This is a genomic window from Aeromonas sp. HMWF016 (assembly GCF_963878195.1).
In the GTDB taxonomy this organism is placed as follows: Bacteria; Pseudomonadota; Gammaproteobacteria; order Enterobacterales; family Aeromonadaceae; genus Aeromonas; species Aeromonas lacus.
Map to the genome: position 1 here is coordinate 1 of NZ_CAWNWX010000091.1, position 49,006 is coordinate 49,006.

Annotated in this window: 44 protein-coding genes; 26 read left to right on the forward strand and 18 right to left on the reverse strand. The window is 61.0% G+C overall.

Annotated elements, in window-relative coordinates; translation table 11 throughout:
- A partial coding sequence (locus AACS24_RS14515) for a hypothetical protein (RefSeq protein ID WP_108570387.1) occupies positions 1 to 530 on the forward strand: 530 nt, incomplete at its 5' end.
- Between the two features lie 101 nt (positions 531 to 631).
- On the opposite strand, the gene AACS24_RS14520 is transcribed toward AACS24_RS14515, so the two are convergent.
- Positions 632 to 1,771, reverse strand: coding sequence for a M20 family metallopeptidase (locus AACS24_RS14520; RefSeq protein ID WP_108570388.1), 1,140 nt, complete (start codon positions 1,769 to 1,771; stop codon positions 632 to 634).
- Between the two features lie 139 nt (positions 1,772 to 1,910).
- A complete protein-coding gene (gene dcuC, locus AACS24_RS14525; RefSeq protein ID WP_033112828.1) occupies positions 1,911 to 3,287 on the reverse strand; it encodes a C4-dicarboxylate transporter DcuC in 1,377 nt (458 codons plus the stop codon).
- 284 nt (positions 3,288 to 3,571) lie between these two features.
- On the opposite strand from dcuC, the gene AACS24_RS14530 reads away from it, so the two are divergent.
- The 8 genes from AACS24_RS14530 to AACS24_RS14565 all read left to right on the forward strand — a co-directional run bounded on the left by AACS24_RS14530 (position 3,572) and on the right by AACS24_RS14565 (position 10,837).
- Entirely contained in the window at positions 3,572 to 3,886 is a 315-nt protein-coding gene (locus AACS24_RS14530; RefSeq protein WP_108570389.1) for a hypothetical protein, read from the forward strand.
- 228 nt (positions 3,887 to 4,114) lie between these two features.
- Positions 4,115 to 4,465, forward strand: coding sequence for an ArsC family reductase (locus AACS24_RS14535; protein ID WP_108570390.1), 351 nt, complete (start codon positions 4,115 to 4,117; stop codon positions 4,463 to 4,465).
- Positions 4,466 to 4,484: 19 nt separating this feature from the next.
- Positions 4,485 to 5,612, forward strand: a complete 1,128-nt coding sequence (dapE, locus tag AACS24_RS14540) for a succinyl-diaminopimelate desuccinylase (protein WP_108570391.1) — start codon at positions 4,485 to 4,487, stop codon at positions 5,610 to 5,612.
- Positions 5,609 to 6,313, forward strand: coding sequence for a M15 family metallopeptidase (locus AACS24_RS14545; RefSeq protein ID WP_108570392.1), 705 nt, complete (start codon positions 5,609 to 5,611; stop codon positions 6,311 to 6,313). The genes dapE and AACS24_RS14545 overlap by 4 nt, the downstream gene beginning before the upstream one ends.
- On the forward strand, positions 6,310 to 6,456 hold the full coding sequence (locus tag AACS24_RS14550) for a hypothetical protein (protein ID WP_104015276.1): 147 nt from the start codon (positions 6,310 to 6,312) through the stop codon (positions 6,454 to 6,456). Before AACS24_RS14545 ends, AACS24_RS14550 begins: the two co-directional genes overlap by 4 nt.
- Positions 6,457 to 6,723: 267 nt before the next feature.
- Positions 6,724 to 8,451: a potassium/proton antiporter gene (locus AACS24_RS14555; RefSeq protein WP_108570393.1), complete on the forward strand. Its 1,728-nt coding sequence runs from the start codon at positions 6,724 to 6,726 to the stop codon at positions 8,449 to 8,451.
- A gap of 44 nt (positions 8,452 to 8,495) precedes the next feature.
- A complete protein-coding gene (locus AACS24_RS14560) occupies positions 8,496 to 9,599 on the forward strand; it encodes a beta-N-acetylglucosaminidase domain-containing protein (protein ID WP_108570394.1) in 1,104 nt (367 codons plus the stop codon).
- A gap of 29 nt (positions 9,600 to 9,628) precedes the next feature.
- Positions 9,629 to 10,837, forward strand: coding sequence for a cation:proton antiporter (locus AACS24_RS14565; protein ID WP_108570395.1), 1,209 nt, complete (start codon positions 9,629 to 9,631; stop codon positions 10,835 to 10,837).
- Positions 10,838 to 10,936: 99 nt separating this feature from the next.
- Here the strand turns inward: AACS24_RS14565 and AACS24_RS14570 are convergent, their stop codons facing one another.
- Positions 10,937 to 11,725 (reverse strand): DUF1460 domain-containing protein, encoded by a 789-nt coding sequence (locus AACS24_RS14570; RefSeq protein WP_108570396.1) that lies wholly within the window; start codon positions 11,723 to 11,725, stop codon positions 10,937 to 10,939.
- Positions 11,726 to 11,977: 252 nt separating this feature from the next.
- Positions 11,978 to 12,610 carry a LysE family translocator gene (locus AACS24_RS14575; protein WP_108570397.1) on the reverse strand — a complete coding sequence of 211 codons (633 nt, stop codon included), beginning with the start codon at positions 12,608 to 12,610 and terminating at the stop codon, positions 11,978 to 11,980.
- 219 nt (positions 12,611 to 12,829) lie between these two features.
- On the opposite strand from AACS24_RS14575, the gene AACS24_RS14580 reads away from it, so the two are divergent.
- Positions 12,830 to 14,452 (forward strand): methyl-accepting chemotaxis protein, encoded by a 1,623-nt coding sequence (locus tag AACS24_RS14580; protein ID WP_108570398.1) that lies wholly within the window; start codon positions 12,830 to 12,832, stop codon positions 14,450 to 14,452.
- Positions 14,453 to 14,711: 259 nt separating this feature from the next.
- Here the strand turns inward: AACS24_RS14580 and AACS24_RS14585 are convergent, their stop codons facing one another.
- The gene (locus AACS24_RS14585; protein ID WP_108570399.1) at positions 14,712 to 15,206 is read right to left on the reverse strand and encodes a hypothetical protein; all 495 of its coding nucleotides are present in this window, start codon (positions 15,204 to 15,206) and stop codon (positions 14,712 to 14,714) included.
- A gap of 255 nt (positions 15,207 to 15,461) precedes the next feature.
- On the opposite strand from AACS24_RS14585, the gene AACS24_RS14590 reads away from it, so the two are divergent.
- Both AACS24_RS14590 and AACS24_RS14595 read left to right on the forward strand, forming a co-directional pair.
- The gene (locus tag AACS24_RS14590) at positions 15,462 to 15,992 is read left to right on the forward strand and encodes a DUF1523 family protein (RefSeq protein WP_033112817.1); all 531 of its coding nucleotides are present in this window, start codon (positions 15,462 to 15,464) and stop codon (positions 15,990 to 15,992) included.
- On the forward strand, positions 15,989 to 16,285 hold the full coding sequence (locus AACS24_RS14595) for a winged helix-turn-helix domain-containing protein (protein WP_005337957.1): 297 nt from the start codon (positions 15,989 to 15,991) through the stop codon (positions 16,283 to 16,285). The genes AACS24_RS14590 and AACS24_RS14595 overlap by 4 nt, the downstream gene beginning before the upstream one ends.
- Before the next feature lie 83 nt (positions 16,286 to 16,368).
- Here the strand turns inward: AACS24_RS14595 and AACS24_RS14600 are convergent, their stop codons facing one another.
- Both AACS24_RS14600 and rihA read right to left on the reverse strand, forming a co-directional pair.
- Positions 16,369 to 16,839 carry a hypothetical protein gene (locus AACS24_RS14600; protein ID WP_108570401.1) on the reverse strand — a complete coding sequence of 157 codons (471 nt, stop codon included), beginning with the start codon at positions 16,837 to 16,839 and terminating at the stop codon, positions 16,369 to 16,371.
- A gap of 34 nt (positions 16,840 to 16,873) precedes the next feature.
- Positions 16,874 to 17,809 (reverse strand): pyrimidine-specific ribonucleoside hydrolase RihA, encoded by a 936-nt coding sequence (gene rihA, locus AACS24_RS14605; RefSeq protein ID WP_108570402.1) that lies wholly within the window; start codon positions 17,807 to 17,809, stop codon positions 16,874 to 16,876.
- A 241-nt stretch (positions 17,810 to 18,050) separates the two neighbouring features.
- Between rihA and AACS24_RS14610 the strand changes: the two genes are divergently transcribed.
- Complete coding sequence (locus AACS24_RS14610; protein WP_108570403.1) at positions 18,051 to 18,746, forward strand: RluA family pseudouridine synthase; 696 nt, start codon at positions 18,051 to 18,053, stop codon at positions 18,744 to 18,746.
- Positions 18,747 to 18,886: 140 nt separating this feature from the next.
- Here the strand turns inward: AACS24_RS14610 and udp are convergent, their stop codons facing one another.
- Positions 18,887 to 19,642, reverse strand: coding sequence for a uridine phosphorylase (gene udp / locus AACS24_RS14615; RefSeq protein WP_005337975.1), 756 nt, complete (start codon positions 19,640 to 19,642; stop codon positions 18,887 to 18,889).
- A 382-nt stretch (positions 19,643 to 20,024) separates the two neighbouring features.
- On the opposite strand from udp, the gene yiaY reads away from it, so the two are divergent.
- The 3 genes from yiaY (at position 20,025) to AACS24_RS14630 (ending at position 22,408) form a co-directional block, all read left to right on the forward strand.
- Positions 20,025 to 21,176 (forward strand): L-threonine dehydrogenase, encoded by a 1,152-nt coding sequence (gene yiaY / locus AACS24_RS14620; RefSeq protein ID WP_108570404.1) that lies wholly within the window; start codon positions 20,025 to 20,027, stop codon positions 21,174 to 21,176.
- Between the two features lie 137 nt (positions 21,177 to 21,313).
- The gene (gene bamE, locus AACS24_RS14625; RefSeq protein ID WP_033113504.1) at positions 21,314 to 21,652 is read left to right on the forward strand and encodes an outer membrane protein assembly factor BamE; all 339 of its coding nucleotides are present in this window, start codon (positions 21,314 to 21,316) and stop codon (positions 21,650 to 21,652) included.
- A gap of 126 nt (positions 21,653 to 21,778) precedes the next feature.
- Positions 21,779 to 22,408, forward strand: a complete 630-nt coding sequence (locus AACS24_RS14630) for an NAD(P)H-binding protein (RefSeq protein WP_108570405.1) — start codon at positions 21,779 to 21,781, stop codon at positions 22,406 to 22,408.
- Between the two features lie 113 nt (positions 22,409 to 22,521).
- Here the strand turns inward: AACS24_RS14630 and AACS24_RS14635 are convergent, their stop codons facing one another.
- Positions 22,522 to 24,216, reverse strand: coding sequence for a pyridoxal phosphate-dependent decarboxylase family protein (locus AACS24_RS14635; protein ID WP_108570406.1), 1,695 nt, complete (start codon positions 24,214 to 24,216; stop codon positions 22,522 to 22,524).
- A 186-nt stretch (positions 24,217 to 24,402) separates the two neighbouring features.
- Complete coding sequence (locus AACS24_RS14640) at positions 24,403 to 25,419, reverse strand: lipoate--protein ligase A (RefSeq protein ID WP_108570407.1); 1,017 nt, start codon at positions 25,417 to 25,419, stop codon at positions 24,403 to 24,405.
- 434 nt (positions 25,420 to 25,853) lie between these two features.
- On the opposite strand from AACS24_RS14640, the gene AACS24_RS14645 reads away from it, so the two are divergent.
- Positions 25,854 to 28,310 (forward strand): diguanylate cyclase domain-containing protein, encoded by a 2,457-nt coding sequence (locus AACS24_RS14645; protein ID WP_108570408.1) that lies wholly within the window; start codon positions 25,854 to 25,856, stop codon positions 28,308 to 28,310.
- 60 nt (positions 28,311 to 28,370) lie between these two features.
- Here the strand turns inward: AACS24_RS14645 and AACS24_RS14650 are convergent, their stop codons facing one another.
- From AACS24_RS14650 to AACS24_RS14670, 5 genes are read right to left on the reverse strand one after another with little or no spacing between them, the layout of a single operon-like run.
- Positions 28,371 to 31,556 carry an efflux RND transporter permease subunit gene (locus AACS24_RS14650; protein ID WP_108570409.1) on the reverse strand — a complete coding sequence of 1,062 codons (3,186 nt, stop codon included), beginning with the start codon at positions 31,554 to 31,556 and terminating at the stop codon, positions 28,371 to 28,373.
- Positions 31,549 to 32,589, reverse strand: coding sequence for an efflux RND transporter periplasmic adaptor subunit (locus AACS24_RS14655; RefSeq protein WP_108570410.1), 1,041 nt, complete (start codon positions 32,587 to 32,589; stop codon positions 31,549 to 31,551). Before AACS24_RS14655 ends, AACS24_RS14650 begins: the two co-directional genes overlap by 8 nt.
- Positions 32,590 to 32,630: 41 nt before the next feature.
- Positions 32,631 to 33,089: a YeeE/YedE family protein gene (locus AACS24_RS14660; RefSeq protein ID WP_181364132.1), complete on the reverse strand. Its 459-nt coding sequence runs from the start codon at positions 33,087 to 33,089 to the stop codon at positions 32,631 to 32,633.
- Between the two features lie 13 nt (positions 33,090 to 33,102).
- On the reverse strand, positions 33,103 to 33,516 hold the full coding sequence (locus AACS24_RS14665; protein WP_181364133.1) for a YeeE/YedE family protein: 414 nt from the start codon (positions 33,514 to 33,516) through the stop codon (positions 33,103 to 33,105).
- Complete coding sequence (locus AACS24_RS14670) at positions 33,516 to 33,830, reverse strand: ArsR/SmtB family transcription factor (protein WP_108570411.1); 315 nt, start codon at positions 33,828 to 33,830, stop codon at positions 33,516 to 33,518. The genes AACS24_RS14665 and AACS24_RS14670 overlap by 1 nt, the downstream gene beginning before the upstream one ends.
- 88 nt (positions 33,831 to 33,918) lie before the next feature.
- On the opposite strand from AACS24_RS14670, the gene AACS24_RS14675 reads away from it, so the two are divergent.
- From AACS24_RS14675 to AACS24_RS14685, 3 genes are all read left to right on the forward strand, one after another.
- Positions 33,919 to 34,104, forward strand: a complete 186-nt coding sequence (locus tag AACS24_RS14675; RefSeq protein ID WP_033113494.1) for a YgaP family membrane protein — start codon at positions 33,919 to 33,921, stop codon at positions 34,102 to 34,104.
- Between the two features lie 445 nt (positions 34,105 to 34,549).
- The gene (locus AACS24_RS14680) at positions 34,550 to 34,939 is read left to right on the forward strand and encodes a hypothetical protein (protein WP_108570412.1); all 390 of its coding nucleotides are present in this window, start codon (positions 34,550 to 34,552) and stop codon (positions 34,937 to 34,939) included.
- A gap of 220 nt (positions 34,940 to 35,159) precedes the next feature.
- On the forward strand, positions 35,160 to 35,888 hold the full coding sequence (locus tag AACS24_RS14685; protein ID WP_033113492.1) for an MgtC/SapB family protein: 729 nt from the start codon (positions 35,160 to 35,162) through the stop codon (positions 35,886 to 35,888).
- Positions 35,889 to 35,951: 63 nt separating this feature from the next.
- On the opposite strand, the gene dnaJ is transcribed toward AACS24_RS14685, so the two are convergent.
- The 3 genes from dnaJ to grpE all read right to left on the reverse strand — a co-directional run bounded on the left by dnaJ (position 35,952) and on the right by grpE (position 39,968).
- A complete protein-coding gene (gene dnaJ / locus AACS24_RS14690) occupies positions 35,952 to 37,094 on the reverse strand; it encodes a molecular chaperone DnaJ (RefSeq protein ID WP_033113491.1) in 1,143 nt (380 codons plus the stop codon).
- Positions 37,095 to 37,195: 101 nt separating this feature from the next.
- Positions 37,196 to 39,124 carry a molecular chaperone DnaK gene (dnaK, locus tag AACS24_RS14695; RefSeq protein WP_108570413.1) on the reverse strand — a complete coding sequence of 643 codons (1,929 nt, stop codon included), beginning with the start codon at positions 39,122 to 39,124 and terminating at the stop codon, positions 37,196 to 37,198.
- A gap of 268 nt (positions 39,125 to 39,392) precedes the next feature.
- A complete protein-coding gene (gene grpE / locus AACS24_RS14700) occupies positions 39,393 to 39,968 on the reverse strand; it encodes a nucleotide exchange factor GrpE (protein ID WP_108570414.1) in 576 nt (191 codons plus the stop codon).
- A 291-nt stretch (positions 39,969 to 40,259) separates the two neighbouring features.
- Between grpE and nadK the strand changes: the two genes are divergently transcribed.
- The 6 genes from nadK (at position 40,260) to AACS24_RS14730 (ending at position 48,819) form a co-directional block, all read left to right on the forward strand.
- Positions 40,260 to 41,144 (forward strand): NAD(+) kinase, encoded by an 885-nt coding sequence (nadK, locus tag AACS24_RS14705; protein ID WP_041208339.1) that lies wholly within the window; start codon positions 40,260 to 40,262, stop codon positions 41,142 to 41,144.
- A gap of 204 nt (positions 41,145 to 41,348) precedes the next feature.
- Positions 41,349 to 43,013, forward strand: coding sequence for a DNA repair protein RecN (gene recN / locus AACS24_RS14710; protein WP_108570415.1), 1,665 nt, complete (start codon positions 41,349 to 41,351; stop codon positions 43,011 to 43,013).
- A 244-nt stretch (positions 43,014 to 43,257) separates the two neighbouring features.
- Positions 43,258 to 44,148, forward strand: coding sequence for a manganese-dependent inorganic pyrophosphatase (locus tag AACS24_RS14715; protein ID WP_108570417.1), 891 nt, complete (start codon positions 43,258 to 43,260; stop codon positions 44,146 to 44,148).
- A 204-nt stretch (positions 44,149 to 44,352) separates the two neighbouring features.
- Positions 44,353 to 45,516 (forward strand): macrolide transporter subunit MacA, encoded by a 1,164-nt coding sequence (gene macA, locus AACS24_RS14720; protein ID WP_108570418.1) that lies wholly within the window; start codon positions 44,353 to 44,355, stop codon positions 45,514 to 45,516.
- Positions 45,513 to 47,456, forward strand: a complete 1,944-nt coding sequence (locus AACS24_RS14725; RefSeq protein WP_108570419.1) for a MacB family efflux pump subunit — start codon at positions 45,513 to 45,515, stop codon at positions 47,454 to 47,456. Before macA ends, AACS24_RS14725 begins: the two co-directional genes overlap by 4 nt.
- 1 nt (position 47,457) lies before the next feature.
- Positions 47,458 to 48,819 carry an efflux transporter outer membrane subunit gene (locus AACS24_RS14730; protein ID WP_108570420.1) on the forward strand — a complete coding sequence of 454 codons (1,362 nt, stop codon included), beginning with the start codon at positions 47,458 to 47,460 and terminating at the stop codon, positions 48,817 to 48,819.
- Positions 48,820 to 49,006 lie beyond the last annotated feature (187 nt).

A 49,006-nucleotide genomic window follows, 5' to 3' on the forward strand; every position in this document is an offset into this window, starting at 1 on the left:
CCCATCCCCTGTCGCAAGTACGTCGGCAGGCGGCGGCCCTCGTGCTGCCCCATCTGCTGGTCACCATAGAGGCGCCGTTCGATCTCGGCTATGAGCGGGCGCTGGCCAAGCTTAAGGAGGAGTGGCAACTCGATGGGGTGGTCACCGGCGATATCGACAGCGTGGGTGGTGCGCCTAACTGGATCCGCGAGCGCTGTCGCCCGCTTGGTCTCACCGTGCATACGCCGCTCTGGCAACTCTCACGCGAGGCGCTGCTGGCGGATCTGCTGGCCCGCGGCATCGTCGCCCACCTCTCCTGCGTCGATACCAGGGTGCTGGCCTCCGAGTGGGTGGGACGCACCCTCAATGCCGCCACCCTCGCCGAGTTGCAGCAGCTGGCTGCAACCCGGGGCTTCGATGCCTGCGGCGAGCAGGGGGAATACCACACCATGGTGACCGACGGCCCGGGCTTTGCGGCGCCGCTGGTGCTCGGCCACTGGCAGCTTGCCCATCAGGAACCGCTTGCCTATCTGCTGGAAGATGAAGGTTGAGGGCACAAGAGGCGCCGCTTTGCTGGATGAAGGTTCGCAGGCACGGCTGATAAAAAAACGGGAGGCGATGGCCTCCCGTTTTGCTTCTCTTTGACGCCGACCTAGTTGGCCAGCTTACCCAACACCCGCTGCAGCAGGCGGATCCGTGGCTCGATGCTGTCGAGCAGCAGGAACTCCGCCTCCGAGTGGAAGCCACCGCCCATGGGACCGAAGCCATCCAGCGACGGCACGCCAGCCGCTGCGGTAAAGTTGGCATCCGAGCCGCCACCGGCCTCAAGCCAGTTGAAGCCGATCCCCTCCTCTTTCGCTGCCGACTCCACCAGCGCCATCACGGCCTCGGTGTCGCCACTCGGGCGCATCGCCGGCTTGAAGGTCTGGCGATCCACTTCGACCCGGCAGCCCGCGAGGAAGGGGTTGTTGGCCATAAAGGTGAGTCGCTCGTGCACCGCCACAGCTTCTTCGTTGCTCCAGAAGCGCAGATCGACGATCGCCTCGGCAAAGTCGGGCACCACGTTGACGCCGGTACCGCCCTGCACCACCCCCACGTTCATGGTGGTACCGGTCTCCATATTGACCTGTTCGTTGATGGCGAGCACCCAATGAGCGAGTTCGGTGATTGCGGAGACCCCTTCGGTCAGGGCCGAACCGGCATGGGAGGCCTTGCCGTGGAAGCGGATGCGGTACTTGGCATTGCCCTTGCGGGCGCTGATGAGATCCCCGTTGGGGCGCGCCGCCTCGGCCACCAGCACGCAACCGCTCTGCTTGGCCTTCTCCACCAGCCAATCTTTGGACCAGGGGGAGCCAATCTCCTCGTCGCAGTTGCAGCAGACCAGCACCTTGAGCTTGGCCAGCTGCGCCGGATCCATCTCTTTCAGGGCATACCAGGTGGAGAGCAGGCCGCTCTTCATGTCCGAGACGCCGGGGCCAAAGGCCTGATTGCCTTCAATCTTGAGCGGGCGCTTGGCCGCCGTCCCCTCGGGGAAGACGGTGTCCATGTGGCCCACCAGCATCACGTCGTAGTGATCGGCCCCCGGGGCATTGGTTGCCTCGAGGCAGGGGCCACATTCGGCGGCGAACTGGTGACGAGTCACCTGCCAGCCGATGGCCTCATATTTCTCGGTCATGATGTCGGCCACTTTGGCCACCCCGGCCGGGGTGCGGGTGCCGCAATCGAGATTGATGAGCGGGGCCAGATCGGCCAGATAGGTATCGAGGGAAAACGGGCGCGTGAGGTTGGTCATTATCTTCTCCATGAAACAATCTGCGAAAAAATCAGATTGTTTTTGCAACAATGCGGAACGGCGAGCTGTCACACCCGCCTTGCCAACAGCGGTCAGCCAGCCAGAACCGGGTGGCCGACCGCCCTGTAAACCACAGCTTTTACATGAACAGCAGATAGTTGAGGGTCAACGCCGTCACCAGCGCCCCCGCCATGGGCACGCAGGTGCGCTTGACCACCACGAAGGGGGAGACCTTGGCGATGCCCGCACAGGCGATCAGCACCGCCGCAATCGGGGAGACGGTGCGGCCGATACTGGAGGCGAGCTGCATCGGCAGCAGCATGGTCACCGCCGGTACGCCGAATTTGGCTGCCACGGCAGGTGCCAGAGTCGAGAAGCTGAGGAACGCCGCGTTGCCAGAACCCATGATCACCGCCGCCACCATGATGAGGCCCACCATCACCAGGGTCATCAGACCGCTGCCGATACCGGCATTGCTGGCAGAGTGCAGCAGGGTGTCGATGGCGCCGATGGCTTTGAGGGATTCGGCAAACAGCTCGGCACAGACGATCAGCGCCACCACAGGGCCAAACACCTTGCCCATGCCGTCGAGGAAGCTCGACAGCCCGGCGAAGGCGGTACGTACCGAGCGGGTACGCAACAGCTCACACAGCATGCCGATAAAGACCGACAGCAGCATGGCCACTTCCACACTGACGCTGATGGTGGTCACCAGCAGTTTGGAGAAGGTCATCATCAGCACGAAGGGGATGATGGGCAGCAGGGCATACCAGGTGGGCGCCGCTACCGCGTCGGTGCCCTTCTCGTCCAGCTCGGCGTGTTCGCCGCGATGCTGGGCCGGATCCCAGCCATCCTTGCGGTCACAGTGCCGCTGCCAGAAGAAGTGCAGCACCATGGTCACCAGCAGCATGGGAGCCACCAGCCAGATCTGGTAGTCAACGAAATAGCTGGTCGGATCCATGCCGGACTGGCCGGCGGAGAAGATGGCGTTGGTCTGGGTCGGGCCAATCTCGAACGCCTGGGAGGTGGCGATGACGCCACAGGCGGAGGCCGGACTGATGCCGAGGTTGCGCATCACCGGATACATGGTGACCATCAACAGCAGACCAAGGCCGGTGGCGGAGGTGACGAACAGGGAGACAAAGACCGCCACCAGATAGCAGATAGAGAGCATCAGGTAGCTGGACTGAATGCCTGCCACCGGTTTGACCGCCACCCGCACCAGCGCCTGGGAGGCACCGATATGGGACATGTAGGTAGCAAAGCCGGCCACCGCCATGATGGTGAGGCCGAGGCCCGCCGCACGGTAGGAGAAGATCCCCTTGAACACTTCGAACAGATCGAACAGGGCGAAGCCGGTGCTCTTGTCAGCGGGCAGAATGGGGTGCAATCCCAGCCAGTAGGCCAGGGTGAAAATGGCCATACCGGCCAATGCCAGCACCGCCTGCGGGTTGTAATCCTTGATGATGCCGTAGACCACGGCCACCAGTACGAGCAAGACGAAGACGAGTTCCAATATTCACTCCTGATAAATTTATCGAAGAGCGAAATCTAGTGATCTGACCAGAACTTGCCTTTGATCCCCATCAATAAAGGGGCCATCACCGTCATCAGACAGCATAATATGTCGAGCAGGTAACACTTTTTCATCATTCACACTACCGAGAACCGTTTTACACGGTTTAATCGGGAATTGTGTAACGCGACTCCCCTCTTTTTTGCGTTGGATCAACATAAGCCGCCCCCGAAGCGGCCAAGATGCGCATCGACAAGAGCGACCATTTCGCGCCGGAGAGAGTTATGACAAACCAAGCCACCGCAGGTGTCTCGACCTGCGATTATCAGCTGTGGGATATCCTCGTCGAGTCTGCAAAGGAACGCACCACCATTCGTTACTCCAAACTGGCCAAACTGGCCGGACTGGAGCAGCATCAGGACGAACTGCGCACCCTGCTGCAGCGCGTTCGCATGTACTGCACCGAAAACCATCTGCCAATCCTCTCCGCCATCGTGGTGGACGATGTGGGCAAATACAGCGGCCTCTCCTCCAGTCTGCCCGACGCCCCCTGGGAGCGTGCTCGGGTCTTTGATCACCCCTGGCATCCGCTGCACTGATACCAGCTGCCCCGGCAGCACAGAAGAGTCACTCTTCTGCCTCTCCAGAGCGCGCCACCCGGCGCGTTCTGGCTATCTGGCTCCCCGCTTTTCCTCCTCTCGATCCTCCCGACGGTGCCATCAGCGTTGCCATGGGATCGCCACAATGCCAGAATCGGGCCCTTGCACTCTGTTGATTCGGATTTTCGGGCGCGGCCACGGCCAGCGCCCACAAGAGAAGGACTCCCCATGGCCACCACCCTCTATGGCATCAAGAACTGCGACACCATCAAGAAAGCCCGCAAGTGGCTGGATGAGGCCGGCATCGACTACCGCTTTCACGACCATCGCGCCGATGGCCTGAACCCGGACGATCTCGACCACTGGCTGGCCAAGCTCGGCTGGGAAGCGCTGCTCAACAGCCGCGGCACCACCTTCCGCGCCCTGCCGGATGAGGCCAAACAGGGGCTCGACACCGCCAAGGCGCGCGCCCTGCTGCTGGAGCACCCGGCGATGATCAAGCGCCCGCTGCTGGATCGTGACGGCGAGCTGACCCTGGGTTTCAAGGCCGATCACTACCAATCCCTCTTCTCCCGTTAAGGACAACTAAGGACAACTGATGTCGGATGTCATCGCACTGGCCAAGGATCTGATCCGCCGCCCCTCCGTTACCCCGCAGGATGAAGGGTGCCAGACCCTGATGGCGGAGCGCCTCGCCAAACTCGGCTTTGTTATCGAGCCCATGGTGTTCGAAGACACCACCAACCTCTGGGCCCGCCGCGGCAGCGAGGGGCCGCTGTTCTGCTTCGCCGGCCACACCGACGTGGTGCCCGCCGGCCCGCTGGAGAAATGGCACACCCCGCCGTTCGAGCCAACCATCAGGGATGGCGTGCTCTACGGCCGTGGCGCCGCCGACATGAAGGGCTCGCTGGCCGCCATGGTAGTAGCGGTCGAGCGCTTCGTGGCCGAGCATCCGGATCACACCGGGTCCATCGCCTTCCTTATCACCTCCGATGAGGAGGGGCCCTTTATCAATGGCACCACCCGGGTGATCGATACCCTGGAAGCGCGTAACGAGAAGATCACCTGGTGCATCGTTGGCGAGCCCTCCTCCACCGCCGTGGTGGGGGATGTGGTGAAAAATGGCCGGCGCGGCTCCATCACCGGCGATCTGCTGGTACGCGGGGTGCAGGGCCATGTCGCCTACCCCCATCTGGCGGACAACCCCATTCATAAAGCCGCGCCAGCGCTGGCTGAACTTGCCGCCACCGTGTGGGATGAGGGCAACGCCTACTTCCCCCCCACCAGCTTCCAGATAGCCAACATTCAGGCGGGCACCGGCGCCTCCAACGTCATTCCGGGCGAATTGCACGTCCAGTTCAACTTCCGCTTCAGCACCGAACTGACCGACCTGGATATCCGCGAGCGGGTCGAGGCGCTGCTGGATAGACATGGTCTCGATTACCAGCTGAACTGGACCCTCTCCGGCCAACCGTTCCTCACCGATACCGGCAAACTGCTGGCGGCGGCAGTCTCTGCCATCGAGGCGGTCAATGGCCAGCAGCCAGCCCTGCTCACCACCGGCGGCACCTCGGACGGGCGCTTTATCGCCCCCACCGGCGCCGAAGTGATCGAACTCGGCCCGGTCAACGCCACCATCCACAAGGTGAACGAGTGCGTGAAGGCGGACGATCTGGATCTGCTGGCCGATATGTACCAAGGGGTGCTGGAGCGACTGCTGGCATGACGCAGGAACAGCTGATGGGGCTCGACGAGAGCCACCTTATTGTGGTGGGGCGCGGCCCCCACCGCCTGACCCCGGCTGCGGCTGCCTCCTTCAACGACATGCAGGTGGCCGCCGCCCACGCCGGTTTCAACCTGCAAGCGGCGTCCAGCTGGCGCGGTTTTGATCGCCAGCTCGCCATCTGGAATGGCAAGTGGCGCGGCGAGCGGCCGCTGCTCGATGCCAACAGCCAGCCCATTGATGCCTTGCAGCTGAGCGATGAAGAGCGGCTACACGCCATTTTGCGCTGGAGCGCCCTGCCCGGCACCAGTCGCCACCACTGGGGCACCGATCTCGACATCTACGACCCGGACTGCCTGCCCGCCGACACCAAACTGGCGCTGGAACCCTGGGAGTATGAAGCCGGGGGCTGGTTTGCCGACTTGAGCGAGTGGCTCAGCGACCATATGGGGGATTTCGGTTTCTTCCTGCCCTATGCCAAACCGGTCGGCGCAGGCAGCGGCGTCGCCTACGAGCCGTGGCACATCAGCTTCGCCCCCGAAGCGGGCGAGCAGCAGCTCGACCCGGCGGCGCTGGCACTTTGCCTGCAACAGGCGGATATTGAAGGCAAGGCGACCATTCTGGCCAATCTGGACAAGATCCTGGCCCGTTATGTCACCTTGCCATCCACTGAATTGCCCTGCGATGAAAGGAGTAGCACATGAATCTCTGGCTCTGGATAGGGCTGCCACTGCTCTTTCTGCTCGGGCTGTTTCTCAACGCCATCAAAGACATGAAACGGCTGGAGAAGCAGTTGCCCAAATACAAGGACAAGATCCGTGAAGTGAAGGACGATGACGACGACTGAGTCGTGCCATCCGGGGAGCACCAGTGTGCTCCCTTCTCTTTGTCTGCTGTGTATCTCCTCCCCTTGCCTCTACTCCCCCGGCGTCAGGTTTCCATCTGACCATCACCGCCAACATCCCCTCTCACCCACTCTGAGGGGTCAGAAGATGGCGCGCGAGTGGTGAAAAAATGTCAAAAGATGCAAATTAATGCACGATTAAACCACACAAGGGGGTCTTAACTGCATATAATGTGCCTACTTTGCCGTTAGTCAGAAAGGAGTTCGCCCTTGGATGCAGTGACCATCAACAGTTTCTTTTTTGTCGGTGCCCTGTTGGTTGGAGCCAGTGTCCTGCTAAGTGCGCTCTCTTCCCGTCTCGGTATTCCCATTCTGGTCATCTTCCTCGCCGTCGGTATGCTGGCGGGGGAAGATGGCCCCGGCGGCATCCACTTCGCCGACTACTCCATCGCCTATCTGGTGGGCAACCTGGCGCTGGCCATCATCCTGCTCGACGGCGGCATGCGCACCCGGGTCTCCTCGTTCCGGGTGGCACTCTGGCCAGCCCTGTCGCTGGCGACGGTCGGGGTTGCCATCACCACTGGCCTGACGGGCCTCGCTGCCGCCTGGCTGTTTGACCTCAACCTGATGCAGGGGATGCTGATTGGCGCCATCGTCGGCTCCACCGATGCGGCTGCAGTCTTCTCCCTGCTTGGCGGGCGCAGCCTCAACGAGCGGGTGAGCGCGACGCTGGAGATAGAGTCAGGCAGCAACGACCCCATGGCGGTATTTCTCACCGTCACCCTGATCGAGGTGCTCGCCACCGCCCAACAAGGGCTGGATGCAGGCTTCCTGCTGCTGCAACTGGTCAAACAGTTCGGTCTTGGCGCCGGGATCGGCCTTGCCGGTGGCTGGCTGCTGTGGCGCCTCATCAACACCGCCCGCCTGGCGCCAGGGCTCTATCCGCTACTCACCGTGAGCGGCGGCCTGCTCATCTTCGCCCTCACCACGGCGGTGGGTGGCAGCGGCATTCTTGCCATCTATCTGACCGGCCTGTTGCTCGGCAACCTCTCCCTGCGCAGTCGCAGCACCACCTTGTCGGTGCTGGACGGCCTGACCTGGCTCAGCCAGATCGGCATGTTTCTGGTGCTGGGGCTGCTCGCCTCACCCCACAAGCTGCTGCCCATCGCCCTGCCGGCGCTGGCGCTGGCGATGTGGATGATCCTGTTTGCCCGCCCCATCTCCATCTGGATCGGGCTGCTGCCGTTCAAGAACTTTGCCCCGCGCGAGCGCTGGTTTATCTCCTGGGTTGGCCTGCGCGGCGCGGTGCCCATCATTCTGGCGGTCTTCCCCATGATGGCGGGGCTGCCCAACGCCCAGCTCTACTTCAACGTCGCCTTCTTCGTGGTGCTGGTCTCGCTGATTTTGCAGGGCAGCTCGCTGCCGCTGGCCTCAAAACTGGCGCGGGTCGAAGTACCGGCACCGCCGTCCCCCATCAACCGCTCGGGGCTCGAGATCGATCTCGACAGCCAGTGGGAGACCTTCGTCTACCAGCTGGGGGAGGAGAAGTGGTGCATCGGCTCGCCGCTGCGGGATCTGCGCATGCCTGCCGGCACACGGGTCAGCGCCCTGTTTCGCGGCCGCGAGCTGCTCCACCCCTCCGGCAGTACCTGCCTGCAGGCGGACGATATTCTCTGCGTCATCGGCCACGAGCGAGATCTGCCCGCCCTTGGCCAGCTCTTTAGCCAGGCGCCGGAGCAGGATCTCGGCCCGCGCTTCTTCGGTGACTTCCAGCTGGATGCAGCAGCGCGGCTGGTGGATCTCGCCCCTATCTACGGGCTGGATGTGAGCGAGGTGGCGGATCAGACACTGGGCGATTTTATTGCCAGCCAGCTTGGCGATAATCTGGTAGTCGGTGACCACATCGAGTGGCAGGGCCTGATCTGGACCGTGGCCGAAATGGATGAGAGCATTCCCGTCAAGATCGGGGTTCGTTTTCAGGAAGAGGATCCGGTCTAGACGACCGGCCCGTATCAAGTCCCCCAGCAAGAAGGGAGAGAGTTATGCCATATCAGAGTTTGCAGTCCGGTCTGCTGCCCCCCTCTGCCAATCTGGGGGTGATCGAGGGCTTTTTTGGCAAGGGATGGAGCTGGCAGGCCCGTGCCCGCTACGCCCAGTGGCTGCCGCGCCACGGCTACGGCTTCTATATCTACGCCCCGAAAGAGGATGGCTATCTGCGCAAACACTGGGCCCTCCCCTGGCCCGCGCAGCAGTTGGCAGATCTCGCCGAACTGGCGCGCCAGTGCCGCGCCAACGGCCTCGCCTTCGGGGTGGGCTTGAGCCCCATGGGGGCGCATCACGACTATGATCGCAAGCGCCCGGCGCTGCTCGAGAAGGTGCGCATCATCGATGAAGTGCTGCAACCCGACATTCTGGCAGTGCTGTTTGACGACATGAAGGGGGATACCCCGGATCTGGCCCGACACCAGCTCACCATCGCCCACGACATTGCGGCCCACAGCAAGGCGAGCCGCCTCATCTTCTGCCCCAGCTACTACTCGACCGATCCGGTGCTGGAGAAGGTGTTCGGTGCCATGCCACCGCGCTATCTGGAGGAGATTGGCGAACAGCTCGACCGCCGCTTCGAGATCTTCTGGACCGGCCCCAAGGTCTGCTCGACCGAGTATCCGGCGGTACACCTCAAGCAGGTGACCGAGCTGCTCGGCCGCAAGCCCTTCCTGTGGGACAACTACCCGGTCAACGATGGCAGCAAGGCGAGCAGCTACCTCTATTTGCGTGCCTTCGAGAACCGCCCCGCCGAGCTGGCGGATCTGCTCTCCGGCCATGCGGTCAACCCGATGAAGCAGGCGGCACTCTCCGCCCTGCCACTCGCCACCCTGCCGATGAGCTACAAGCTCGGCAAGCAGTATGATCCCGACAAGGCGCTGCACGCCTCCCTCAACGCCACCTGCGGCCCGCAGATCTCGGCGATGATTGAGGCCGACCTGCCGCTGTTTCAGGATCTTGGGCTGGCCCGACTCACTCCCGAGCAGATTGCCGCCCTCAAGGCGCGCTACCTGCCGTTTCGCGATCAGGCTTGCGTCGATGAAATCGTGCGCTGGCTGGACGGCGAGTATGTGTTCGACCCGGACTGCCTGACCGATTAAACCGCCCCGCGGGGCTGGAAGGAGGTTGTATGGATGCACACCTGCTTTACCAGAATCTGGCGGTGATCGCCGCCTTTTTACTGCTCTACAGCCTGATCGCGGGGCGCTTCGAGTCAAAACTGGTCAACGGCCCCCTGCTCTTTCTGCTGACCGGCTGGCTGCTGGGGCCGGGAGGGCTGGAGTTGCTCTCCCTCTCCATCGACAGCGCCGGCATCAAGCTGCTGGCAGAGCTGACTCTGGTGATCGTGCTGTTCAACGATGCCGCCAACACCAACTGGCAGGTGCTGCTGGCCAACCGCCAGCTCCCCATCCGGCTGCTGCTGATCGGCCTCCCCCTCACTCTGCTCTGTGGCGCCCTGTTTGGTCACTGGCTCTTCCCCGACCTGCCGCTGCTGGAGATGGCGATCCTCTCCACCATTCTCGCCCCCACCGATGCGGCGCTCGGCAAGGCGGTGGTGAGCAACCCGGCGGTACCGGCACCACTGCGCGAAGGGCTCAATCAGGAGAGTGGCCTCAACGACGGCATCTGCGTGCCTGTGTTGCTCCTGCTGCTCGCTCTTATCGCCCCCACCGAGGAGCACACCGGCACCGCAGCGCTCGCCATCACCCTGATGCTGGAGGAGATCGGTATCGGTCTTTTGGTCGCCTTCGTACTGACCGCCCTCACCGTCCGGCTGCTGAAAGTCTCCTATCTCAACGGCTGGCAACTGCCGCTCTGGCGTCAGCTCACCATGCCCGGACTGGCCCTGCTCTGCTTTGCGCTGGCCCAGACTCTCGGTGGCAGCGGTTTTATCGCCGCCTTCGTCGGTGGTTTGCTGATGGGACGGCGCCTTGGCGAGCACAAGCACGCCTATATGGATAGCTGCGAGGGGTATGGCGACCTGCTCTCGGTGGTGATCTGGATGGTGTTTGGCGCGACCCTGATGCCCATCCTGCCGGAGCTGCTGCACTGGCAGTTCTGGCTCTATGCCGCCGCCAGCCTGACCCTGCTGCGGATGGTACCGGTCTGGCTGAGCCTGATCGGCACCGGCCTCAAGCCCGAGCTCAAGCTCTTTATCGGCTGGTTCGGGCCGCGGGGCCTTGCCAGCATCGTCTTTGCGGTGATGGTGCTGCAAAACGAGCCGGCCCTTATCGGCCAGCGCCCCATCATCGCCACCGTGCTCTGCACCATCATCCTGAGCGTCATCCTGCACGGCCTCACCGCCAACCCCTGGGTCGAGCGCTTCAAGCCCCATTGAGGGGATGCGCCGCCAACGAAAAAGCCCCGGGCATCGCCTCGGGGCTTTTCTTTTATGCGGCACCCAGCGCGCCCGGGCCGGCCGCAGCCAGGGCCCGCCTTAGGAGCTCGACCCCTCGGCCTGAGCCCGGTAGACCAGGATCCCCGGCTTGTTCTGCACGTACTCCAGGAAAGGGGAGTCCACCACCTGCATGTTGCTCGAGAGGGAGGAGGCATTGCGCAGCACGGGGCCGTTCTCGCCACGGATGAAGATGCCGGTGTGGGTCACGTCGAGCCCGGCAAGATCGGTATAGATGCCGATGTAGTCGCCATCTTCCAGCAGGCTCAGGGTGTTCTCGTCGATGCTGGCGGACGGAATGTAGGTGATGTCCCGCGCCGTCACTCCCAACCCCGGAATGTAGTGGCCGCCGTCCGCCTTCTGGTTGAGCTGCTTGGCCGTGGTCACCACGGCGCCGCCCACCAGATGGGTCACGTCACTCACCCGGTTGTCACCATGCACCCAGTCGGAGAAGAAGTGCTTTCTGGTCAAATAGTTGACCTCACCGTTCACGTAACGAGTGTGCATCACGTTCTCGATGAAGTGATGCACACTCGTTGCGCGACGCAGTGACTCGACGTAATCCAGATAGGTGAAACAATCGAGCCCGCCAAAATCCACCACCAGCTGCTCCTGGGTATCGCTCGAGCCGACCAGCCGGTTTGCGACGTAGGGATTGCCCAGAAAGAGCCCGGAAAAATCCCTGATCGACTGCCCCGGCGATCCCTGCTGCCGGGCAAACAACTCGAGAAGCTGCGGCTCCTTGATGTTGTAAAAATCGAGGTTCCTCTCTTTGCCGGCGACCGCCGCGCCGGCAAACAGGAGCAATGCGATACTGGTTAGCCTCATCATCCTTAATTCTCCTTGCTCAGAATGTTAAAAATGGACCGTTTGCGCCCTCCCACGGCCGCAAAAAAATGCCATTCGAAACTGACGATACAGCAGCCACTTGTAAACCGGATAAATGTAAGCAAATGTGGCCAGCCTCCCCATCCCGCCCAAGCGACCACGTTCATGACAACTCCTCGTTCCCAGAGGCATCACGAAAAAGCCCCGCTGGGCGGGGCTTTTCGGCAGGATCAGGTCGGCTGGCAAGCGATGGCATCAACCCAGCGCCAGCCAGACCCCCACTCCCAGCATCAGGGTACCGGCGATGCGGTTCATCAGGGTGACGTTGCCGCTCTTGGCGAGGAAGTGGCGCAGAGTGCGGCCGCCGCTGGCGTAGAGCAGCAGGCAGGAGAACTCGATAAGCAGGATCAGCGCCACCAGTGCGGTGATCTGCGGTGCCATCGGTCGGCTGGCCGAGATAAAGGGTGGCAGCAGAGAGATCATGAAGGCCCACCCCTTGGGGTTGGCGATAGCGGTGACAAAGCCCTGCAGCGCCAGCCCCATGGGGCTGGTCTGCTGACCGGCAGAAAGATCGGCGGGAATAGCCATCTTGCCTTTGGCCTGCCACATCTGGATGCCGAGCCAGATGAGATAGGCTCCTCCCACATATTTGAAGGCAGAAAAGATAGCAGGATAGTTGAGCATGATGGCCGCCACCCCGATCACCGAGAGCACCGACACCAGCCCGACCCCGATCAGCTCCCCCCACATCATGTGCAGGGTGCGGCGCACGCCGAGACTCATCCCCAGCGTCATCGCCAGGGTCATGCACATGCCGGGGGTGACGGAGACAAAAAAGAAAGTGGGGATAAAGAGCGCCAGAATGGCCGGATCAATCCAGCTGGACACAACAAACCTCCGTGGCAAAACAGGGTAGCAAACGAGGATCAGGCAGCCGTAAACAGCGCCGGAATGTTATTTGAGCAAGCCTGTCATCTTGCCCATCCCGCGCTTTTGAGACAAGAAAAAACCTTTGCTTTCAGGGTATTTCAGCACGAAAAGGCTGTGACACCCCCTGACGCGGCTGTGTAAGATAGCGCCTCCTTCATTTTCGGGGTTACGTCTCATATGTCATTGAATAATCTATCAATAAGAATTCAGGTGCTGATACCGCTGCTGCTGGCCAGTCTGTTGATGATGGTGATGATTGCCATCAGCAAACAGGGTCTGGACGAAGCCATTAGTGACATAGATGAGACGACCCAGAGCGTGGTGCGCAACAAGGACGATATTGCCAAGCTGATCCACGCCACCTACCGGCTGCGCACCAGCGCCATCTACGGTCTCTACGACGCGGCCCAGTTTGCCGCCCTGCCAGCCAACCTCAACAGCGCCGAGCAGGAGATCACCACCATCCTCGCCCGTCTGGTGATCCCGGGCGCCGAACAGGATAACCGTCAGGTGGCGGCAGCCCTGCAGGCCTACCTTGGCCACACCCGCAACAACATGCTGCCACTGCTGACCCAAAAGCATCAGGGAGGTGGCGATGCCGCGGCGTATGAGGCCGCCCGCCTCCAGTTCCGCGAGCTGGGCGAACAGCTCATCAAAGAGATCGACACCATGTCGGCCCACATCAACCAGCTGACCCAGAGCGAGCTGGCGCTGGAGCAGGCCCACTACCATGCCACCCTGCTGCGCACCCTGCTGCTCACGGCCGTCGCCCTGCTGGTGGCACTGCTGTGTGGCTGGTGGCTCTCCGGCCGCATCGTCAGCCCCATCGGCCAGCTGCAGAGCGTGATGCACGCCGTCGCGCAGGGTCGCTTCAACGTCCGCGCCAAGGTCGAGGGTGACAACGAGCTGGCCCAACTGGCCAAGGATATCAACCTCACTCTGGGGCAGCTTGGCAGCACCATCGAAACCCTGACCGGCATCAGCAACAATGTCGCCTCCGCCGCCACCGAGCTGGCCGCGGTGATGACCCAGGCTGAAGCCAACGCCCAGCAGCAGCGCGGCGAGATTGAGCAGGTTGCCTCCGCAGTGACCGAACTCTCCAGCACCGCCGACAACGTCAACCACAACGCCGCCGTGGCCGACGAGCTGGCCCGCGATGCCAACAGCCGGGTTGAGCAGGGGCTCGCCCTGTTTGGCGAGAGCATTGCCGCCAACAGCCGGATGGCGGGCAGTCTGGAAGATGCCGCAGCCATCGTCGCCCGCCTCAAGACCCAGTCCGAGCAGATCGGCAAGGTGATTGAAGTGATTCAGGGGATCTCCGAGCAGACCAACCTGCTGGCCCTCAACGCGGCCATCGAGGCGGCCCGTGCCGGCGAAACCGGGCGCGGCTTTGCCGTCGTCGCCGACGAGGTACGGATGCTGGCGGCCCGAACCCAGGCCTCCACCAAGGAGATCCAGGCCATCATCGAGCAGCTGCAGAGCCAGTCCCAGTCCGCCAATCAGGGGGTTCAGGAGACGCTGGAGATCCTCGAAAACAACCAGCGCCTCTCCGCGCAGGTACAGGATCTGCTGAGCGGTATCACCGGGGCGGTGCGCCAGATCAACGATGCCAACGCCCAGGTCGCCACCGCCGCCGAGGAGCAGTCCTGCGTCACTGCCGACATCAACCGCAACATCACCAACATCCACGAAATCGTGAGCCAGAGCTCCGCCGGCATCAGCCAGAGCGCCAGCGCCAGCCATGAACTTTCGGAGCTGGCCGAGCAGCAGCGCAAGCAGCTCTCTCACTTCCAGCTCTGACACGCAGCCTGAAAGATAAAAAGAGGCCTGCACAGGCCTCTGGATAGCAATAAAGCCCCTTATTTTATAAACAAGGGGCTTTATTTATTCGGCCACTCCAGATGCCGACAGAGGGCCATTTACACAGGAAAAACGAGCTGGGGAGCACACAGGGGCCCCCTCCGATCTGCGCCAGCGCTATCGCTCCTGAAGGAGGCATAACGCGAAGTCAGGGTGGCAATGGGTTGCCGCCTCGCGGCAACTGCCTTACTCCCCCATCTTATGCCAGCGTGTTGACCTGCTGTTCTTCATCACCACGCTCTTTGCGCCGCTCGGCCGCCTCTTGCAGCAGTGCCTCACGCTCCTTGTCGAGATCAGCCAGCATCTTCTGTTTCTCCTCGATGCTCAGATCGGGGTTGTTGGCGATCGCCTCCTTGGCCTGTGCAATCTTGTCGAGCTTCTCCTTGTCCACGCCGAGACGCTGTGCCAGCAGGCTATCCCTTGCAATGCGAGTCAAGCCGCTCTGCGGACCTGCCGCACTGCCCGAAGAGGAGCTCTCTGTAGTGGAGAGCCCCCCTTGGGCAGTGAAGGCGGCTGTACTCATCACGCCCTGACGGGAGTAGGTCAGTGGCGTGGCGGCCCCGGAGAGGGTGACCCGCTCCTGACTTGCCTGAGCATCACTGCCCGTCACTGTGCCGACAGGGGCATCCAATACCGGCTGCACACTCATGCCATTGAGGGGATTGGGCTGGCCAACCCGATTGTTGATGATCATTTCTCTCTCCTGTCGCATCCGGATGAAGCTGTTTATGTGGCAATGAGTCAGCAATAACCGTGCCCGTTCGCTCACGGTTGCCACAATGGCGAACCTTCAGCAGCGCCGGACAAGGCGGTCAGCGCCTGCTTGACAGACGAAGAGAGGGATTGTTTTAAACGCCATTTTTTGGCAGTTGGTGCCATAAGGGACTGGGCTGTGGGGGCAAATGTGAGTATGGTAGAGGCACGTCACTCCCCCTCACGTGAGACCATCATGAGCCTGAGATTCAAGAAACCCGCTTTTATCGCCCTGGGGCTCATTGCCCTCGTTTCCGCCACCTGGCTCGACTACTACCTGCCGGAGCACACCATCGCCACCATCACCGGGGTCGAGGTGAAGCGCACCGACAAGGATGGCCCCATCAGCCAGAAGAACCCGGCTGACGGCCCCACTACCGATGTCTACTACATCTACACCGAGCGCCCCGGCGAGAAGATCCGGGTGTTCCGCAACGAGGATACCGAGTGGGGCTGGCCCTTCTACTTCAAGTTCAACGCCGCCGACGTACAGGCCAAGGCCAAGTCGATGGAGTTTGAAAAACGGCTCGCCATCATCACCTCCTACGGCTGGCGCATCAACATGCTCTCCATGTTCCCCAACGTCACCAAGATTGAGAGCACCGAGCCTGACGCCTCCACCTGGAGCTTCTTCCGCTGGTTCTGGTTCGGCCTCTGGGCACTGGTGATGGGCAAAGCCGCCATCGCAACCTGGCGCTACTTCGATCGTCTCGAGGACGAGCTATGAGCGAGCCGAGCAAGACCCGCACCAGCTTCTACCGCCGCCTCTACGTGGCCTGGCTGATCAGCCAGGGCACGGATACAGTGCCCGCCATCATGGAGGCGACCGGCATGCCGCGCCGCACTGCGCAGGATACCCTGACGGCGCTGGCCGAACTCGATATCAGCTGCGCCTTCGAGCAGACCGAGGGGGCTCGCCACCTGCAAGGGCACTATCGCATCAGCGACTGGGGCCCCATCAATCCAGCGTGGATTAAGGCCCAGCTGCCTCTTATCAAGGAGACGCTGAGCTACCCCTGATCCGGGGCAGGACAGCAATAAAAGAGGGGCCAGCCGACAAGGCTGGCCCCTCTTTTTTCAGGCCGACGGCGCGACAGGCGGCTCTACTCGGGCATGGCCGAATCCTCAAGCTCCCCGTCAGACTCGCCGCGGGTGCAGTCGATGATGGAGCGCTTGGGGTTGTTGGGATCGCGCAAAAGCAGAGGGGCTGAGCCCTCGTTGTGCTTCTGCTCGTCGCTAAACTCGCTGCCGTAGGCGTTGTGGGTCAACCGGCGGGCATTGGCGATGGGGGTATCGACAAAGAGGGCATGCACTTCGAAGCTGGAGGCCGGCACGATAAAGCCGACCACCGGCAAGCCGTGCAGCTCCTCGTGCACCTTGTACCAGGCAAAGCCATCGCTCACCTTGTAGGGGGTGTAGTTGTTGAGCTGCAGATTGGCTGGCCGTCCCGTCTCACTATCGATGTAGAGATCGTTAAAATCACAGGTTGCCAGCCCCTGCCACATCCGCTCGAATGGCGTCGCGCAGCCCGTCAGTTGCAACCCGGCCAGCAGCGCCAACCCTGTCTTCCACATTCCCTGCCCCTTCTTGCAAAAAGTGAATCGGCGCTCAGCCAAAGGCCCGCAGCCGCTCGACCAGCAGATCGATAAAGCCTGCCCGATCCAGCCCCAGCAACACCAGCGCATTGGCTGGTTTGCCGGTCAAACCGTAGCGGTCCACCACCGTCATCCCCACAGTATGCTCACCCCGGGTCTCGATATCGACCCGACACTCCACGCCATGGAACAGGGCGGGATTGAGCAACCAGGCAATGGTACAGGGGTCGTGCAGCGGCGCGCCAGCAAATCCCCACTTGGGATCCCGATGGTAGATCATGAAAAAATCGAGCAGACCGGCCACACACTGGGCCACCGGATTGGTGATGGCGCGTACCCGTTCGATATCCTCATCCATCACCTGCGCCTCGTGGGTCACATCGAGGCCACACATGGTGATGGGGATACCCGACTTGAAGACCATATCGGCCGCTTCCGGGTCCACATAAATATTGAATTCCGCCGCCGGCGTCCAGTTGCCGGCTCCTGCGGCGCCCCCCATCAGCACGATGCGGGCGATCTTGCCCTTTAGCTCCGGGTGAGCTGCCAGCAACAGGGCGATATTGGTGAGCGGCCCGGTCGGCACCAAGGTCACGGGCTCCGGGCTCTCGCGCAGACATTTGGCCATCAGTTCGAGCCCCGTCATCGCCTGTGGTGCAAAGGCGGGATCCGGCAGCTTGGGACCATCGAGACCCGATTCGCCATGGACGTTGTCGGCGATAATCAGCTCGCGGGCCAGCGGTTTCGGCGCACCGGCCGCCACCGGAATATCGTCGCGCCCCAACAAGGTGAGGATACGCAGGGCATTGTTGAGGGTCTTGTCCGGTGTCTGGTTGCCCGCGCTGGTGGTGACCGCCAGCACCTTCAGTTCAGGACTGGCCAGCGCCAGAATAAGGGCGATGGCGTCGTCGTGGCCGGGATCACAATCAAGAATAACGGGCAGTGCCATGGAGAGACTCCTTACAACATCAAAGGGAGCCCTACCTTAGCAAGCTCGCGGCAGCTGAACTCGGGAGAGGGTCACAAAACGGTTCCTGATTTTTTTCAATCAGTTACCTTCGCACTGTCACAGCCGGCCAGCAGCAGGCCGCAATGAGGGAATGGTGTGGCGAGCAAATTCGGTGCGCCGATTCGCGCCTTACCCGCCACTTGGGTATTATGGCCCCCCCCGTTTTCTGCCCGTGCGCCCTATGTCCATTATCGTCGACACCTTCATCGCCCCGCCCTGCGCTGCCGCCATCGAGATCCTGTTCGAGGATGAACACCTGCTACTCATCAACAAGCCGAGCGGCCTGCTGAGCCTGTCGGGCAAGAATCCGCAAAACCTCGACTCGGTGCATTATCGACTGGTGCAGGATTACCCCGGCTGTACCCTGGTGCATCGCCTCGATTTTGGCACCTCAGGCATCATGGTGGTGGCCAGAAACAAGGCCATCAATGCCCTGCTCTGCCAGCAGTTCAGCCAGCGGGCGGTGAGCAAGGCCTACAGCGCCCTGCTCTGTGGCCATCTGGCTGACGACGAAGGGCTTATCGATGCCCATATCGCCAAGGATCCGGCCCTCTTTCCGCTGATGAAGATCTGCGCCGCCAGTGGCAAACCCGCCCGCTCCCGCTATCAGGTGCTTGAGCGGCTGGCGCAGCAGATGCAGGGACAAACCGTGCCTTTGACCCGGGTACGACTGGTGCCGGAGACCGGCCGCACCCATCAGCTACGCATCCACAGCCAGCTGCTGGGCCACCCCATTCTCGGTTGCGATCTCTATGGTGGCCTGCTGCCACCCGGCTGCGCAGAGGCACCGCGGCTGATGCTGCATGCCAGCGAGCTGGATTTTGCACATCCGGTGAGCGACGAGCCGATGCAGATCCGCTGCGCGCCTCCGTTTTAGAGACAATGAGTAGGAACAACACGTGCGAGTGCGACGGGATCAGTGAAAGGCGTGACGGGAGCGGAAAAGCGGTAAACGGCGGATAAAGATAGGGGCCGCGCTTTCGCAACGGCCCCCACCCCCCACTCTGTGTGGTGCTATCAGATCAGCTTGCGGGCAGCGCCCAGTACGATCTTGATGGCATCAGATTCGGTTTTCGCCATGGTCTCGGCGTTCGGGATCTCTTGCTGGGTACGGTTGACGATAACGCCAGCCACCATACCGGCACGCAGGCCCTGGCTGGAGCACATGGTCAGCAGGGTTGCAGATTCCATCTCATAGTTCAGCACGCCCATGGCTTGCCACTCTTTCATGGAACCCTGGAAACGGCTCACTACGCGGCCGGATACGGTGTCGTAACGCTCCTGACCCGGGTAGAAGGTGTCAGAGGAGGCAGTCACACCGATGTGCAGCTTGGAGCCCATCTCTTTGGCGGTGTTGACCAGCGCAGTGGTGCAGTCGAAGTCGGCAACAGCCGGGAACTCCATCGGTGCGAAGTGCAGGCTGGCACCGTCGAGGCGCACGGAGCCGGTGGTCACGATCACGTCACCCACGTTCAGGTGCGGCTGGATGGCGCCGGTGGTGCCGATGCGCAGGAAGGTGCGGATACCCAGCTGGGCCAGCTCTTCTACTGCGATGGAGGTGGACGGGCCACCGATACCGGTAGAGCAGATGATCACGGCCTTGCCGTCCATCTCGCCACGCCAGGTAGTGAATTCACGATGGCTGGCCAGGTGTACCGGGTTATCCAACAGCTCTGCGATACGCTTTACACGCTCGGGGTCACCGGGGACGATCGCCAGGGTGGCGCCTTGCAGATCCGCTTTCTTCAAACCCAAGTGAAATACATCAGACATATTGGACTCCTGGTTGCCCCCTGCCAGCATGGTCAGGACGCAAATTAAGATGATTCTTTATGATACTTTCAAGCCTTTACCCCCCTCTTCGGGGAGGCGCCAACTATGGTCGAAAGCGCTTTCCAATTCCTTGAAGCGCCTCACACTTCCACGCATTGACAACATCAAAGAGCAGGCAAAACGTTTTCTAACCTGATGAATTAATTGAAAAACGTTTTTCAGGAAATCGGGATGTAACAGGGAAAGTCAAGCCCGGTTCAACGCTTAATTAATGTCCCGTGATCGCCCCCGTAAAGTTGCAAAACAGATGCTTTTGTATCCCCATCAAGATGGTAACGTGGCAGCCAATTACCACTTAATGGCTAACTATAGGGAGTCCATCATGGCTACATTCAAGTTCTATATTCCTGCAATCAACCTGATGGGTGCCGGCTGTCTGCAAGAGGCTGCCGCCGATATCAAGGGTTACGGCTATCGCAAGGCGCTGATCGTCACCGACAAAATCCTCAACCAGATCGGCGTGGTCGCCAAGCTCACCACCCTGCTGGCTGAACATGGCATTGAAAGCGCTGTTTTCGATGAGACCAAACCTAACCCTACCACCAGCAACGTCGAAGCGGGTCTGGCGATGATCAAGGCCAACGGCTGTGACTGCGTCATCTCGCTGGGTGGCGGCTCGCCCCACGACTGCGCCAAGGGCATCGCGCTGGTGGGCGCCAACGGTGGCAACATCAAGGATTACGAAGGGGTGGATCGCTCCGCCAAGCCGCAGCTGCCGCTTGTCGCCATCAACACCACTGCCGGTACCGCCTCCGAGATGACCCGCTTCTGCATCATCACCGACGAAGCGCGCCACGTGAAAATGGCCATCATCGACAAGCACGTTACCCCGCTGATGTCGGTCAACGATCCCGAGCTGATGCTGGCCAAGCCGGCCGGTCTGACCGCCGCCACCGGCATGGATGCCCTGACCCACGCCATCGAAGCCTATGTTTCCACCATCGCCACCCCGGTGACCGATGCCAGCGCCGTGATGGCCATCGAGCTGATTGCCAAGCACCTGCGCACCGCCGTCAACCACGGTGACGACCTGCATGCCCGCGAGCAGATGGCCTATGCCCAGTTCCTGGCCGGTATGGCCTTCAACAACGCAAGCCTCGGTTACGTGCACGCCATGGCCCACCAGCTGGGCGGTTTCTATGACCTGCCCCACGGTGTCTGCAACGCCGTGCTGCTGCCCCACGTTCAGGCGTTCAACGCCCAGGTGAGCGCGGCTCGTCTGAAGGATGTGGCCCGCTTCATGGGTGTTGACGTGAGCGCCATGAGCGACGAGCAGGGCGCTGCCGCTGCCATTGCCGCCATCAAGCAGCTGGCGCTGGATGTGAAGATCCCGGCCGGGCTGGAGCAGCTCGGCGTCAAGGCTGATGACTTCGATACCCTGGCCAGCAACGCCCTGAAAGATGCCTGCGGCTTCACCAACCCGAAACAGGCGAGCCACGAAGAGATCGTCGCCATCTTCCGCGCCGCCATGTAACGGCCACCGGATTGCCAGAAAGGGTCGCAGTGCGGCCCTTTTTATTGGCTGATGGATCAATGGCTTTTTACTTCCGTGGAGGGAGTCGGTATGATTTGCCGAGCCAAAAAAGACTGTATGGATGATCTGAACTCGTTATGCGGATGAAACACCTGATTGCCGCGGCCCTGACCGCCCTCACCCTCTCCGGTTGCAGCCTGGTCTATCGTATCGATATTCCCCAAGGCAACTATGTGGAACAAAAACAGGTCGACAAACTGCGCCAGGGGATGACCCGCGAGCAGGTCAGCTATGTACTGGGGACCCCCATGCTGCGTGACGGCTTTGACCCCAACACCTGGTATTACCTCTATGAATTCCAGCCAGGCCACGGCGACAAAGAGCGTAAAGAGCTCACCGTCACCTTCGCCAACGACAGGCTCACCACGGTAACGGGTGACTTCCCGCTGCCAGCGGCATTCCACACCCCGCTCTGATATCTCGCAAAACCGGCCTCGTGCCGGTTTTGTTTTATCTCCCTCCAAGCAGTAAGCGCAGATTGCAGAGTGCCGCCATTTGCCCGATGCTGACACTTCCTACTGGAGCGACACAGGAAGAGAACCATGAGCCGGATCCTGATTGCCGGAGCCAGCGGCCTGATTGGCCGCGAGCTGCTCAAACAGTTGCCCGCCGAACACGAGCTGACCCTGCTCTGTCGCAAGTCGGGCAAGGAGGCGCACCACTGGCTGCCGGTCAATTTTGATGATCTGGCCAGCGTAACCCTGCCCCGACCGGTCGATATCGCCTTCTGTGCGCTGGGCACTACCCGCAAGGATGCCGGCTCAGCCGAGGCGTTTCGCCGGGTCGATCTCGACTATGTGATCGCCTTTGCCGAACTGGCCCGCCGCCACGGCTGTCAACGCCTTATCGTGGTCTCGAGCATGGGGGCCAGTGCCACTTCACCGGCCCTCTATCCACGTACCAAGGGGGAGATGGAACAAGCCCTGCTGGCCCAATCCTGGCCGCGGCTAGCCATCGTGCGGCCGGCCATGCTGCTGGGGGATCGCCAACCGCCGCGCCGCTCGGAGCAGATTTTTCAGGCCATCTATCCGCTGTTTCGACCGCTGCTGGTTGGCAAGCTCGCCCGCTGGCGCGCCATCGAGGCCAGTCAGGTAGCCCACGCCATGATCGCCCTCTCCCGGCAACCCGCCGGATGCGAGATTGTCGAGAACGAGCAGCTGCTGCGCCTCTGACCACGGCATCTCGAGCTCCCATCAACAACAAGGGCAAGCCGATCGGCTTGCCCTTTTGATACCGGCCTGTCTGGTATCGACTCAAGGCCAGTCAGCTTGTGATTGAACGGCCGCTAACCGCGAATATGGTCGATAAAGGCGTCGATCTGCTCGCGAGTGCAGGCCGGATTCATAAAGACCGCCTTCTCCCCGGCGATGTAGGAGTATTTGCCGCGGGCGTCATAGTCGGAGTGGGCCACCGCCTCCACCCAGTTGGTGTAGAGCCCCACCTTGCCGCGTCCCTTGAACAGGCTGCGGTGATAGTCGGTGTTGCGCTGCAGCCGCGCCTTGTAGGCAGGATCGCTGGAGCGGGCCAGCTCGAAGGCAAACTCCGCTTCCGGATCGCTCACCCACTCGGGGTTGTAGATCTTGAAGCCGACACTCGGTCCCTGATTCTCCTGCGCTACTAGCTTGACATTGCCGAGCTGGCTTAACCGGAAGCGGAAGTAATTGGCATTTTGCAGGCAGTGGGCCAGCACGATGCGATACCCCTCCACTCCCATATAGTTGAGCGCCGCATAGGCGCCGAACAGGCCGCTCGCGCCGCGGGAGCACTCGATGGTGGATTGCAGGTGGGTCTGACCCTGAATGTCCCGCTCGAAGTAGGAGAAGTTCTCCGGGTCATTCTCCATCGCCTTGAGATCATCCTGCTCTTTAATCATCACCAGACTGGAGGTGTAGGGCACATAACCCCACTTCTGGAAGTCGACAGTGAAGGAGTCGGCATATTTGAGCTCGGCAAAGCGCGCCACGTTGCGCTCGATCCCCGCCAGGGTCGCAGCATTGATGCCAAGCGGGTTGGCGGCAAAGTCGTAATCGAGGAAGAAGATCATCGACCAGCCGATGGCGGCATCGACGTGGATATGCGGTTTGACCACCACCTCGAACTGCTCGCAGAGGCGATTGCGCAGCTCAAACACGGGTTTCACCTGATCCACCCCGAAGGTATCGGTGGTACCCATGGTGAGCATGATGGCGGGCACCACATGTTTCAGGGCAAAACAGGCGGTCAGGGTGCGTTCGAGATGGTCGAGATCGATGTCGTTGTTCTCGCCCACCTGAATACGGATGGTCTTGTTCTCGATGTCGACCCCGAGCAGGGAGAGGTTGGTGATATTGGAGTAGTGACCGCCCTGGGAGTTGATGATGCGGTAATCCTGATAGTGGCCGAGCCCCTTGTGCTTGGCCTCGGGCAAGCTCTTGCGAATGCCGAGCAGGTAGCCGTAGAGGTTACAGAAGGTCCCCCCCTGGGTGAAGATGCCGGTGGCACGCTCGGGGTCATATCCCGCCAGCAGGGCAATCTGGCGCACCACCTTCTTCTCCAGCTCCTCGGCCACTCCGGCATATTCGGAGTAGACCAGATTGGGGTTGGCCAAAATGCCCATCTGGGCGCCGTAGATAGCGGGATCTGCCGACATGGTGACGACGTTCTCGACGCTGGAGGGGTTCTCCCAATCCTTCGACAGGGCGGCGGCAAACAGCAGCTCGGCCATCGGCTCGCCCGGGGTGCGCATGGTGGTGGGCACCGGCATGGTCTCGCAGAGATCGGCAAGGCGGGCGCGGCCATCAGGCCAGGCGTTCAGGCGGGCATCGGGAGCCAGGCCACGGGCCCGAAATTCATTGAGGGAGGCGAATCCGGGCTCGCGAAAAACTGGCCAGAGATCGGGATTACGTGAGAAAAAATTGGCTTTAACGCTGGCAAACCGGTTGGCAAACAGGGGGGAGACAGCGTTGACACTTTGGTCTTGAAGATAAACTAAGTCACTCATTTTTATACCATTAGTACAGCAAATGTGCGGCCCTTATACTCCCGGGTCTGGCGCATCAACAGAGACAATAACTAATGGTCTGCCATACTTTTTGTTATGTTTTAGCCATGGCAAGGGGCAGAAAAAAGGCGCTTTTTATGCGCCTCTTTATATTTCGTGATCCCGATCACTTCAGCAGTTGTGCCTTCAGCACAGCGCCGCCAGCAGCCAGTCGGCAAACTCGCTCAACGCCTCACCACTGGCCGAGAACTCCCCCTGCCACCCTTGCAAACAGCTGGCGATCGCATCAGGGCGATAGGGACAACTCACCAGCAGTTGGGCCAGCCGATCGAAGGGTGCCGGATCCAGGGTGTCGCTGAAAACCTGCGCCCGCACTATGCTCCCCTTCTCCACGTCAAAGTGCAGCTCCACCCCGCCCCAGCCAAAGCGCTCTTCCAGCAGATGGGTGAAGGCGGGCGCGTGGCCAAAGTTCCACTCCCAGCTGCGCTGGCGAGCGAAGGTCTCGGCAAAACCGGGCAGATCGGGCATCTGCTCCGGGGAGATGTGCTCGGGCTGCACCCGCTCGCCATAGTGCTCAAAAAAGGCGGCAACCAGAGCGTCGCTCACCTGATGGTGGTCAATCCCCGGCAGCAGTTCGCACAGATTGGCCACCCGACCGCGCACCGAGCTGATCCCCTTGGCCGCCAGCTTCTTGGGGTCGGGGTTGAGGTAGTTGGCGAGCCGACCGAGATCGGCGTCCAGCAGCAGGGTGCCGTGGTGAAACCCGCGATCCAGGGTCTCCCTGTAAGCCGAACCCGATACCTTGCGCTCCCCGTCCGGGGTCGCCACCAGCAAGTCATTGCGACCGGAGGCAAAGGCCTCAATCCCCAGTCGCTTGAGCCCGTCCAGCACGATGGCGGTGGAGACGCTCTTGTCATACTCCGGCTTGCCCGCCATGAAGGTGAAGCAACTGTTGCCAAGGTCGTGAAACACGGCGCCACCACCGCTGCTGCGGCGAGCCAGCGTCACCCCGTCCTCTTCCATGCGGCGGGTGTTGCACTCCTTCCACGGGTTCTGGGCTCGGCCAATCACCACGGTATTGGCGTTGCGCCAAAGGAACAGCACCCGTTGACGGGGATCCATCTGGCGGAAGATGCACTCCTCGACGGCGAGGTTGAAGAGGGGGTCGTGAGAGTCGGAGACAAGCAGACGCAAGCGGGACATGAAACAGCCTTATCCGGAACAGGGGGGAACATCATAACACCAGAGCTCGCCAACCGGGCGACGAGGCTGATTTAACCATCAACAAACAACCTGAATACATATTTTCCTCATGTGGAAAACATCGCAGAAGTATCGCGTGATATGACGACACAGACTGACGCTTTCCCGACAAAAAGCGGCAATTTAAACGAAGATTCGGAGGAAAAAACGGCATGATAATGGCTAAAATGCAGCCATTTTCGCAAGCCATATGACTCCGGGATGGGGCTGACAAGTTGTCAAAACAGACTTCGCAGGCAATTTGTGTGATGAAAAACACAAAAACAAATTCTTATACCGCAACTGCCCTGCTCCGCTAGCCTTTTTCCCCTATTGCAGGTTACAAAAAATTGTTTGACTCTAGCTCTGATACCGCCTCCCGAGAGACACCCTGTATGACGGAGCTCGAACCCTCCCCACGCTGTACGCTCTGGTTCCTGCCCATGCTGGCCAGCTGGATGTTCTCTGCTCTGGCGAGCCTGCCACTGAAAGCCGAAGAACAGGTGACGCTCCAGCTCTCCTGGCAGCATCAGTTCCAGTTTGCCGGTTACTACGCCGCCATCGCCAAGGGCTACTACCGTGAGGCCGGACTCAACGTCACACTGCGTGAGGCTACGCCCCACACCGATGTGGTCAAAGCAGTGACCAGTGGCGAGGCGCAGTTTGGCATCAGCGGCAGCGACTTGCTGCTGGCCCGCGCCGCTGGCAAACCGGTGGTGGTGCTGGCCGCCATGCTGCAGCACTCTCCCCTGCTGCTGTTGACGCTCGATCGCCCCGATATCCGCAATGCCGCCGATCTCGCCGGCAAGCGGCTGATGCTGGAACCCGGCTCCGGCGAGCTGCTCACCTATCTCAGCAAACATATTCCCGCCCGGACGTGGCAGATCCTCCCCTATGACAACGGCGTCGAGGCGCTGCTCTCCGGCAAGGTGGATGCCATCAGTGCCTACAGCACCACGGAGCCCTTCTACCTGCAGCAAAAGGAGATCCCCTATCGGGTCTTCAGTCCCCGCAGCGCCAACAGCGACTTTTACGCCGACAACCTCTTTACCTCCGAACGGGAGCTGGCTGCCCGCCCCGGCCGGGTCTTTGCCTTTCGTCAGGCGAGCCTGCGCGGCTGGCGCTATGCCATGGATAATCCGGAGGAGATGATCGACTGGATCATGGAGCACTATCCGAGTCGCGCCGGGCGCGAGCCAAGCGGGGCCGGGCGCGAGCAGCTCACCTTTGAAGCGCGCGAGACCCGCTCGCTGATGCAGCCCGACTTTGTCGAACCTGGCTATATGCAGCCGGAGCGCTGGCAGCAGATCGCCAATATCTATCGGGAGGCGGGCCTGCTCGCCTCCGACATCAGCCTCGATCGCTTTCTCTACAATCCGGCCAAGGAGCGGCTGCGCCAGCAGCGGCAACTGCTCGACAAGAGCGTGGCCATCGCCATGCTGATCACCTTTACCCTGCTGATCCTGCTCGGCATCTTCCTCCACCTCTATCTACGCCTGCGTCAGGAGTCGCGAGACCGCCAGCGCCTCACCCGCGAGCTGGCCCAGAGCGAGCAGCACTACCGCTTCGTAGCGGAGAACAGCGCCGACGTGATCTGGACCATGGATACCGCCAGCCTTCGCTTTCGCTACATCAGCCCGGCCATCCAGCCGCTGAGCGGTTACAACGCGAGCGAGCTGTTCGCCCTGCCGTTCAAGAGGCTGCTGCCCGATGCCGCACGCATAAAACTCAAGGAGGAGATCACCGCCACCCTCGCCGCCTGGTATCGCGGTGAACATGAGCAGACCCGCAGCGTCATTCGCACCGATCTGCGCCACAAGGATGGCCATCTGGTAGCCACCGAGACCATCACTACCCTGCACGGCAACGAGCAGGGGGAGCCAGAAGCCATTCTGGGGGTAACCCGCGACATCACCGAGCGGGCCGCCCGCGAGGAGATGATGCGCCGCCTCGCCTTCTACGATCCCCTGACCGGTCTGCCCAACCGCCGCCTGCTCCAGCAACGGCTGAAAGAGGCGATGGAGCACAACGCCGACCAGCCATTGGCACTGATGTTCATCGATCTCGATCACTTCAAGCCGATCAACGACACCTTTGGCCACGAGACCGGCGATGTGCTGCTCAATATGGTGGCCAAGCGGATGCGCTACTGCGTGCGGGAGCATGATCTGGTGGCACGCCTTGGCGGCGACGAATTTGTTATCCTGCTGCCCGACACCAGCGACGAGGCGCTGACCATCGCCGACCACCTGCATCACAGCCTGCGCCACCCATTCAGGATGAGCGACGAGCAGGAGCTGCGCATCTCCAGCAGTATCGGGATCGCTCTCTATCCGGAGCACGGCGAGGATGCCAAAACCCTGATGCACCACGCGGATCAGGCGATGTATCAGGCAAAAAACCGCGGCCGTGGCCGGGTCTGTCTCTATACCGCCGGGCTCGACCCCGCGCAGGGCTCGCTGGTGTGGCAAGGCAGCCACGAGTGCGGCCATCCCCGCATTGATGCCGAACATCGCCAGCTCTTTGTGCTCACCAACCGGCTGCTGGAGCGGATGAAGGATAACGAGGCTCATCCCGCCCTCTATCTGGAGAGTCTGGAGAACCTGTTCGAGATGGCGCACCACCACTTCACCTTCGAGGAGAGCCTGCTGGCCGAGCTCGATTACCCCGAGCTCGAGACCCACCGTCTGGACCATCAGCAACTGCTGCAAAAAGCGGCCCAGCTGATGAACGCCGCCCGCGCAGGCACCCTCGGCAACGACGAGTTGCTCAACTTCATCATTCAGGAGCTGGTCGTCGGCCACATGAGCCAGGCCGATCGGCGCTACTTCCCGCTGCTTAAGGGACGCTGACTCAGCGCCCCAGCCACCTGAACGAGTGAAACGAAAAGGGCCACCGAGGTGGCCCTTCTGTCATTGTGCGCCCGGCTCGTCTGCCGTGCTCACGACTCCACGGTGCGACATCAGGCTGTAGTAGAGCAGCGGGATCACCACCAGAGTGAGCAGGGTGGAGACCAGTATCCCGAAAATCAGGCTGATGGCCAGTCCGTTGAAGATGGGATCATCGAGGATAAACAGGGCCCCGATCATCGCCGCCAGCGCCGTCAGCATAATGGGTTTGGCCCGCACCAGTGCCGCCTCGATCACCGCCTGTTCGAATGCCACTCCGTCTCTTCGCTGCTGTTCGATAAAGTCCACCAGCAGGATGCTGTTACGTACTATGATGCCGGCCAGGGCGATCATCCCGATCATCGAGGTGGCGGTAAACTGGGCCCCCAACAGGGCATGGCCCGGCATCACCCCGATGAGGGTGAGCGGAATGGGGGCCATAATGATGAGCGGCACCAGATAGGAGCGGAACTTGGCCACCACCAGCAGGTAGATAAGGATCATCCCCACCCCGTAGGCAATCCCCATATCGCGGAAGGTCTCGTAGGTGATTTTCCACTCCCCGTCCCACAACAGCGCCACCTCTCCCAGCTTGTCGGGCTGCTGCACGTAATACTGGGGCAGGTCGATATCGGCGCCAGCGCTAAACATGCCGTAAAGCGGGCTGTCGGTATGGCCACCCATGTCGGCCACCACCATCACCATGGGCTGCATGTTCTTGTGCATGATATAGCTGGGGGCCACCTCATCACGGTGGCTCACCAGCTCGGAGACCCGGATGAGCTGGCCACTATGGCTGCGCACCTTGAGGGCCAGCACACCCGCCAGATCCCGTTTGTCACCGGGGACCAGTTCGATGCGGATCGGCACCGGATACTTGGAACCGTGCCCCTGCAGCCAACTGGCATCCTGATAACCCACCCCGCCATTGAGGGTGTTCACCAGATCCCCGAGATCGACCCCGAGCAGGGCCGCCTTGCTGCGATCCACCACCAGCCGCCACTTGGGCTGCGGGTCGGTCAGATAGATATCCACGTCCACCAGATCTGCCGTGGCCACAAAACGGGCCTGTACGGCGCGCGCCGCCACTTCTCGGGCAGCCTGAGTCGGGCCATAGATCTCGGCAACGATGGGTGACCAGACCGGTGGGCCGGGGGGTACCTCCACGACTTTCAGGTTGCCCCCCACCGCACTGGCGATGACCTGCAACGGTGCCCGCACTGACTGGGCAATCTGGTGGCTGCTGCGATGGCGCTCATGCTTGTCCACCAGATTGACCTGAATATCCCCCACGTTGGCACCGCTGCGGATAAAGTAGTGGCGCACCAGCCCGTTGAAATTGATGGGGGCCGCGGTACCGGCGTAGACCTGGTAATCCTTCACCTCGGGTACCTTGGCAAGCTCTCGCCCGACCGCCAGCAGGGTGCGCTCGGTCTGCTCCAGGGTCGCCCCCTCCGGCATATCGAGCACCAGCTGGAATTCCGACTTGTTGTCGAAGGGGAGCATCTTGAGCACTACCCACTGCACCATAGGCATGGCGGCGGCACCCGCTACCAGCAGCAGGATGGCCAACCAGAGCTTGCGTCTGGCCCTCTTGGCGCCGTCACCGATCAGGAAAGGGGTCATCAGCCGGTGAAAGAGGCCAGCCTTGGCCTCGCCGTGGATTTCATGCACCTCCCCCTTGAGCAAATGGCTCGCCAGCCAGGGTGAGAAGATAAAGGCCACCAGCAGGGAGATGAGCATCCCCATGCTGGCATTGATGGGGATGGGGCTCATGTAGGGGCCCATCAGGCCGCTGACAAAGGCCATCGGCAGCAGAGCCGCGATCACGGTCAGGGTCGCCAGTATGGTCGGCCCCCCCACCTCGTCCACCGCCCCCGGAATAAGATCTTTGAGGGATCCCTTGCCCAGGCCTCGATGGCGGTGGATGTTCTCCACCACCACGATGGCGTCATCCACCAGAATGCCGATGGAGAAGATCAGCGCAAACAGCGACACCCGGTTGAGGGTAAAGCCCCAGGCCCAGCTGGCAAACAGGGTCAGCGCCAAGGTGATGACGATGGCAACGCCTACCACCAGCGCCTCGCGCCACCCCATGCTCACCAGCACCAGCAGCACCACCGCCGTGGTGGCAAAAATCAGCTTGCCGATCAGCGTCTTGGATTTGGTCTCAGCGGTGACGCCGTAGTCACGGGTCACCGTCACCTCGACCCCGGCAGGAATAAGCCGATTCTTGAGGCTCTCGACCCGCGCTTCTACCCGTTTGGCCACATCGACCGCGTTCTGACCCGGCTGCTTGCCGATGGCCAGAGTCACCGCCGGATAACTGCGATCCCCCTGCCCCATCCAACTGCGCTTGGTCGGGGTCTCCTGACCCAGAGAGACCCTGGCCACATCCCCCAGATAGACCGGCTTGCCGTCGTGCAGCCCCACCACCAGCTCTCTAGCCTCCTGCTCGCTTTGCAGGAACTGCCCCACCTGTACCTTGATCTCACTGTTGTCTTGCTCGATGGCCTGTGTCGGGCCCACCTGATTGGCGGCCGCCAGTCGCTGACTCAGCTCTCCCCAGTTGATGCCGTGGGCGCTGAGGGCCGCCGGATCCGGCATCACCCGCAGCACGGCGCTCTGGCTGCCCAGAGTGTAGATATCGCGGGTACCGGGAATGCGCTTGAGTTCGGTCTCCAGCTCATGGGCGACCCGTGTCAGCTCGGGTGCCCCCAGTTGTTTGCTCCAGAGCGTCAGGCTGACAATGGGGACATCGTCGATCCCTCGGGGTTTTACCAGCGGCTGACCGACTCCAATCCCCTGTGGCAACCAGTCGCGGTTGGAGTCGAGCTGGTTGTTGAGATCGACGATGGCCTGCTCGCGGCTCACCCCCACCTTGAACACCACCACCAGCAGGGCGCCATCGGGTTGGGAAAAAGAGTAGAGAGTATCGATCCCCTTTATCTGGGAGACCACCTGCTCGGCAGGGGTGGTGACGAGAGACTCCACCTCAGCCGGCGTGGCTCCCGGGAAGGGAATGTAGACATCGGCGAAGGTGACATCGATCTGCGGCTCTTCCTCCTTGGGAGTCACCAGCACCGCAAACAGGCCGAGCAGCAGCCCCACCAGCGCCAGCAGCGGGGTGATGGCCGAGCCCTGAAACAGCGCAGCCAGCCGACCGGCAGGTCCCAGCCTCTCCCTGTTGCCGTTCAGCTCGCTACTCATGGGCCACCTCCTGCTGCTGCGCCCAGCCATCGGGGGCCAGCTTGTCGCCCGCTTGCAACCCGGCCAGGATCTCGCACTGCCCCGCCAAGCAGTGGCCAACCCGCACCGGCGTCAGCGCCCAGCCAGCGGGCAGCTGCAGATAGACGCCATTGAACTCCCCTTGCCGCAGCAGGGCGCGATCCGGCACCTGCAACACCTGACGCTCACCCTGCTTGAGCTGCACCTTGAGCCACATGCCGGGCAATACCCCGGCGGTTTGCGGCGGCAAGTCGAGGCGCAACCTGAAGGCGTGGCTCTGGCTGTCGGCATAGTTGAAGCGGGTCAATTTGACCGGGGTAACGGCACTGCCATCCGGCAGCAGCACCTGCACATCCGCAGGCTCACGAGCCAGCGTCAGGGCGGATTGGGGCAACTCCACCTCCACCCGCAGTGTGTCTAGAGAGAAGCCGGAGAGCAGCGGGGTACCGGGGGCGACAGTCTCCCCCAACTCCACCAGCCGTTTGGTCACCACTCCGGCATAAGGGGCCAGAATGCGGGTATAACCGTAGGCCTCGCGGGCCTGAATAAGAGCCGCATCAGCAGCGTTCACCTCAGCGCGGGCGGCGCGATCTGTCGCCTGGGCATTGTCGAGCTGAGCGCGGGTGATCACCCCCTTGGCAATCAGCGCCTGAAAGCGGGCGAGCTGGCGCTCGGCTTCCACTTGCTGGGCCTGCGCCCGGGCCAGCCGCGCCTCGGCACCGGAAACGGCGGCAAACTGCTCCTTGCCGCAGATCTCGAGCAGCGGCTGTCCCGCCTGCACCTGATCGTTCACATCCACCAGCATGCGGGAGACCCGACCGCTGGTCTGGGCCGCCACCGTCCCCTGATGGATGGCAGTGACGGTGCCATCCAGCGTCAACCAGTCGGTCACCGCCTGTGGCGCCACTGTCAGCAGGGCCACCGGCCCTCCTTCTGCGGCCAGGGCCTGCATGGATGTCATGGCCTGCGATGTCATCACCAACAAGGTGAGCCCCAGCAACCGGATCTTTTCCATCATCACTCTCCTTCCCTGGCGTCATCAGTCACTTCACGGGATCAGGCAGTATGGGACTGGCGCACCTTATCCTTTTTCCAAGTCAGCAACTTGGCCAGCCCTCTATCAAACAGCAAGATCCCTGCCACCATGGCCGCAATAAACAACAGTATCATGGGCTGGCCACTGGAAATGAGACTCAAGGCAGGCCCCGGGCAGATACCCACCAATCCCCAGCCGATACCGAACAGCGCTGCACCGCCGACCAGATTGCGATCCAGCTTTGGGGCAGGTACGGCCACAATGGGCTCGCCCAACACACTCTGGCGGCGGGGTTTCACCAGCAGGAAGTAACCCGGCATAAAGACCAGCAAAGCCCCTCCCATCACGAAGGCAAGGCTGGGATCCCAGGCCCCTGCCAAATCGAGAAAACCGGTGACCCGGGCGGGATCCACCATGCCGGAGATGGCCATCCCCAGTCCGAACAGCAGGCCCGCAAACAAACTTGTCAGCAACTTCATGGCAATCAGCCCCTTACAGCAGATGATGAGTAACGAAGACGGTGATGAAACCTGCCGCCATAAAGGTGAGGGTGGCGACAATGGAGCGCACAGAGAGCCGCCCCATGCCACAGATGCCGTGGCCGCTGGTGCAGCCATTGCCAAGACGGGTACCGACCCCGACCAGCAGACCGGCCAGCAGCACCACAGGCCAACCGGGCAGCGTAGTGAATGCGGGCATGGTGGCCCAACCTAGGGTCAACGCCAACCAGGCGCCAGCACCCAACCCCAGCAGAAATAGCACCCGCCACGGCGCACGGTGTTGCAGCGCACCTGCCAGAATGCCGCTGATACCGGCAACCCGGCCGTTGAACAACATCAGGATCAGGGCCGACAGCCCCGCCAGCATGCCGCCGCCCAAAGAGAGCAGCCATTGGCTTTCCATCATCAAGATTCCTTATTTTCTGAGTGACAAAAATGGGTTTGCAGCGCACCCAGCACATCGGCGGCCGCCTCGCTCACCAGCGAGTAGTAGATCTGCTGGGAGACCTTGCGCGAACGGATAAGGCCCTGGCGCTTCAATACCGACAGTTGCTGGGAGAAGGCCGACTGCCCCAGCTGGCTGTGGGCCAGCAGCTCCCCGACCCCCTTCTCCCCCTCCACCAGCTGGCATAGCACCAGCAGGCGTTCAGGGTGAGCCAACGCCTTGAGCAGGGAGGCGGCGGCTGTCGCATGTCTGTTCATCTGGTCGAATTGGCTCATAAGCGTAAATTAGCAACTTCTGATATTTGGTTCCATTGTATAAATGGATACTAAATTAGCAATATCTAAATTAAATAAAGGGAGAGTGATGACTGTAGATAACGGAGTCAGAATCGTCGCGGGTTGCATGTTGCTGCTCTCGTTGATCCTTACCGCCTGGGTCCATCCGGGCTTTGTCTGGTTGAGCGCATTTGTCGGGGTCAACCTGATCCAGAGCGCCTTCACCGGTTTCTGCCCGGCAGCCATCATCCTGAGGCGACTTGGGTTTAAATAAGCGGGCTTGATCGGAGTTGGATGGGTCATGTCAGCCGTCTGTTAGCTCCAGCGCAAGATCTGGCCAGCAGCACAAAGGCGGCTCGACAGCCGCGCAGGGCCGTCAAGCGGTAGTGGTGACGCGAGAGATAAAATTTGTTTCAGGATGTTTCCGCCACTGGCTCGGGGTTTACCCTCTGCGTCGGCTCGGCTATCATTCGAGCCTCTTATCAATAGCGGAGACCATCAGTGGGCAACTCATCAAGTGACAGTTGTAGACCGGCCCTGTCAGCCGGTACCAAGGTCGCGAGCTAGCCGCAGGTCTTTCTCTGCCGCATGCTCGCAGCCCTGCGAGAAGCGGAAATCCACTCCCCTCTTCTCTTTTTACACTTGACGTCTGGCGACCATTGGCCAAAAGCCGTGGCCGTCATGCCTGCATAGTTTCTGCTTCCCACAAGGAGGCTGCTATGCGTTTTGTATCAACCAAGTCCGTTGCCAACCCGATGATGGCAACACAGGCTCATCCCCTGCTGAGCAAGCTGGCTCGTGGCTGGCTGCCACTCTGGCTGCGCGGCAAACAGCGCCAACACCACTACCGGCTGCAGATCCGCTGCGAGGATCGCGCCGATATGCAGCAAGTGCTGGAGATGGTGAACCACACGCTGCAACCCGCCGGCCTGCAGCCGATGCAGTCGATGCGGCCGGGACGCAGCGGGGGCCGGGAGCTGGTGCTCAATGTGCACTGCACACCGCCTCAGCGCCGCTATCTGGTGCAGTTTGTCCATCAGGTAGGTGTCGCACATCCGGTACGCTGGGAGCTGCGGCCACGCAGTGATGGCAATCCCCAGCTCAACTGAGCCAACCCGTTAACTCCGGGGCTTACCAGCCCCGTTTAATCCGAGTGAAGAAGTGCCTGCTTCTTCGTGCACACGGGAGAAGCAGGCACATTTGACGTGCGTGCTCATCCCTTTGTGATGGCCTTCACCACGCGCGTCTACTCATCTGCCCGGGTTATGCCAGCACCATCTGGCAGCCCGCTCATCCCGAAGGCCATCGACAACCAAGAAGGAACAGGCCATGAAAATGTGGCAACAACTTGATCTGATCTCCCTGATCGATACCCTCGCCAGCCTGCTGCTGGCCTTCGTGCTGGGGGCACTGGTCGGCCTGGAGCGTCAGTACCGCCAGCGTACCGCCGGTTTGCGTACCAACGTGCTGGTCGCCGTGGGCGCCGCACTGTTTGTCAATCTGGCCCAGCGCATCTATGACCTGCACGGCGGCAGCTACAGCGTGGTCCACGTGGTGGCCTATATCGTCTCCGGCATCGGCTTTCTCGGCGCCGGTGTCATCATGCGCGAGTCGGGCAACATCCGCGGCATCAACACCGCCGCCACCCTGTGGGGGGTGGCCGCCGTCGGTGCCGCCTGTGGTGCCGGTCTCGCCATCGAGGCGATTCTGGGGGCGCTGTTCGTGCTCGCCGCCAACACCCTGCTGCGGCCGCTGGTCAATCAGATCAACCGGCGTCCGGTGGACAATCTCGACACCGAGGTGACCTACAAGGTGACGGCGCTCACTCCGCGCGAGCACCAGAAAGAGGTGCTGCACTGGCTGGAGGAGATGCTGGAGCAGGCCAACTACCCTCTGAGCGAGCTTGATATCGAGCCCTTTGGCGAGCGGGATCTGGAGATCTCGGCGGTGCTGCTCGCCACCTCCATCGATGGCGACGAGCTCGACGCCCTGATGGGCAAACTGGGCATCCATCCCCATATCAAACAGGTGTTCTGGCGCGCCAGCACCACGGATTGAAAGAAAAAAAACCAAAAAAGAGCCGGCACTGGGCCGGCTCTTTTTTTATCTCTGTGGCTGAAATCAGCTGGTCAGATCGTCGAAGAAGCGTTTCACCCCTTCGAAGAAGCCTTCCGATTTCGGCTTGTGGGTCTTGGCAGCGGCACCGCTGAACGACTCGTCCAGCTGGCGCAGCAGCTCTTTCTGCTGCTCGGTAAGGTTGACCGGGGTCTCGATCACCACCTTGCACATCAGATCCCCCACCTGACCGGAGCGCACTGACTTCACGCCCTTGCCACGCATGCGGAACATCTTGCCGGTCTGGGTCTCCGGGGTGACCTTGAGCTTGACGCGGCCATCAAGGGTCGGCACTTCAATCTCGCCACCGAGGGCGGCTGCGGTGAAGCTGATGGGCACTTCGCAGTAGAGGTTGTTGCCGTCACGCACGAAGATCTCGTGCTCTTTGACGTGCACCTGTACGTAGAGATCCCCTGCCGGAGCCCCCGCTTCCCCCGCTTCCCCTTCGCCGGAGAGACGGATGCGATCGCCGGTATCGACACCTGCCGGGATCTTGACCGACAGGGTCTTGGTACGCTGGTAGCGACCTTCACCGTGGCACTTGCGGCACGGATCCTTGATGATCTTGCCGCGACCGTGACAGTGCGGACACGCCTGCTGCACTGCGAAGAAGCCCTGACGCATCTGCACCTGGCCGGAGCCGTGACAGGTCGGGCAGGTCTGGGCGCTGCTGCCGGTATGGGCACCGGAGCCGTTACAGACTTCACAGTGAACCAGGGTCGGCACCTTGATCTCCTTGGAGACCCCGCGTACCGCCTCTTCCAGCGTCAGCTCCATGGTGTAGCGCAGGTCGGAACCACGGGCCGGGCCACGACGGCCACCGCCACGGCTGCCACCGAAGATGTCACCGAACACATCGCCAAAGATGTCGCCAAAGTCGGCACCACCGCCGAAACCTCCGTGGCCACCGCCACCCTGGCTCGGGTCGACACCGGCATGACCGTACTGGTCATAACGGGCGCGCAGGTTGGCATCGGTCAGGATCTCGTAGGCTTCCTTGACCTCTTTGAACTTCTCTTCGGCACCGGCATCGCCCTGATTGCGGTCAGGGTGATACTTCATGGCCAGACGCTTGTACGCCTTCTTGATCTCGCGCTCGTCGGCATCTTTCGATACCCCCAGCACCTCGTAGAAATCGCGCTTCGACATACTCATCCTGTGGTTACGCAGACGGGCGTTGGTCACCCAACGCCCGTGAATTCATAAACTAAACCGATGGGCGAAGCCTGCTTCGCCCATCTGGGTCGGGCTTACTTCTTGTCGTCTTTCACTTCTTCGAACTCGGCGTCGACTACGTCGTCGTCAGCCTTGGCAGAAGAGGAGGACTGACCGGCGTCAGCACCGGTGGCACCTTGTGCCTGAGCCTGCTGCTGGGCAATCTCCATCAGCTTCTGGGACGCTTCCAGCAGAGCCTGCTGTTTGGCTTCGATGGCAGCCTTGTCGTCACCCTTGATAGCGGTTTCCAGCTCGCTCAGAGCGGCTTCGATCTTGGTCTTGTCGTCGGCAGGCAGGGCTTCACCGGCTTCGGTGATCTGCTTGCGTACGGAGTGGACCAGACCATCAGCCTGGTTGCGGGCATGCACCAGCTCTTCGAACTTCTTGTCCTCGGCCGCGTTGGCTTCGGCTTCGCGAACCATGCGCTCGATCTCGTCATCAGACAGACCAGAGGAGGCCTGGATGGTGATCTTCTGCTCTTTGTTGGTCTCTTTGTCTTTCGCAGAGACGTGCAGGATACCGTTGGCATCGATGTCGAAGGTCACTTCGATCTGCGGCAGACCACGCGGAGCCGGACGGATGCCTTCCAGGTTGAACTGGCCCAGAGACTTGTTGTCGCTGGCGCGCTTGCGCTCACCCTGCAGCACGTGAATGGTCACGGCAGACTGGTTGTCTTCGGCAGTGGAGAACACCTGGGACTTCTTGGTCGGGATGGTGGTGTTCTTCTCGATCAGCGCAGTCATCACGCTGCCCATGGTCTCGATACCCAGAGAGAGCGGGGTAACGTCCAACAGCAGAACGTCGGTCTTGTCACCGGACAGTACGGCGCCCTGAATGGCAGCACCCATGGCCACGGCTTCGTCCGGGTTGACGTCTTTACGCGGCTCTTTGCCAAAGAACTCGGCAACGGTCTTCTGAACCAGCGGCATACGGGTCTGACCGCCCACCAGAATCACGTCGTCGATCTCGCCAACTGCCAGACCTGAGTCTTTCAGGGCAACGCGAACCGGCTCCAGAGAATCCTTCACCATGTCTTCCACCAGGGATTCCAGCTTGGCGCGGGTTACCTTGATGTTCATGTGCTTCGGACCGGTGGCATCGGCAGTGATGTACGGCAGGTTGACGTCGGTCTGCTGAGCGGAAGAGAGCTCGATCTTGGCTTTCTCGGCGGCATCTTTCAGACGCTGCAGAGCCAGCTGGTCGTTGCGCAGGTCGATGCCCTGCTCACGCTTGAATTCATCTACCAGATAGTTGATGACGCGGTTGTCGAAGTCTTCACCACCCAAGTGGGTGTTACCGTTGGTCGCCAGTACTTCGAAGGTGGTTTCGCCTTCAACTTCGTCGATCTCGATGATGGAGATATCGAAAGTACCGCCACCCAGGTCATATACGGCAACCTTGCGCTCGCCCTTGACCTTGTTCACGCCGTAAGCGAAAGCAGCTGCAGTCGGTTCGTTGATGATGCGCTTAACATCCAGACCGGCGATGCGACCTGCATCCTTGGTAGCCTGACGCTGGGCGTCGTTGAAGTAGGCCGGAACAGTGATAACTGCTTCGGTTACCGGCTCGCCCAGGTAGTCTTCAGCGGTCTTTTTCATCTTTTTCAGCACTTCGGCAGAGATCTGCGGCGGTGCCATTTTCTTGCCCTTCACCTCAACCCAGGCGTCACCGTTGTCAGCCTTGGCGATAGCGTACGGCATGATTTTCAGGTCACGCTGTACTTCGTCATCTTCAAAACGACGGCCGATCAGACGCTTGATGGCGAACAGGGTGTTTTTCGGGTTGGTGATGGCCTGACGCTTGGCCGGCTGACCAACCAGGATCTCGCCATCATCGGCATAGGCAATGATGGACGGAGTAGTACGATCGCCTTCTGCGTTCTCGATCACGCGAGCAGTGTCGCCGTCCAGAATGGCAACGCAGGAGTTGGTAGTACCCAGGTCAATACCGATGATTTTACCCATTTGAGAAATCTCCAAATACTTTGAATAAACTGGCGAGGAACTCGCCTTAATGCGTTAACGGCTAGGTGGGGCCTGCCAATCTGGCTTTCAAGCTCCCGGCATCAAATTTTTTGTGCCGCCGTGGCCTTGCATCCTATATGGGGTCGCAAGCGGCCACTTCAAGCCCTGCCCCGCAAAAACCCTACCTTTTGTCGTGATCAGCCGATGACAGACCAGACAGATAAACAAAAAGCCCGCCAAGCGGCGGGCCTGGGCATCAAGTGCCGACTCAGTCGGCGGCCTTGGATACCATGACCATGGCCGGACGGATCACGCGACCGTTCAGCTCATAGCCTTTCTGCATCACTGCGATCACGGTGTTTGGCGCCACATCGGCACTCGGCACCATGCTCATCGCCTGATGGGCATTCGGGTCAAACGGCTGGTTGGTCGGATCCAGCGCAACCAGACCGAACTTGGCCACACCGCTCTGCATGGATTTGAGGGTCAGCTCGACACCTTCCACCATCGGCTTGAGGGCGTCGTTCTCCTTGTCGGCGAGCTCGATGGCGCGCTCCAGGTTGTCCAGCACCGGCAGCAGCTCGGCAGCGAACTTCTCCAGCGCGAACTTGTGCGCCTTCTCCACGTCCAGCTCGGTACGACGACGCAGATTTTCCATTTCGGCAGCAGTACGCAGGGCGCGTTCGCGCTCTTCCGCCGCCTTCTGGATGGCGGTCTCCAGCTGCGCTTCCAGTTCGGCGATACGGGCCTGCTCGGCTGTCACTTCACTGTCTACATCGGTCGGCTCGACTGGCTGGGCTTCCACTTGCTCCATCGCTTCAACCTTTTGCTCTTCGTGGTTCATGACATCTCCAGATTCCGGGGTTACTTACGAGGGCCTTGACGTCTGGCTGAGCGACCAGTGACATCAGACCGACTATGTTGGCGCTATTATGGGGATGCATCCCCGGCTTTCAAGGGGTAAAGGGCAATCAGGGTTGCTGAATAGCCGCAACCGTCGGTTTATCCAGGTTACCGCTCACCGTTTAACCAGTAGCCTCAAGGGGATAGCCGGCCCCGTCACACGGGAGAGCGTCACAAGCGGAGCAAAGCACTGTATACTGGCCCGCAATACCCATCCCAGATCTGACTGACTATGGATTCTCCGTTCAAAACCATCGCCCTGATTGGCAAACCCCACCATGAGGGGGCCAACCAGACGCTGACCGGCCTGCATCAATACCTGACCTCACGCGGTTTCCGGGTACTGGTGGAGAGCCGGGTTGCCCAGACCCTGAGCATCCTCGATGAAAACGTCATGGATCTGGTCCAGCTCGGCCAGCAGGCCGATCTGGCCATCGTGGTCGGCGGTGACGGCAACATGCTGGGGGCGGCGCGGGTGCTGTCGCGCTTCGATGTGGCGGTGATCGGGGTCAACCGGGGCAACCTCGGCTTTCTGACCGATCTCTCGCCGCAGGATTACCTGCTGCCGCTGGAGCAGGTGCTCTCCGGCCACTACAAGAGCGAACACCGCTTCCTGCTGGAAGCCTCGGTCTATCGCCACGGCGAGCGCAAATCGAGCAATCTGGCGGTCAACGAAGCGGTGCTGCACCCGGGCAAGATCGCCCACATGATCGAGTTCGAGGTTTATATCGATGGCAGCTTTATGTATAGCCAGCGCTCGGACGGCATCATTGTCGCAACGCCGACCGGCTCAACCGCCTACTCCCTGTCGGCTGGCGGCGCCATCCTCACCCCCAAGCTCAACGCCATCACGCTGGTGCCCATGTTCCCGCATACCCTGAGCAGTCGCCCCATCGTGCTCGATGCCGACAGTGAAGTGCGGCTGCTGGTCTCGCCGGATAATCAGGACGATGCCATGCAGGTCAGCTGTGATGGTCAGGTGACCCTGGCTGTGCACCCGGGGGACGAGATCCTTATCAAGAAGAGCCACCATCAGCTTCATCTAGTTCATCCGCTCGACTACAGCTACTTCCACGTGCTGCGCAACAAGCTCGGCTGGGGCAGCAAGCTCTTTTAACCCGCTCTCACTTTGCGAGGGCACCAGCATGGTGCCCTCTTCTCTGCTATCTCCCCCTCAACACTTGCCACTACCTCTACCCTCTCCAACACCTGAGATCCTGTAGCATGCCCTGTTAAAAATGACGGAGCCCTCTTTACTGTATATAAGACCAGTATATACTGGATGCATACACAGTAATGTTGACCTATACAGGATGAGACCATGCTGACCCAGCTGACCGTCAACAACTTCGCCATCGTCAAGTTTCTCGAACTCGATCTGCAACCGGGCATGACCTGCATCACAGGGGAAACCGGCGCCGGTAAATCCATCGCCATCGACGCCCTCGGCCTCTGTCTGGGTGAGCGGGCCGAAGCCAGCATGGTGCGCCCAGATAGCGACAAAAGCGAGGTCAGCGCCCGCTTCCTGCTCGACAATAACCCGGCCGCCCGCGCCTGGCTCGCCACCAACGAGCTGGAGAACGAGGGTGAGTGCATCGTGCGGCGAGTCATCTCCGCCGAGGGGCGTTCGCGCAGCTATATCAATGGCGTGCCCGTCCCTCTCACCCAGCTCAAAAACCTGGGCCAACTGCTGGTCAACGTCCACGGTCAGCACGCCCATCAGATGCTGCTCAAACCCGACTACCAGCTCGCCCTGCTCGACGGCTACGCAGGCCACCATCTGCTGCTCGACGAGGTACGCCAGCACTATCAGCAGTGGCGCCAGCTGCAAAACGAGCTCAACCGGCTCAAGGCCGAGCAGCAACAGCGGGAGGCTCGTCGCCAGCTCATCGAGTATCAGGTGCAGGAGCTGGACGAATTTGCCCTGCAGCCAGGTGAGTTTGAAGAGATAGAAGAGGAGCACCAGCGTCTGGCCAACGGCACCGAGTTAATGCAGGAGTGCGGCTTCTGCCTCGATCTGCTCTACGACAACGAAGAAACCACCATTGCCGGCCTGCTACAGACCGCCGTCGACCGGGCGGAGGGGCTGGTCAGCATGGACAGCCGACTCACCACGGTGCTGGAGATGCTGAACGAAGCGCTGATCGGGGTGCAGGAGAGCCACAGCGAACTGCGTAGCTATCTGGATCGGCTGGAGCTGGATCCCGAACGTTTCAACGAGCTGGAAACTCGCCTCTCCAAAGCCATCAATCTGGCGCGCAAGCACCACGTCAAACCAGCAGATCTGGCCCAGTACCATCAGGAGCTGGCCTCTGATCTCGCCCGCCTCAACTCAGACGAGGAACGGCTAGAGGGGATGGAAGATGAGCTGGCCGAGGCTCGTCAGGCTTTTGTTCAGGCCGCCGAGGCCCTGAGCCAGAGCCGTCAGCGTTACGCCCAGGAGCTGGGCGCCAAGGTGACCAGCAGTATGCACGAACTGGCGATGCCCGATGGTCGCTTTGCCATCGAGGTGCGCCCCGATGCCCAGAGCAGCCTCTCTCCGCTGGGTATAGATCGGGTCGAATTTATGGTCACCACCAACCCGGGTCAGCCCATCCAGCCGCTTGGCAAGGTAGCTTCGGGCGGTGAACTGTCGCGTATCAGCCTTGCCATCGTAGTGATCAGCGCTCGCAAGGTCTCCACTCCAACCCTGATTTTCGATGAGGTGGATGTGGGGATCAGCGGCCCGACTGCCGCCGTGGTAGGTCGCCTGCTACGTCAGCTTGGCGAGTCGACTCAGGTGATGGTGGTCACTCACTTGCCGCAGGTGGCAGGCAATGGCCACCAGCACATGGTGGTGAGCAAGCACACCGACGGCAAGACCACCGAAACCCGGATGGATGCGCTCGATCAGAGCGCCCGGCTCAACGAACTGGCCCGCCTGCTGGGAGGGGATCAGATCACCGACATTACCTTGGCCAATGCCCGCGAGCTACTGCACCATTAATTCCCTGGCCAGCCTGATGGCAACATAACCACCGGCTGGCTCTGGCTCTGGAAAAGCATCCTGAGTCAGCAGGGCAAATACACCCCAGCCATTTGTCAGAGCGGTGAGATCACCGACCCAGATCAATAAAATGGTGGATTTGGCCAAGCAGGCAGCAACATCTGCCGGGATCGGGTTGCCTTGACGAGGGGGATTTCGCATAGTGTTGCCCCCTTTATGGGTATCCAATTGTGAGGCTTTGTCTATGATCCACGTTTTTGGCCACAAGAATCCCGACAGTGACAGTATCTGCAGCGCTCTGGTGATCGCTGACTGGCTCAATACACAAGGCCGTCAGGCCACCCCATGGCGCCTCGGCGATCTGCGTACCGAGACCCGCTTCATTCTGGAGCAGGCTGGTGTCGCCGAGCCCGAGCTGCTGACTCAGGATCTGACCGATAAAGATGTCTGGCTGGTCGACTTCAGTGATCTGGAGCAGGGCCCCGCTACCCTATCCCAGGCCAATGTGCTGGGTCTGGTGGATCACCATCGCCTCGGCTCCCTGATCACCCAGTCTCCTCTGGATGCCTGGATCCGTGCCGTTGGCTGCACCTGCACCATCGCTTTTGATCTGCTGAGCCAGCAAGGTACCGTGACCCGCAGCCAGGCTCGCCTGATGCTGGGTGCCATCATGAGCGACACCCTCTGTCTCACCTCGCCAACCACCACCGAGCAGGACAAGATCGCCTGCGAGCGTCTTGCGCCGCTGGCCGAGGTGTCGCTGGCCGAGTTTGGGCAACAGCTGCTGATGGCGAAAACCGACCTGAGCGGCCTCACTCCGGCGCAGTTGCTGCAGCAGGATGAGAAGGCATTCAAGGCCGAAGGGCTGAACTTCATCATGAGCCAGATTGAAGTGGGCAGCGAACAGCAGCTTGCCGACCAGATCGACTCTCTGCAGCAAGAGATGGCACACCGTGTTGAAGGTGAAGGACTCGACTTCTTCGTTCTGATGGTGACCGACCTGACCGCCGCCGCCAGCCGCATCTACTTTACCAAGCACCCGAAAGTACCGGCAGAGTCCAGCTACCACCCGGGCTTTGTCAGCCGCAAGAAGCAGGGTCTGCCCTGGGTGATGGAGTTGCTGGCCAAGGCCTAAACACGCCTATCACCAAGCCTCAGCAAAGCCCCGCCTCTGTGCGGGGCTTTTTTATTTCACCACCACTCGAGTCACGACTTGCCCCCCAATTGACAGGTAACACCATAACTTTGCTTACATATTTTCGGCTGTTATTTGCCATGGCTTTGCTGCACGATTGTCGCCCTATAACCCTTTCGTGTTCTGATTTCATTCAGGTGTTCAATGAAAATAAGCTCCAAGCTGAGAACCCGGGCGATCTTCACTCTGCTCGGGCTGGCACTGATCGGCTGGCTGGTATGGCCAAGCGATCCTCCCAAAGCAATCCTCAAAGCGCCGGTTACCCGGGAAGATATTGCCCAAACCGTGCTGGCCAGCGGCGTGCTGCAAGCCGTGGAACAGGTTGATGTCGGCGCCCAGGTTTCCGGCCAGGTCACCAAGCTTGCCGTCGAGGCCGGAGATAGAGTCAAGAAGGGGGATTTGCTGGCGGAGATCGATCCGCTCATCGCCCAGAACAATCTGAAAACTGCAGAGGCCGAGCTGGCAAGCAACCGCGCCCAGCTCAAGATCAAGCAGGCTCAGCTCAAGCAGTATCAGCTGGCATGGCAGCGCCAGTCACAGATGTTCAAGCAGGAGGCGAGTTCGCGCGCCGATCTGGAGAGCGCCGAAGCGCAGCTGGCCGTCACCCGGGCTGACCTGCAAAGCAGTCAGGCCAACATCGACAATGCCATCATCAAGGTGGAACGGGCCAAAACCGAGCTCGGCTACACCAAGATCCTGGCGCCGATGGATGGCACCGTAATTACCATTGTCACCCGTCAGGGCCAGACATTGGCAGCGAGCCAGACGGTTCCAACCGTGCTCAAGCTGGCCGACCTCGATACCATGACGGTCAAGGCGCAGATCTCCGAAGCGGATGTCACCAAGGTGAAGGCGGGCATGCCGGTCTATTTCACCCTGATTGGCGATCCGGACACCCGCTATCAGGGGAAACTTCGCGCCGTGGAGTTGGCGCCCACTAACATCAACGATCAGGCTACAACCGGTACCACAACCAACAATGCGGCCGTCTACTACTACGCCCTGTTCGATGTGCCCAACCCCGACCACACCCTGCGGGTCGCCATGACGGCACAGGTGACCATAGTGCTTGGCGAACGCAAGCAGGTACTCACTGTGCCGCAAACCGCCCTCGGCAAGTCGCTGGGAGACAATGAGTATGAAGTCACCGTGCTCAAGGACGATGAGACGACCGAAACCCGTCATATCAAGACCGGCATGAAAGATGAAATCAGGATCGAAGTCGTGAGCGGTCTGGACGAAAAAGAGCAGGTTCAGCTCAATCACGGCGCACCTGCCGCTCAGGATGATGTGGCGGTCATGCTATGAGTGAGCCCCTGATCCAGCTAAAAGGGATCGAGCGGCGCTACCAGAGCGGCGAGCAGGAGGTGACCGTCCTCCATCCCCTCGATCTCGTTATCGAAGCCGGGGAGATGATCGCCATCGTTGGTGCCTCCGGCTCCGGCAAATCGACCCTGATGAACCTGTTGGGCTGTCTCGATCGTCCAAGCGGTGGCCAGTATCTGTTCCGGGGAGAGGATACCGCAACGCTCGACGCGCTGGCGCTCGCCCGCCTGCGTTGCCACCACTTCGGCTTTATCTTCCAGCGCTATCACCTGCTGCCCCATCTCGATGCGGCCGCCAACGTCGAAATCCCGGCCATCTATGCCGGTACCAGCCGCCATGACCGACAAGCACGGGCACGTCAGCTGCTCGGTCGCCTCGGGCTCGCCGAGCGCAGTCACCATACGCCGGGACAACTCTCCGGCGGCCAGCAGCAACGGGTCAGTATTGCCCGGGCGCTGGCCAATGGTGGCGAGGTGATTCTGGCGGACGAACCGACTGGCGCGCTGGACAGCCAGAGCGGCAAGGAGGTGATGGCGATCCTCAAAGAGCTCCATCAACAGGGGCACACCATCATTCTGGTGACCCATGACATGGAGGTGGCCAGCCACGCCGACCGGATCATTACCCTCAAAGACGGCAGGGTGCAGGAGGATAGCGGACGCAAGGTCGCTGCCAACCAGCCGGTTCTCAACGTGCCGCCAGCCGCTGGCGAAGGAGCCAGTTATGACTGGGATCGCTATCGGGAAGCGGGGCGTATGGCGGTTCACGCCATGCTGGCCCACCGGATGCGCACCTTCCTCACCATGCTCGGTATCATCATCGGCATCGCCGCAGTGGTGAGCGTGGTAGCGCTGGGGCAAGGGGCGAGAACCAAGGTGATCGACCAGATCAATGCGATGGGCACCAACACTATCGAGATATTCCCAGGCAAGGGATGGGGTGATGAAAAGATGGCGAGCATCCAGACCCTCAACCAGGGGGATCTCGATGCCCTGCAGGGGCAACCCTATCTGGCCGGCGCCAGTCCCGAGATTGCCAGCCCGGGCCAGCTGCGTTACCGCAACAAGACCAGCAGTGGCAGCGTGACCGGTGTGAGTAATGACTACTTCAAGGTGAAAGGAATGACGCTGGTGAATGGACGCTTGCTCGAATGGCAAGATATCCAACAGCGTGCCGCCGTCGCCGTGGTGGACAAGAAGAGCATTGGCAGCCTGCTTGGCAAGGATGATCCCGTTGGCAAGGTGGTGATGGTCGGCACTCTGCCGGTTCGCATCATCGGGGTTGTCTCTCAGGAGACCGGTTTTGGCCCCTCCAGCCAGTCGGTCAATGTCTGGCTTCCCTACAGTGCGGTGATGAGCCGCCTGATTTCGCAGCATCACTTCAGCCAGCTCACCATCCGGGTCAAGGATGGCATACAGCCGGCACTGGCGGAGCAAGCAGTAATCGAGCTGTTGACCAAACGCCACGGCGTGAAGGACTTCTTCACCTTCAGCAGCGACAGCATCATCAAGTCAGTGGAGAAAACGACCGCCACCATGACCCTGATGGTCTCGGCCATCGCGCTGATCTCGCTGATCGTCGGCGGCGTCGGGGTAATGAACATCATGCTGGTGTCGGTGGTGGAGCGAACCCGCGAGATCGGCATCCGTATGGCGGTCGGTGCCCGTCAGTCCGATATATTGCAGCAATTCCTGATCGAAGCGGTGATGGTGAGCCTGCTCGGCGGGATTTGCGGGGTTGGCCTCTCCCTCGGGATCGGCATGCTCTTCTCGCTGCTGGTCGACAGCATCAAGATGCAGTTCTCGCTCTTCTCTATCCTGATGGCCTTTGGCTGCTCGTCACTCATCGGGATCCTGTTTGGTTATCTGCCAGCGCGCAACGCAGCAAGACTCGACCCTGTGGTCGCACTGGCGAGGGAATAACATGCACAAATTATCCTGGCTGGCTCTCTGCATCGCCCTTGGGGGCTGCAGCCAGCAGAGCACCTATCACCGGCAAGATCTCGCCATCGCTCCCGTCTGGCAGCAGGCGAACAGCGAACAGCTTGCCATCCAGGCTGGCCCCTGGTGGCAGGCCTTTCACGACCCGCAGCTCAACCAGCTGGTCGAAGCGGTGCTGGCCGCCAACCCGGACATGCGCATTGCCGCCCTCAAGCTCAAGAGCGCCCGGCTGGGTGCTGATCAGGCCGATACCAATCTCACCCCCTCGGTCAATGGCAGCCTGGGCGCGAGTAGCAACAAGGATCTGAAGAGCGGTAAATCAACCAGCAGTATGGGGCCATCGCTGGGCCTCAGCTATGAGGTGGATCTGTGGGGCAAGCTGGCATCGGCGAGAGATCAGGCGAGCTGGGAAGCTGCTGCCAGCGAGCAGGATCTGGCCAGCACGCGTCTGCTGCTTATCGGCAATAGCCTTGAGCAATATTGGCAGCTTGGCTATCTCGCCTCGGCCATTACCTTGAGCGAGCAACAGCTGGCCAACCTGGCCCGCACCGAGCAGCTGACACAGGCCAAATACAAGGCCGGAGCCATCACCCGACTCGATCTGGCACAGGCCCGCCAGCAGCAAGCGGGCAAACAGGCTGAGCTCGCCTCTCTCAAGGCGCAGCAGGAGCAGGCCCGTAATGCCTTGCGCCTGCTGCTTGGCCGCAACCACGGACAGCTGGAGTATGCACCGACTTCGCTGACAACCCAACCCATTCCTGAACTGGCGGTCGGCATTCCAGCTGATCTGCTGGCCCGTCGCCCCGATGTGAAAGCGGCGGAGCTGCGGCTGCGCAAAACCCTGGCCAGAGGGGATGAGATCCGCACCGGTTTTTATCCGAGCCTCACCCTGACCGGCAGTGCCAGCACAACCTCGGACAGACTGGCGCAGGTGCTGCAAAATCCGGTCGGCTCTCTGGGGGCGACCCTTGCCCTCCCCTTCCTTGAGTACAACCATACCCGCCTTGCCATTGCGAGTTCACAAGTGGATTACCAGATTGCCGAAACCGAGTTTCGCAAGCAGCTCTATACCGCGCTGGTCGAGGTGGAAGACAATCTGGCAGCACGCAGCTATGGCCAGCAGCGACTCAGCTACCTGCAGGAGCAACTCGGGTATGCCAGAGAGTCGGAGCGATTGGCCAAGGCGCGCTTTGAAGCAGGGGCTACCGGTGTTCAGGCTTGGCTCGACGAGCAGAACCGCCTGTGGGATGCCGAGCAGAGCCTGCTGGCTCAGCAGAAGGAACAGCTCAACACTACAGCGAAAATCTATCGTGCCATCGGCGGCAGCGATAACTTGACCCGATAATCAACATGCCCCACCTCGTGAAAGCGGGTGGGGCCTTGTAGATTTCTCCCATTTTCTTGTCTCTTTTTACTTCCCCACTCCAACGCTCCCCCTTGTCTAAATAACTGATCCCAATAGTGCTACACCTTCGCTGTGCCATAGCCATTCCCCGGGAAAGGAGACACGGTATCCATGAAGTGTTTCACTC

Excerpts from the sequence above, each read along its gene's own strand:
- AACS24_RS14680 (WP_108570412.1), top strand. The coding sequence starts at position 34,550 with ATGCGTTTTGTATCAACCAAGTCCGTTGCCAACCCGATGATGGCAACA.
- AACS24_RS14635 (WP_108570406.1), bottom strand. The coding sequence starts at position 24,216 with ATGAGTGACTTAGTTTATCTTCAAGACCAAAGTGTCAACGCTGTCTCC.
- dapE (WP_108570391.1), top strand. The coding sequence starts at position 4,485 with ATGTCGGATGTCATCGCACTGGCCAAGGATCTGATCCGCCGCCCCTCC.
- AACS24_RS14595 (WP_005337957.1), top strand. The coding sequence starts at position 15,989 with ATGAGCGAGCCGAGCAAGACCCGCACCAGCTTCTACCGCCGCCTCTAC.
- AACS24_RS14590 (WP_033112817.1), top strand. The coding sequence starts at position 15,462 with ATGAGCCTGAGATTCAAGAAACCCGCTTTTATCGCCCTGGGGCTCATT.
- AACS24_RS14640 (WP_108570407.1), bottom strand. The coding sequence starts at position 25,419 with ATGTCCCGCTTGCGTCTGCTTGTCTCCGACTCTCACGACCCCCTCTTC.
- rihA (WP_108570402.1), bottom strand. The coding sequence starts at position 17,809 with ATGGCACTGCCCGTTATTCTTGATTGTGATCCCGGCCACGACGACGCC.
- dnaJ (WP_033113491.1), bottom strand. The coding sequence starts at position 37,094 with ATGTCGAAGCGCGATTTCTACGAGGTGCTGGGGGTATCGAAAGATGCC.
- AACS24_RS14730 (WP_108570420.1), top strand. The coding sequence starts at position 47,458 with ATGCACAAATTATCCTGGCTGGCTCTCTGCATCGCCCTTGGGGGCTGC.
- AACS24_RS14685 (WP_033113492.1), top strand. The coding sequence starts at position 35,160 with ATGAAAATGTGGCAACAACTTGATCTGATCTCCCTGATCGATACCCTC.
- AACS24_RS14520 (WP_108570388.1), bottom strand. The coding sequence starts at position 1,771 with ATGACCAACCTCACGCGCCCGTTTTCCCTCGATACCTATCTGGCCGAT.
- AACS24_RS14545 (WP_108570392.1), top strand. The coding sequence starts at position 5,609 with ATGACGCAGGAACAGCTGATGGGGCTCGACGAGAGCCACCTTATTGTG.
- AACS24_RS14565 (WP_108570395.1), top strand. The coding sequence starts at position 9,629 with ATGGATGCACACCTGCTTTACCAGAATCTGGCGGTGATCGCCGCCTTT.
- bamE (WP_033113504.1), top strand. The coding sequence starts at position 21,314 with ATGCGGATGAAACACCTGATTGCCGCGGCCCTGACCGCCCTCACCCTC.
- AACS24_RS14560 (WP_108570394.1), top strand. The coding sequence starts at position 8,496 with ATGCCATATCAGAGTTTGCAGTCCGGTCTGCTGCCCCCCTCTGCCAAT.
- AACS24_RS14645 (WP_108570408.1), top strand. The coding sequence starts at position 25,854 with ATGACGGAGCTCGAACCCTCCCCACGCTGTACGCTCTGGTTCCTGCCC.
- AACS24_RS14670 (WP_108570411.1), bottom strand. The coding sequence starts at position 33,830 with ATGAGCCAATTCGACCAGATGAACAGACATGCGACAGCCGCCGCCTCC.
- yiaY (WP_108570404.1), top strand. The coding sequence starts at position 20,025 with ATGGCTACATTCAAGTTCTATATTCCTGCAATCAACCTGATGGGTGCC.
- AACS24_RS14675 (WP_033113494.1), top strand. The coding sequence starts at position 33,919 with ATGACTGTAGATAACGGAGTCAGAATCGTCGCGGGTTGCATGTTGCTG.
- grpE (WP_108570414.1), bottom strand. The coding sequence starts at position 39,968 with ATGAACCACGAAGAGCAAAAGGTTGAAGCGATGGAGCAAGTGGAAGCC.
- AACS24_RS14585 (WP_108570399.1), bottom strand. The coding sequence starts at position 15,206 with ATGATCATCAACAATCGGGTTGGCCAGCCCAATCCCCTCAATGGCATG.
- AACS24_RS14610 (WP_108570403.1), top strand. The coding sequence starts at position 18,051 with ATGTCCATTATCGTCGACACCTTCATCGCCCCGCCCTGCGCTGCCGCC.
- AACS24_RS14600 (WP_108570401.1), bottom strand. The coding sequence starts at position 16,839 with ATGTGGAAGACAGGGTTGGCGCTGCTGGCCGGGTTGCAACTGACGGGC.
- AACS24_RS14630 (WP_108570405.1), top strand. The coding sequence starts at position 21,779 with ATGAGCCGGATCCTGATTGCCGGAGCCAGCGGCCTGATTGGCCGCGAG.
- macA (WP_108570418.1), top strand. The coding sequence starts at position 44,353 with ATGAAAATAAGCTCCAAGCTGAGAACCCGGGCGATCTTCACTCTGCTC.
- AACS24_RS14650 (WP_108570409.1), bottom strand. The coding sequence starts at position 31,556 with ATGAGTAGCGAGCTGAACGGCAACAGGGAGAGGCTGGGACCTGCCGGT.
- AACS24_RS14580 (WP_108570398.1), top strand. The coding sequence starts at position 12,830 with ATGTCATTGAATAATCTATCAATAAGAATTCAGGTGCTGATACCGCTG.
- AACS24_RS14535 (WP_108570390.1), top strand. The coding sequence starts at position 4,115 with ATGGCCACCACCCTCTATGGCATCAAGAACTGCGACACCATCAAGAAA.
- dnaK (WP_108570413.1), bottom strand. The coding sequence starts at position 39,124 with ATGGGTAAAATCATCGGTATTGACCTGGGTACTACCAACTCCTGCGTT.
- AACS24_RS14570 (WP_108570396.1), bottom strand. The coding sequence starts at position 11,725 with ATGATGAGGCTAACCAGTATCGCATTGCTCCTGTTTGCCGGCGCGGCG.
- recN (WP_108570415.1), top strand. The coding sequence starts at position 41,349 with ATGCTGACCCAGCTGACCGTCAACAACTTCGCCATCGTCAAGTTTCTC.
- AACS24_RS14655 (WP_108570410.1), bottom strand. The coding sequence starts at position 32,589 with ATGGAAAAGATCCGGTTGCTGGGGCTCACCTTGTTGGTGATGACATCG.
- AACS24_RS14725 (WP_108570419.1), top strand. The coding sequence starts at position 45,513 with ATGAGTGAGCCCCTGATCCAGCTAAAAGGGATCGAGCGGCGCTACCAG.
- udp (WP_005337975.1), bottom strand. The coding sequence starts at position 19,642 with ATGTCTGATGTATTTCACTTGGGTTTGAAGAAAGCGGATCTGCAAGGC.
- AACS24_RS14665 (WP_181364133.1), bottom strand. The coding sequence starts at position 33,516 with ATGATGGAAAGCCAATGGCTGCTCTCTTTGGGCGGCGGCATGCTGGCG.
- AACS24_RS14715 (WP_108570417.1), top strand. The coding sequence starts at position 43,258 with ATGATCCACGTTTTTGGCCACAAGAATCCCGACAGTGACAGTATCTGC.
- nadK (WP_041208339.1), top strand. The coding sequence starts at position 40,260 with ATGGATTCTCCGTTCAAAACCATCGCCCTGATTGGCAAACCCCACCAT.
- AACS24_RS14550 (WP_104015276.1), top strand. The coding sequence starts at position 6,310 with ATGAATCTCTGGCTCTGGATAGGGCTGCCACTGCTCTTTCTGCTCGGG.
- AACS24_RS14530 (WP_108570389.1), top strand. The coding sequence starts at position 3,572 with ATGACAAACCAAGCCACCGCAGGTGTCTCGACCTGCGATTATCAGCTG.
- AACS24_RS14660 (WP_181364132.1), bottom strand. The coding sequence starts at position 33,089 with ATGAAGTTGCTGACAAGTTTGTTTGCGGGCCTGCTGTTCGGACTGGGG.